This window comes from Saccharopolyspora spinosa NRRL 18395 (assembly GCF_000194155.1).
In the GTDB taxonomy this organism is placed as follows: Bacteria; Actinomycetota; Actinomycetes; order Mycobacteriales; family Pseudonocardiaceae; genus Saccharopolyspora; species Saccharopolyspora spinosa.
On the sequence record NZ_GL877881.1, the window covers coordinates 1 to 56,697 of the forward strand.

Sequence of the window (56,697 nt, forward strand, 5' to 3'; positions counted from 1 at the left end):
CGATCATCCCTGCGGTCGTCACGCTTGAAGCCACCACGGTCGTCACGGCCACGGTCGTCACGGCGGGAATCATCGCGACGCGGCCGGTCATAGCGCCGGAAGTCGTCGCGCCCGCGGTCGTCTCGACGGTCATCGCGACGGAAACCACCACGATCGTCACGGCGATTGTCGAAGCCTCGACGGCCGCCCTGGTCGTCGAACCGGCGGGGCCGGTCATCGCGGTTGCGGTCGTCCCGACGCCCCTCCCGCATGGTCGGGGGCATAAAAGAACACTAACCAAAACAGTCCGCTGTTGAGTTCTCAAAGAACACACCCACACCATCACCCCCAGCCAACGGCCAGGAAGCTCCGGGGAGCATTTCCTCTTGTGCTTTTGCTATCGACCAGAGTAGCAGGCCCTTTTTCGGGCTCACCGGGGGGTCACCCCACCGGATCACCGCCGAATTTCGGCTCGCTATTCCACTCGGCCACAGCCAAGCACTGTTGTATCAAAGATCTGGTTGGAAACCGCAACCTCGTCCTGCGGACGAAAAGCCCGCCAGAAATTTCGGTTTTCCATCGGGGCACCCACTCTACCACCAGAAGGCAGGAGCTTGGTTCGCGACCCGTGTCAGTGCCCGTTCCGTTTTCATCGGCCCGTTCCGCGCTGACCTGAAATAATTTACGCGTTGATCCGCACCAAGTCAAATCGGCTCAAGTCAACCCCGGAAGGAACCGAACATGCAGCTCAGCGCCCTTTCCGGTGCTGATTCCAGGCTAATGCACGACCCTGACGCCCGCAGTGTGACGCTTGCCACGGCGAATTACCAGCCAGCGGCCGTGCAGCAGGTCGTCCTTGTCCGGCGACCACTCCTCATCTGCGATTTTGTCGTTGTTGACGTACGCGCCGCCCTCCTTGATGGTGCGCCGCGCCGCGCCCTTCCCGGTCGCGAGGCCGGTTTCGACGAGCAGGTCCACGATCGTCAGAGCATCCGCAAGACGGACCTCCGCGGTCGGCACCGCGGCCATCGCGGCGTCCAGGGTCGCCTCGTCGAGATCGGCGATCTCGCCCTTGCCGAACAGCGCCTGGCTGGCCGCGACGACCTTGCGGGTCTGGTCCGCGCCGTGCACCAGCGTGGTCAGCTCCTCGGCGAGCCGACGCTGGCCGGCCCGCAACTGCGGCCGCTCCGCCGTGGTCCGATCAAGTTCGTCGATCTCCTCGCGGTCGAGGAAGGTGAACAGCCTCAGGTACTTCGCGACGTCGGCGTCGGCCGCGTTGACGAAGTACTGGTACCAGGCGTACGGCGTGGTCATCGTCGGGTCCAGCCAGACGTTGCCGCCGCCGGTGGACTTGCCGAACTTGCGGCCTTCCGAGTCGGTGACCAGCGGCAGGGTCAGCGCGTGCGCCGCGACCGACTCCTGCTTCCGGACCAGGTCGACCCCGGCGATGATGTTGCCCCACTGGTCGGAGCCGCCGAGCTGCAGCCGGGTGCCGTACTTCCGGTACAGCTGCACGTAGTCGTTGGCCTGCAGCAGCATGTAGCTGAACTCGGTGTAGGACATGCCGTCGGTTTCCAGCCGCCGCTTGACGGTTTCCCGCGCCAGCATCGTGTTCACCGAGAAGTGCTTGCCGATGTCCCGCAGGAACGCCGTGACCGGCAGGTCGGCGGTCCAGCGCGCGTTGTTCTCCACGATCGCCCCGGTCGGCGAATCGTCGAAGTCGACGAACGCGGACAGCTGGTCGCGGATCTTGTCCGTCCACTCCAGCACGGTGTTCTCGTCGTGCAGGTTGCGCTCGCCGACGTCGCGCGGGTCGCCGATCAGGCCGGTGGCGCCGCCGGCGAGGACCACCGGCCGGTGCCCGGCCTGCTGGAAGCGGCGCAGGGTCAGGATCGGGATCAGGTGCCCGGCGTGCAGGCTGGGGCCGGTCGGGTCGAAACCGGCATAGAGCGTGAGCGGCCCGTCGTCGAGTTCCCGCCGCAGCGAGTCGAGGTCGGTGGATTGCGCGATCAGGCCGCGCCAGGTCAGCTCGTCAAGGATGTGCTCGCTCACGACGTTCAGTTTCGCGCATCCCCGCAACCGGGTTTACGTCCGGGCCTGGATGCGGCGACGCCCGCCACGCCGGTACGAGCTGACCGCCGACGAGCCGTCGACCCAGGTCCGCCACGGCAGGTCCATCGCCGCGGCGACGCCGACCCGGGGCCCGCTGCGGATGTCGTCCTCGCCGACCGGAGTGCCATTGAAAAGCCGGATCGGCGACTCCGGACTGGTGAGGTCGACGCCGTTGTGCTCGCGGGTGATGCCGAGCACCCCGGCCAGTCGCGCGGGCCCGCTGGCGAGCTGGACGTCTTTGCGGACGGCTGGCCGCCGGGAGCGGGCGAGCTCGGTACCCGTGGTGACCTCCCCGGCGCGCAGCAGGACCGCGCCGGGGACACCGTCGGTGAGGCACACGACGTTGATGCAGAAATGCATCCCGTACACGAAGTACACGTACAGGTGGCCGGCCGGGCCGAACATCACCGCGTTGCGCTCGGTGCGCCCGCGGTAGCAGTGCGACGCGGGGTCGTCCATGCCGCGGTAGGCCTCGACCTCGACCAGGCGCACTCCGACCGCCCCCTGCGGGCTCGTCGAACGCAGTTCGCAGCCGAGCAAGCGGCGCGCCACCCACAGCGGGTCGAGGGCTAGTTCGTCGCGTGTCACCTGACTCACACGCTCGACCCTACCGGTCGTGCCCAAACCGTGATCACTTGGAGAGCCACTCGCGATGTTGCCGCACTCCGGCGACGACGCGTTCGCGCTGCTCGGCGACCCTGTTCGGGGCGGTGCCGCCATGCGCGTCGCGGGAGGCGATCGAGCCCTCGACGGTCAGCACCTCGCGCACCTGCGGGGTGAGCGCCGGGTTGGCCGCGGCGAGCTCCTCGTCGGTCAGTTCCTCAAGTCCGGCGCCGCGGGCCTCGGCGGTGCGCACGCACTCCCCCGACGCCTCGTGCGCGACGCGGAACGGGACTCCCTGGCGCACCAGCCATTCCGCGATGTCGGTGGCGAGGGTGAAGCCGGCGGGCGCGAGTTCGGCGAGCCGTTCGGTGTGGAAGGTCAGGGTGCCGAGCATGCCCGCCATCGCGGGCAGCAGCAGTTCCAGCTGCTCGACGGAGTCGAAGACCGGCTCCTTGTCCTCCTGCAGGTCCCGGTTGTAGGCCAGCGGTTGCGCCTTCAGCGTGGCCAGCAGCCCGCTGAGGTTGCCGATGAGCCGCCCAGACTTGCCGCGGGCCAGCTCGGCGACGTCGGGGTTCTTCTTCTGCGGCATGATCGAACTGCCGGTGGCCCAGGCGTCGTCGAGGGTCACATAGCCGAATTCGGCGGTGTTCCAGATGATCACCTCTTCGGCGATGCGCGAGAGGTTCACGCCGAGCATCGCGAGGCAGAACGCGGCCTCGGCGGCGAAGTCGCGCGAAGCGGTGCCGTCGATGGAGTTGTCGACGGCACCGGCGAAGCCGAGATCGGCGGCGACGGCCTGCGGGTCGAGCCCGAGCGAGGAGCCCGCCAGGGCGCCCGAGCCGTAGGGCGAGTAGGCGGTGCGGGCGTCCCAGTCGCGGAAGCGCTGGACGTCGCGCAGCAGCGCCTGGCAGTGCGCGAGGAGGTGGTGCGCCAGCAGCACCGGTTGCGCGTGCTGCAGGTGAGTGCGGCCGGGCAGCACCGCCTCGGGGTGTTCGGTGGCCTGGGCGACGAGGGCGTCGACGATGTCGAGGACCCCCGCGACCGGGGCGGTTGGCGTCGCGCAGCCACATCCGGAACAGGGTGGCGACCTGGTCGTTCCTGGAGCGGCCGGCGCGCAGCTTGCCGCCGAGTTCCGGGCCGACGCGTTCCAGCAGGCCGCGTTCGAGGGCGGTGTGCACGTCTTCGTCGTCGATCACCGGTTGGAAGGTGCCCGCCTCTACGTCGGCGGCCAGGGTGTCCAGGCCCGCGAGCATCCGCTCGAGTTCGTCGGCGGTGAGCAGCCCGGCGCGGTGCAGCACGCGGGCGTGGGCGCGGGAGCCGGCGATGTCGTAGGGCGCCAGTCGCCAGTCGAAGTGGGTCGACAGGCTCAGCGCGGCCATCGCTTCGGCCGGGCCGGAGGCGAACCGGCCGCCCCAGAGCTTGGTGGGCTCGCTGCCTTGCTGCGTCACGGTGTTCCCTCAGTCGTGTCAGGTTGTTGATGTCGGTGCGGTTCGTGCCGGGGGTGCCGAATTCGCGAGGAATCGACGTTCACCCGGGTCGCGGTCGAATTCTCGCGAAATGGCGCTCGCACCGGGTGATGGGGTGGTGCGCGCCCATCCTGCCGGTGTCAGACGCGCTGGGTGCGCCGGGCAGCGATCTTGCTGGGCAGGCCCAACAGCTGGCCGAAGCCCCCGGCCAGGCGCTGGTCGAAGGAGTCGTCCGCGCACGCCGGGGCCCGCTTGCGGACCGCCTCTAGGTCCTCTCCGCCCTGCCCGACGGCGACCGCCACGACCGCGGCGCCGGTCTCCCCGGCGGTCCAGCCGATGGCCACGGATGTGTCCAGGCCACCGGAGTAGGCCAGCACTACCCGCTCACTCATCGTCTTGCTCCCTAGAACCCTGTCCCCTGCCGTCCACGGTGGACCGCGCTTCGGCGTCCACTTCGGTCTGCGGTTCCCCCGCGGGAACCGCTCGGCCAGCTGGTGCCCGGTGAGGGGCTCGCGGGCGACGATCATCACGGTGTCGTCGCCCGCAATGGAACCGACCACCTCCGGCAGCACGGCCCGGTCAATGGCGCTGGCCAGGAACTGCGCCGCGCCCGGCGGGGTGCGCAGCACGGTCAGGTTGCCCGCCCCGTCGGCCCCGACGAGCAGTTCGCCGAGCAGCCGGCTCAGCCGCGAGGTGCCGCCCTGCACACCGCGGACCGGGCTGCCGTCCTCGGGGATGACGTAGACCGCCGCCCCGCCGTCGGCGCCCCGCAGCTTGACCGCGCCGAGCTCGTCGAGGTCCCGGGACAGCGTCGCCTGGGTGACCTCGATGCCGTCGCTGGCGAGCAGCTTGGCCAGCTCGGTCTGGCTGCGGATGCCCATCGACGCGACCAGTTCGATGATGCGGGCCTGCCGCGCGACGCGGGTCGTCATGGTCGTCGCACCAGCCACGCCAGCAGCGCCTTCTGCGCGTGCAGGCGGTTCTCTGCCTCGTCGAACACCGCGCTGGCCGGGCCGTCGATCACCTCGTCGGTGATTTCCATGCCACGGTGCGCGGGCAGGCAGTGCAGCACGCTGGTGTCGGCCTTGCCGGTGGCGGCCAACAGCTCGGAGTTGACCTGGAACGGCCGGAACGGGCTGACCCGGTCCTTGCCGTCGTTTTCCTGCCCCATCGACGTCCAGGAGTCGGTGACCAGCACGTCCGAGCCCTCGACCGCGCCGTTCGGGGTGTTGAACAGCTCGACCGAGCCGCCGGTCTCGGCGGCGCGCTTCTTGGCCATGTCCAGCACCCAGTCCAGCGGCCGGAAGCCCTCGGGCGCGCCGATGCGGACGTGCATGCCGGCGGTGGCACCGCCGACCATCAGGGAGTGCGCCATGTTGTTGGCGCCGTCGCCGAGGTAGGTCAGGGTCAGCCCGGCGAGCTCGCCGTGCCGTTCGCGGATGGTCTGCAGGTCGGCGAGCACCTGGCAGGGGTGGAACTCGTCGGTGAGCGCGTTGATCACCGGCACGCGGGACACCGAGGCCATAGCGTCGATGCGGGCCTGCGCGAAGGTCCGCCACACCACGGCGTCGACGTAGCGGGACAGTACCCGCGAGGTGTCCTCGATGGTCTCCTCGCGGCCGAGCTGCATCATCCGCCCGTCCACGACGACCGGCTGGCCGCCGAGCTGGGCAATGCCGACCTCGAAGGAGAGGCGGGTGCGGGTGGAGTTCTTCTCGAAGATCACCGCGATCGACTTGGGCCCGGCCAGCGCGTCGGAGCCGAGCGGGTCGGCCTTGAACTGGTCGGCGAGGTCGAGGACCTCGGCCTGTTCGTCGGGCGTGAGGTCGTCGTCGCGGAGGAAGTGCCGGGGCATCAGTGGTTCTCCTTGGCAGCGTCGAGCCAGGCGGGCAGGTCGGCGAGCAGCCGCTGCACCTGCTCGGGGCGCACGATCAGTGGTGGGGCCAGCCGGATCGCGTCGGGCTGGATGGGGTTGATCAGGTAGCCGGCGTCCTGCGCGGCGGCGGCGATCTTGGCCGACACCGGCTCGGTGAGGCCGATGCCGACGAGCAGGCCCGCGCCGCGCACCTCGCCGATCAGCGGGTGGTCGAGCTCCTGCAGGCCGGTGGCCAGGTCCTTGCCGACCTGCTCGACGTGTTCGAGCAGCCCGCCGGCGGCGATGGTGTCCAGCACCGCCAGCGCCGCGGCGCAGACCACCGGGTTGCCGCCGAAGGTGGTGCCGTGCTGGCCGGGGTGCAGCAGGTCGCCGGCGGCGCCGATGCCGATGCAGGCTCCGATCGGCAGGCCGCCGCCGAGGCCCTTGGCCAGGGTGATCACGTCGGGCACGACGCCCGCGCGCTGGAAGGCGAACCACGAGCCGGTGCGGCCGATGCCGGTCTGCACCTCGTCGAACACCAGCAGCGCGCCGTTGCGGGTGGAGATCTCCCGGGCTGCCTGCAGGTAGCCCTCGGGCGGCACGACCACGCCGTTCTCGCCCTGGATGGGCTCCAGGAAGACCGCCGCGGTGTTGTCGTCCACTTCGGACTCAAGCGCGGCCACGTCGCCGTAGGGCAAGTGCACGACGCCGGGCGGCATCGGCTCGAAGGGCTGCTGCTTGGCGGGCTGCCCGGTGAGCGCCAGGGCTCCCATCGTGCGGCCGTGGAAGCCGCCGTGGGCGGCGACGAGCTTGGCCCGGCCGGTCAACCGCGCGATCTTGAACGCGACCTCGTTGGCCTCGGCGCCGGAGTTGCAGAACAGCACCCGCCCCTGGCCGGTCGCGCCGGCGAGGTCCAGCAGCCGTTCGGCGAGCTTGAGGCCCAGTTCGTGCACGTAGAGGTTGGAGACGTGGCCGAGCTTGCCGATCTGCGTGGTGACGGCTTGCACCACGGCGGGGTGCGCGTGGCCGAGCGCGTTGACCGCGATGCCGCTGAGGAAATCCAGGTAGGTCTTGCCGTCTGCGTCGGTCACCTCGGCGCCCGAGCCGCTGACGAGGGTCAGCTTCGGGGTGCCGTAGTTGTCCATCATGGACGCTTGCCAGCGCTGCGCTCCCGCGGCGTTGGTGGTCATCAGTTCTCGCCCTTCTCTGCCTGCACCGGCAGCACCATCGTGCCGACTCCGGCGCTGGTGAATACCTCCAGCAGGACCGAGTGCGCGAGGCGGCCGTCGATGACGTGCGCCCGCGGCACTCCACCGCGCACCGCGCGCAGGCAGGCCTCCATCTTCGGGACCATGCCGCTGGACAGGCCGGGCAGCAGTTCCGCCAGCTGGTCGGCGTCCAGGCGCGACACCAGCGAGGAACGGTCCGGCCAGTTCGTGTAGAGGCCCTCGACGTCGGTGAGCACCACGAGCTTCTCGGCACCGAGCGCGACTGCCAGCGCCCCGGCGGCGGTGTCGGCGTTGACGTTGTGCACCACGCCGTCGGCGTCGGGGGCGACGGTGGAGACGACCGGGATGCGCCCGGCCTTGATCAGGTCGCACACGGCGTCGGCGTTGACCGACACCACGTCCCCGACGAGCCCGACGTCCACGGCTTCGCCGTCGACCGTCGCGGTGCGGCGCTCGGCGGTGAACAGCCGGGCGTCCTCGCCGGACATGCCGACCGCGAACGGCCCGTGCTGGTTGATCAGCCCGACGAGCTCCCGCCCGACCTGGCCGACCAGCACCATGCGCACGACGTCCATCGTCTCCGGGGAGGTCACCCGCAAGCCGCCGCGGAACTCGCCTTCCATGCCGAGCCGGTCGAGCATCGCGGTGATCTGCGGGCCGCCGCCGTGCACCACCACCGGGTGCAGCCCGGCGAGCCGCAGGAACACCATGTCGTGCGCGAAGGCGCGCTTGAGCTCGTCGTCGATCATCGCGTTGCCGCCGTACTTGACCACGACGGTCGCGCCGTGGAAGCGCTGTAACCACGGGAGGGCCTCGACGAGGACGCTGGCCTTCTCCGCCGCGGTGGCCAGCCGGTTGCTGGCTTCTTGCTGGGTCATGACGAGTACGCGCTGTTCTCTTCGACGTAATCGTGGGACAGGTCGGTGGTCAGGATGGTCGCCGCGTGCTCGCCGAGGTGCAGGTCCACGACGATCTCGATGGCGCGGCCGGAGAGGTCCGCCTCGCTGCGGTCGCGGGCTTTGGTGCCGTCGGCGTAGAGCGTGACGCCATTGGTGGCGATCTCCAGCTTGGCCACGTCGATCTCGGCGTCGACCCGGCCGAGCGCCATCGCGATCCGGCCCCAGTTCGGGTCGGAGCCGAACATCGCGGTCTTGACCAGGTTGTCCTCGGCGATGGTGCGGCCGATGGCGACCGCGTCGGACTCGCTGGCGGCGCCGCGCACGGTGATGTCGATCGTCTTGGTGGCGCCCTCGGCGTCATCCTGCAGCTGGCGGACCAGGTCCATGCAGACCGCGGTGAGCAGCTCGGTGAAGTCCTGTTTGGACGGTGCCACGCCGGAGGCACCGGAGGCCAGCACCAGCACTGTGTCGTTGGTGGAGGTGCCGCCGTCGACATCCAGCCGGTCGAAGGTGACCCGGCTGGCCGCGCGCAACGCCTCGTCGAGGTCGTCGCCGCCGATCATCGCGTCGGTGGTGATGACGCTGAGCATGGTCGCCAGGTTCGGCGCGAGCATCCCGGCGCCCTTGGCGAACCCGCCGATCGACCAGCCCGCGTCGTGCTTCCCGAGGGCCTGCTTGGGCTTGCTGTCGGTGGTGAGCACGGCGGTGGCCGCGTCGAGACCCGCTTGGTCGTCGTTGGCCAGCGCCTTGGCCGCGGTGTCCACACCGGACAGCAGTGCGTCCATCGGCAGCCGCTCACCGATCAGCCCGGTGGAGCAGACCGCGACCTCGATGGCACCGACGCCGAGCACATCGGCGACCTTCTCGGCGGTGGCGTGGGTGTCCTGGAAGCCCTCCGGGCCGGTGCAGGCGTTGGCGCAGCCGGAGTTGAGCACCACCGAGCGGAGCTTGCGCTCCTTGAGCACCTGCTGCGACCACAGCACTGGTGCGGCCTTGACCTTGTTGGTGGTGAACACCCCGGCCGCGGCCTGCTGCGGGCCGTCGTTGACGACCAGCGCGACATCCCGCGCGCCCGCGGCCTTGATCCCGGCGGCGACCCCGGCCGCCCGGAAACCGGCAGGTCCGGTCACGCTCATTGGCTCTCCTCTGCTTTGCGGGACACCCGCACCCGGGGCATCTTGCGGAACGGGCGGCTTACCACGCTCATGACGTCGCCTCGACGGCATGACCGGCGGCGGTGAGGACGTTGGCGGCCCGCTGCGCGCCGTCGGCCGGTACCAGGATCCAGTCGGTGTCGAAAGTGGACAGTGTGAAGACGCTGATCCCGGCTTCGGCCAGCGGCACCAGCAGTGCGGCCAGGATTCCGGTCAACGAGAACTCCAGCGGCCCGGCGACCTCCAGCGCCCGGAACGGGCCCTCGACCCGCACGTCGGGACCGGCCTCGGCGGCCAGCGAATGCGGGAAAACGATGGTGCGCCCCGCCTCGGTGGTCAGGCTGCCGTGGATCGGCGCGGTGCCGCCGGTCAGGGCAAGGTTGGCGTGCGCCGGAACCATGCCGACCGCCAGCTGCTCGGCGTGCAGCCGGAGCTTGAGCCCGGTCACGGCGCCACCCCGACGGTCGGCAACCCGGTGGTCTCCGGAAGGCCGACGGCGAGGTTCATGCACTGCACGGCACCACCGGCGGTGCCCTTGGTGAGGTTGTCCTCGGCACCGACGACGATCAGCCGCCCGGCGTCCGGGTCCACCGCCAGCTGCAGGTGGACGGTGTTCGCGCCCAGCGTGGCGGAGGTCTGCGGCCAGTGACCCTCGGGCAGCACATGCACGAACGGTTCGTCACCGTAGGCGTCGAGGTAGACCTTGCGCGCGGCGTCCGCGTCAGCTCCCTCGCGCAGCGGAGCGGAGCAGGTCGCGAGGATGCCGCGCGACATCGGAGCGAGGACCGGGGTGAACGACACCTTCACCGGCTCCCCCGCCGCGGCGCTGAGGTTCTGGATCAGCTCCGGCGTGTGCCGGTGCGCGCCACCCACGCCGTAGACACTGGCGGAGCCCATCACCTCGGCGGAGAGCAGGTGCGGCTTGAGCGCGCGGCCGGCACCGGAGGTGCCGGTGACCGCGACGACGACAGCGTCCGGCTCGACGAGCCCGGCGGCGAGCGCGGGGACGAGCGCCAGCGAGGACACCGTCGGGAAGCAGCCGGGGACGGCGACGCGGCGGGAGCCGCGGAGCCGGTCGCGGGCGCCGGGGAGCTCGGGGACGCCGTAGGGCCAGGTGCCGGGGTGTTCGCCGCCGTACCAGCGGGCCCAGTCGGTGGGATCGTTGAGCCGGTGGTCGGCGCCGCAGTCGATGACGGTCGTGTCCTGGCCGAGCTCGGCGGCGATGGCGGCGGAGTGGCCGTGCGGGAGCGCGAGGAAGACGACGTCGTGCCCGGCGAGCTCGGCGGTCGTGGTCTCGGTGAGCACGCGGTCCGCCAGCGGCATCAGGTTCGGATGGTGCTGCCCGAGCTTGCTCCCGGCGTTCCCGCCCGCGGTCAACGCGCCGATCTCCACCTGCGGATGCGACAGCAACAGGCGGAGCAGTTCCCCGCCCGCGTACCCACTTGCACCGGCAACAGCCACTCGAACCGTCATGCGGATGATTATGCACTCCGATGCAACATTAATCAAACGGCCGTTCGGGTGCGTGCGGCGAACGGACCATTCGACCAGCTAGACGACGCAAACGGGCCGTTCGCCTCAATCGTCCCACCGCATGGCCGCCCCACGGGGGCGAGTTCCAACACCAAAACACCCTGATGGGGTGAGCGAGGCCACTCGACTCCGGCCGACCGTTTCCGCAGGTACGGGGCCGTGAGGCTGTTGGGGCGCTATAACAGTCGCCATAGCTGCCCTAAGACTCAGGGCCCCGTGACCAGAGGCGAGGCGCGCTCCGTCAGAGCCAGACCAGACGTAGGTCGCGGATCAGCGAGAAGCACTCCAAGGCGCCTTCGGCCGAGTCGGAGTTACCCGTCCAGCCGTGTGGACTGACGAACACCGCCCCAGGGCCATCGCCGCCCGGAGCGCGGCTGAAGTCCAAGCCCCACAGGTAGATCCGCGCGTCGGCGACCTTGTCGCCGTCGCGGTCGACTTCGCACAGCGCGAACTTCTTCGGCTGGTAAGCCCCGGCCAAGTTCTCCAGCACCGCCGGAAGCTCGTCCTCACCCCAAGGCCCCAGCGAAAAACGCCGCTCCAACATCCCCACTCCCATCTGCCGATCAACGTGGAGCCGAAGTTAGTAGGAATCATTCCAGTAGTCATTTACCGAATCAGGTGATCCGCTGGGGACGCTCAACCTGCCAGGATGTACCGCATGCCGCCGTCACTTGATCCACGCATGCTGCGCATCCAGCTCGGCATCGAACTGCGCCGCCTCCGCGAAAAAGCCGACCGAAGCACGTTCGAAGCGGCGGACGTCCTCGGCTGCAAGCAACCGAAGATCAGCAAGATCGAGAACGGCCACCAGGGCATGAAACCGGACGAAGTTGCGCAGCTGCTCGACTTCTACGGCGCGAGCGCGCAGCAACGCAAGTACCTGCTCGGCCTCGCCGAACGCCTCCCCAAGCGAGCCAGGCCGAAGGTATACCACCGGGATTCCGTTCCGGACTGGGTGCAGCGATTCTTCGCTCTGGAATCCGAAGCAACGGAGATGAAGATCCACGAAGTGGAGATCATCACCGGTCTCTTCCAGACCGAGGACTACGCCCGCGCGACGTTGCGCGCATGGGAGCCGGCTGCTGACCCTCGCCTGGTGGAGAGTCACGTAAAAACCCGGATGGAGCGACAAACAGTGCTCACGCGGACCAATCGGCCGCTGGACCTCCAGGTCGTGTTGGCCGAGTCCGCTTTGCACCGCGTTCAGGGCAGCAACGACGTCATGCGTGAGCAGCTCGATCACCTGCTGGAACTCTCGGAACTTCCGAACGTTAGACTGCAGGTCTTGCCATTCGAATCGAGCCGGATTGCGGTTACTTCGTCAGTTGCGTTGATGCACCTCGCCGACCAGCAAGTTTCGACGGTGTATCTCGAAGACTTCTTTGGTGCCACTTACCTCTGGGAACCAGCGGAATACACTCGGTACAGCGTCATCTTCGAGCGACTGAGCACTGCCGCGCTGTCTGTTCCGGAGACGCGACAACTCATCGCTCGCATGATCAAGAAATACCGGTGACCGCTGGGAGGAAACGTGCCCGTCTTAGACCTTCACCGCGCCGTATGGCGCAAGAGCAGCCACAGCCAAGGCAACGGCGGCGTGTGCGTCGAAGTGGCTGTCCAGCCGACCGCTGTCGGCGTTCGGGACTCCAAGGATCCCGGTGGCCCGGTGCTGGTCTTCAGCTCCGGCGCCTTCGCGCGGTTCCTCGGCACCTTGAAGGGTTAGGCGCAACAAATCGCCTGGTCAGGGTGCGGCGTCAGCGGCCGGGTGGTGTCCACGCCGCTTGATCATGGTGCCGCGCCGCTGACGTCGGACCCGGTCTCAGTTGGTGCCGGGAATCCTGATCGCGGCCAGTACGGAGTTGATCGCCGCCAGATCGACGGCGGCCGGATCGAATGATTCGCCGAGTACATCCTCGTATTGGTCCCGGTGGGGATGCCGGGGATCGGTCGTCGCGTCGAGAAGATCCTGGTAGCCGTAGATGCCGCCACAGTCCTCGGGCGGCCCGGCGCGATCGGCGTCCAGGCACACCACGTGGGCTTCGCCTTCGGCCGGCTCGATGGCCTCCACCACAAGGTCATGGATCCAGTCGTCGCCGAAATCGTAGGTGTAGCGCACCCGGTCGCCCTTTCGCGGGGCGACGAGGCTGAGGGTCGCCCTGCGTTCGTCATGGACACCGCGCCTGGATCCACCGCTGACATCGGTGTAGCGCCTGCCCTTAGCCTCGAACTCATGCAGGTGCCAGCCCTCCCAGCCGAAGGAGACCTGGAGGATGTGGTGCAGCTCGTCGAGCGGCGTGTCGCCGGGCAGGGAAAGCCTCCGCCAGATCAACGGTTCGCTGCCGACGATACCGACCTTGACCTGGTAAGTGGTGTGGCTTCGCCGGACACGTGTGTTCGCGGGCTCGTGTCCCAGGTCGTTCAGTGCCCGCCGGTAGGCGTCGAGGTCGACCAGTCTTGAGGCGGTCAGGGCGTCGTGCAGATGTTCGACGCCCACGCTCATCAGTTCGTGCAACACGTCATGCCGGTCCATCCCGAGATCCAGCATCCGACGGGCGGCGTGCCACGCTTCGATCGGCTCACCGTCCCACAACTGGTTCGCGACCATCTCGTGCAGCGTCACGTGCAGCCGCGGGTTGACCCCGTCTATCTCCCCTTCCCACGCCGGATCCTCCAGCGCACGGCGGTATTCCGGGTGCTCTCCCTTGATCAGGATGCCGCGCTGGTCGGGGTCGGCGGGGTTGAGCCTGCCGAATTCCGCGCCCCGGAAGGTGGTGTCGCGCTCGGGCACGGCGAACAACCGCCGGTCCAGAATGTCCTTGACTTCCGTCTTGGACAACACCGGTGAAAGGTCACTCAGGTAAGCCGCCGCATCGAATTCGCTCCCGGGCGACGGCGCTCCAGACAGCGATCCGGACGACCGCTCTTCCGCCAGCCTTTCGCGGGTTTGCGCTTGCGTCGCTTACTCACCGGACTCACCTGGATAGCCTCCCACAACACCGTCGCAGCACCGCTGGGCAGGTCGACCGGTTGTCCCCGCTATCGGTCGTCCCCGCTATGGTGGGCCCGATGTTGGTGACGCAGCGCGATGATCCCGGGGACGCCGGGCCGCAGGCCTTGCCCGAGACCTTGCTCAACCTACTCGGCCAGTTGTCCCCGGCCGCGCCCGTCGACCCGGCCCGTTCGGCGCTGGTGGACCAGGCGGTCTCGGTCTTGCGGCGGCCCGGGTTCGACACGCTGTTGTCTTTGCCGCAGTTGGCATTCGAGCCGTTCGACTACCAGCGGGAGACCGCGTCCACCGTATTGCGGCGCATGAGAGGCCGGGCGATCCTCGCCGACGAGGTCGGGCTGGGCAAGACCATCGAAGCCGGACTGATCGCCTCCGAGCTACGGCTTCGGGGCTTGGCCGACCGGACATTGGTGATCACCCCAGCTGGCCTGGTCGAGCAGTGGCGGGACGAACTGGAACGCAAGTTCGGCCTGCCCACCGCGATCGTAACCGGCAAGGATCGGGCGATCGATGAACGCGGAAACCGGCCGGTGCTGCTGGCCTCGCTGGCCGCGGCCCGCCGGGACCCGCTGAAGGCCGAACTCACCGGCGCCGGATGGGACCTGGTGATCGCCGACGAGGCACACCGGCTGCGGTCCGCGCGCAGCGCATCGGGAAAACTGATCCGGGCGTTGAGTGCGCGGTTCCTCCTGCTGTTGACGGCCACCCCGGTGGAAAACCGTCTGCAGGATCTGTACGAGATGATTTCCCTTGTCGCACCCGGATTGCTCGGCACACCGGCGCAGTTCCGCGCCCGGCACGTCGCCGCCGGTGGCGACGTGAACAGCCCTCGCAATCTGGCGGAGCTGCGGAGCAGGACCCGCCAGGTGATGGTGCGCCACCGGCGCAGCGAAGTCGCGCTACGGCTACCGCAACGCCTGGCCGAGACCACGCTGGTCACCCCGGACACCGACGAGCAGGCTCTGTATGCGGAGCTGACCGAGCGAATCCGAGTCGAGGCAAAGGAAGCGCCCGCCGCACGGCGACTGGCGCTGCGCGCGGTCGCTAGGCTGGCCGGTTCCACACCGGCGGCGGCCGCGCCGACCATGACCAAACTCGGCTGGACCGATCTGGCGGCCACGGCGAAGTCGATCACCTATCCGGCCAAACTTCGCGTGCTGACGGCGAAGCTGGGCGAGTACGCGGCGCGCGGGGAGAAGGTGCTGGTGTTCACCGCTTTCCGGCAGACCCTGGACACGGTCGCCGAAGCGGCACGGGCGGCGGGGATCAGCGCCGTCGTCTACCACGGCGGCCTGCCCCGGGCAGAGAAGGAGCGGGTGATCGGAGCCTTCCGCGACACCGAACAGGTGTTGCTGTCCACGGAATCCGCCGGCGAAGGCCGCAACCTCCAGTTCTGTCACGTCATGATCAACCTCGACTTGCCGTGGAACCCCATGCAGATCGAACAGCGCCTCGGCCGTCTGCACCGGGTCGGCCAGACCCACGATGTGCTGCTGACCAACCTGGCCTGCCGGGGAACCATCGAGGAACGGGTCTTGCACGTTCTGGAGACCAAAATCAACATGTTCGAGCTCGTCGTCGGGGAACTCGACATGATCCTTGGCCGGATCGACGAGGATTTCGACTTCGAAAAGGCGGTGTTCGAGGCCTTCGCCTCGACCGAGAACGAATCCGCATTCGCCCGCCGCATGGACGAAATCGGCGAAGAACTCGCGGCGGCACGCACGTCCTACCTGGCGGATCGGCGCAATGTCGATGCCCTGGCCGGGGAGGACAACGAATGACCAGCCGCCGCAACCCCGCCTTCGCTTTCTGGCTGGACTACCTGGACTCCCGGGGCGGGCTGTGGGAACCCTCGGGCGAGGCGGTGCTGACGGTTCTGCCCGACCAGTTGGCCGCCGCGCACGACCTGCCGGAGTCCACGCTGATCACCGATGATCCGGACATCGCCCGGGAAGATGGCGTGCAGTTCCTCGGTGCCGGACATCCCGAGATCGACTCGGCCGCCGGAGCCGTCATCGACGCCGCCGACGTCGGGACACTCACCCTGCCCCACGGCTCGAAACCGATGTCCACCGAAGACCTGCTTGCGTTGATCCGCGACCGCATGCCCGTCGACCACGGCCGGATCGACGCGACCGGCGCACCGATCCGGACCCATCGTGCGACGCTGCGACTGGGTGCGCTGGTCAGCCACACCGTCTCGGCCGAGGAGCAGTTCACCGAAGTCTCCGAATGCATGCTCGACGTCGCGTCGCTGATCGCCTGGCCCGAGCACGCCGCGGCCCGGGTACGAGACGTCATGGCCGCCACCGACACCGGACCAGCGCGCCACATCCCGGGAAACGCCCTGATCCCAGCGCTAGCCGCCACGCATTCGGTACTCGACGAGGCGGCCGTGTCGCGAGGCCGAGTACTGGCCCAGACTGCGGATGCCGAGCGCGCCGCCGAGACCACCCGGGCCAACGAGTACTACGCCGCGGCGCTCGCCGCCATCGAAAAACGCCGCACCGATGCCGATCCAGACCGCGCGGCCCTGCTGGACGCCCGCGCCCAGGCCACGATCGCCGAGCGTGATCGACGGCTGGCCGAGATCGGCGAGAAATACCGCCACCAGCACAAGCTGCGGCCCTACCGGCTGCACATCATCGACCTGCCCGCCTGGCGTCTGGCCACCGATATCCGACGTGGCGACCGCCGCTGGCCCGTCGTCTTCGACTACCTGCCATTGCTAGGTGACCTCGCTCCCACTCGCTGCCCGAACTGCGACGTCCGCGCGCCGCTGGTGGCGACGAAGACCCACCTCGGTTGCAGTGCCTGTTCCCCTGTCAAAACGACGCCGCCCCCGGCTGCGCCTTCGCCACCATCCCGGAACCAAGCCGCCCAGCCGACGCGGGAAAATCCCGGCAAGACACCTAAAACGGTGCCTACGAAAGAGAAGGCGGCTGCACCCCCGCGAGCCGACCGGAAGCAGCCTGTCGCCCAGCCGGTTCTGCCGGGCAAGGCCGAGGAACTGGAAGCCGCGGCATTCTGGAACTACATCGGCGCGGGTGAAAACCGGAAACTCGCCCGGCTCATCGCTCCGGACTCTCCGCTGGCCGCTCTCACCCGCCTCTACGGCAGCGCCGGCGCCCTGCGCGGAATCGGCGTCCCCACCGGCCACACGCCGATGAAATTCACCTGCCAGAACTACGACCATCCGGTCTCCGGACAACGCGGCGGCACCGCGGGCACGCTTTACACCGACCATGGCACTTTCCCGTACCTGCTGCTGTGGTCACCCGATCGGCTGCTGGAAGAAATCTTCCCCTACGCGGCCCCCTGGCATCTCGGGATGGCCGCCCGGATGCGACTCAAGCCAATCACCCACGCTCCACCCGCACATCACAAGCTCGACACCGTGGCCGGGCTCCTCCTCGACCGCACGACCGCACGCCACGGCCTGACCTTCACCGCCCGCTGCCTGGCGGCCTGGTGGCGCCTCCCGAGCCCCGAAGACCTCCTCACCCGGTTCTCACCCCGGGTCATCGCGGCAACCGTCGACCGGGCGATCCGCTACTGGTCCGGCACCGGAAACGCCACCTACCCCGACGCAGCCGTTGCCTTCAACGCGGACGAGTCCGCCGTCCGCAAGGCCACCGCCGTGCTCCAGAAACAACTCCGACTCGACAGCACCCGGAACTGGTGAATCCGTAGCCCCTACCGAGGCGCACGCGGACTCTCGTGGTCGTCGCGGTTGTCCACTACGCATGCCCGCAGTCGCGGCATGTGCAGGACATGTTGGCCGCGGTTGTGTTGCGCCACCGCCCCGGCCTTAACGAGGCGGTCACGCGCCCGGCTTTTCGGCACCCCGCTTCGAGATCGATGGGGCCCGACCGGCATCATCGTTGCCGATGACGATGACCCCACCCCGCCCCGGCAAGGTGGCCCACCGCGATTCAACGTCGAGTCCGGTCGGTCGGCGGGTGCGGTTGCGGCAGGTCGAGCCTGCGGACCGGCGCACCCTGATGCGGTTCGACCGGGAGTCCTCGCGCGAACACTTCCCGAGATTCGACGGATTCCGGCATTGGGCGGCGCACCGGGCGAACCACCCGGAATCCGGCGACGACATCCAGCTCGCCATCGAGACCCTGCACGACCGAACCCTGGTCGGCTCGATGTTCACCAGCCAGGCCGAACCCGGGTCCGGCCGGTTCAGCTACGGCATCGGGATCGGCCCGCAGCACCGTCGGCGCGGCTACGCCGCCGACGCGATCCGCACCCTGCTCGCGCACATGTTCGGGCGGGGCCGCTACCGCAAATGCGAGGTCGGGATCTACGACGGCAACCTCGCTTCCCTTGCGCTGCACGGCAAACTCGGCTTCCGCGAGGAAGGCCGCCTGCGCGACCCGGAGTTCCTGTGCGGCGGGGCCCAGTACCTCGTGCTGATGGGTATCACCGCGACCGAGTTCGGGGCCCACAACTTCACTCGCCGATGACCGGCGGCGCCGACCCGTGCGTGCCGCCGCCGAAGAAGTCCTCCGTGCCCTGGTACAGGTGCAACGCCCCTCGGTGCTCCTGATCTTCGAAGGCGCGCGAACCACCACCGGAGAGGGCGATTCCGCCGTCCAGCGGCTGGCCGTAGCCGGACTGCTCCAACCGCCGCCGGAGATACCGCTGCAACCCGGTGAGCTCCAATGCACCGTTGTTCGCGACGAAGCGATGCAGATCCCGCACGCATGCGACGACGACTGCTGCGGCGGAATCCCTTGCGGCTTCGACGAACATGTCGAACCAGGACTGCGCGGTCGCGGCATCGACGTCACACGCCGCCGCGCAGTGCTCCAGGGCGGCCGGCAACCAGCGGTGCGCAGCCCAGCACAGCCGGTGGTAGAACTCCTCGACCAGCAGCGCCCGCCATTCCCAGTCGTACCAGGCGGATTCACCCGGCAACGCGAGTTCCTCGCGGCACCGCTGGAAGTGCTCGGCAAGCGTTTGGTGGCGCTGCCGGAAGCGCCGCGGCGCGCGGCCGCGTTCGTAGCGCACCATCGTCTCCCGGACCACCTGGTGGTACTGGAGACGGCCCTGGTGTTCGTGGACGAACGGCCGGTCGCGCAGCCACCGGAACAGATCGCCGGTGGCATTCTCGGAGCCCAACGCGGCCAGGACGTCTTCGTCCAGCGCCCGGGGAAGCGCCGCCAGCACGGCGTCGTCGCGGCGCTGCTGCTCGGGAACCCAGTTCAGGAATCGCGCGACCGCCATACCCGTCGGGTCGTGCGCATCGTGCCCTGACTCAGCCAGGGTCGCGACCAGCAGCGGAAGCCCACCTGACAGTTCGACCACGACGTCCACGAACTCCGGATCGCGGACGCCCCTGCGGTCCAGCAGGGTTCTGGCTTCCTCGGAAGTGAACGGGTCGAGCCGCCAGGTCACGCTGATCGACGAGTACTCGCCCCAGTTGTTGGGATCCAGCGGGTGCTGTCCGGCGATGCCGAGGAGCAGGGTGAGGGGAAGTTCGCCGTAGTGCCCTTGCAGCATGCGCAGCAGCCACGGCTCGATGACCTCGGAGGTGCGCTCGTAGTTGTCGAACAGCATCACCAACTGCCGGTGCTGGGCGATTTTCCGCAGGTCGTCGACCAGGAACGGGGTGAGCTCCTCGACGGGCGACAGCAGCAACCGGACATCGGCCTGGCTGCCGAACTTCCGCGCGAAGTAGGCCCGGCACTGCTCCATCCACGCCTGGAGCTTCTCCGGTGGGACGGCGTCGGCAACCGGTCCGAGCCCCGGCGCGGCCATACGCACCACACCGAGGCCGAACCGGATCGCCGTCGACATCACCAGTTCCCGGGCCTCCGACGGCGCCTGCGGATCGGACAGCACGTCGTCGTGCCTGCGTTCGTATTCGGCGAGGCGCTGGGAGAAGCCGCGGGTCTCGCCGCCCTGGCCGGCCAGTTGGCGGGAGATCGCGCCCATCGCCGCCACCAGGTTGGACTCGTTGTCGTCGGTGACGGCGACCAGCGCGCCGTGCTGCAGCGAGATCTCCCGGAGCTGGCGCAGCAGGAACGTCTTGCCAATACCCGCCTGCCCATGCAGGCCGAACACGAACTTGCGTTGCACCGGCGGCAATTGCAGGTTCGTGCGGAAGATGCCGCACTGCAGGCCGCGACCGACGAACTCGCCGCCCTGCCGCTGCCGCAGGATCTCCTGCAGGCTCCGTGCGCCCCCAGCTCCGACCACTCGAGCATCCTGCCAGGAAGTCGATCGAACGGGTGGCGGTTCGGGGAAAGATCCACTCCGGCCGCGCGCGTCAACGGGATTCGACCCGGCCCTGCCGCTCCAGGGCGTATTCCGTGGCGATTCGCAGCAGCATCTCCTTCTCCACTCGCAGGAGGTGGTTCTCCCTGCGGAGCCGGTCGAGTTCCGCTCGTTCCGCCGAGGTCAGGTCGGTGCTCATCGCAGCGGGTCGAACGGTCGCAGGAGCGCCGGGCGCTTGCCGGTGGCGATCTGCTCCGCCAGCAGACGGCCGGTGAGCGGCCCCAACGTCAGGCCCCACATGCCGTGGCCGCCAGCGACGTAGACGCCGGTCATCTTCGTCCGCCCGATCAGCGGTAGCCCGTCGGTCGTCACCGGTCGGCCGCCGACCCACTCGTCGTGGCGCACGTCCCAGCCGACGCCCTGCAGCAGCGGTCGCGCGGAGCGCACGATCGCCTCGATGCGGCCGCGGTCCAGCGGGTCGTCCGCCGGGCGGAACTCCATCGTTCCCGCGACCCGCAGCCCGCCCTGGTACGGCGTGCAGGCGACGCGCACCGCGGGCAGGTAGATCGGGCCGGGAACGGGCTGCTCGGTCGGGACCGTGAAGGAATAGCCGCGCCCGGCGCGCACCGGGGTGCGGACGCCCAGCGGTTTCGCCAGGCGGCTCAGCCAGGAACCGGTGGCCAGCACGACCGCCTCGGCCGACACCCGCTCCTCCTGCTCGGACTTGATGATCACCTGCTCGGCGCCGCGCAGCACGTCCCGCACCCGGAACCCGGTGCGCAGCTTGCCGCCGCGTTCGACCACCGCCTTCGCCAGGCTCCGGGTGAACTCACCCGGGTCGACGTAGCGCTGCCCTGCCACCCGGAGCACCGCCGCGATGCGCGGCGACAGCTGCGGCACGTCAACATCCGAAGTGGACAGTTCGTGGACTTCGATTTCCTGGCCGCAGCGGCGGATCTGCTCGAACTCGTGCCGCAGCTCGGCGACCTGCTCGGGCCTCTCGAACGCCGCCGTGATCGGCGCCAGCACTGTCGACGCGGACACCCCGCCCGCCGTGAGCGCGTCGAAGGCGTCCAGGCACTCCGCGTTCATCGGGACGAACGCGCGCATCGACCGCTGCCAGGCCCGGGGCGTGCACCGCCGGGCGAAACCGATGAGGAACGACCACAGCCCGGGATCCACCGAGGTCGGCACGTACAGCGGGGCATCGCGGTCGAACAGCGACCGCAGCCCGTAACGCAGCACGCCCGGCTCGGGCAGCGGGATCGAGAAACCCGGCGACAGGTAACCGGCGTTGCCCCAAGACGCACCGGCCGCCACGTCCTCGCGGTCCAGCACCGTGACCTCGACGCCGTGCTCCTGCAAGAACCAAGCGGTCGACAAGCCGACCACGCCGGCACCGACCACCACCGCCCGGCGCGGAACCCCGTCGATCCCGTCCTCACGCATGCTTCCTCCTCAAACGTCCTTGAGGTTGAGCTTGCCCGGCCCGCGCCGCCCGACCAGTGTCGGAATCACACAAATCCCGGCCGCCGGATTGGCCGGAACGGACTACACGGCGAGCGCGATGATCATCGCGAGCCTGGCGTCGGGATCGTCGAGGGCCAGCGGCGTCAGCTCGGCCATCTTCCGCATCCGGTACCGGACCGTGTTCGGGTGGACCGCCAGCCTCGCCGCCGCAGCACCCAAATCGCCCTGGCACTCCAGCCACGCGCGAAGCGTTTCGACGTAGCTGGTGCCGTGCTCGCGGTCGTGGCGGCGGAGCGCGACCACTGGGCCGCGATCCGGGGCGCGGCCGGTCGCTGCGGCGTGCCGCAGCCGCCGCAGCAGGATCTCGTGCCACGCGTCGTCGTAAACCACGGCCGGGACCCGGTCCACCCTCGTCGCATGGATCGCCAAGCTCTCGTCGGCTTCCCGCCTGCTGTCCACCAGCTCCATCGGCTCGGCCGGTCCACCCACGCCGACGAGGACAGTAGCGTCGCCGGCGAGCTCGCGGACCAGGGCTCGCGCCCAATTGCAGGCGGGCTCGGCGTCGTCGTGCGGCAGGATCGTGTAGACGGTGTTCGCGAACAGTGCGCTGCGACCGGGTCGTGACCAGCCGAAACCCGTTGTCGCACGTTCGAACGCGAGCAGCGGGACGGCCTCCGGCGCGCCGCCGACGTGCACCTGCACGGCCACCACTCGGTACCTCCGGCTGCGCAGGCCCAGGCGGCTCAGCACCGCGGCGGCGTCCGCATGCCCCTCCAGCAGGCCGATGACCAGGTCGGATTCGACCTGCCGCTCCAGGTCAGCGCTGGCCCGGGCGCGCAGTAGGTGCAGCGCGGCGGTACGAGCGCCGCTGACCAGCGCGGCCCGGTGCGCGCCGGTGAGCTCGTGCTCGGTCAGGACCCAGATCGAGCCCAGCAGTTCCTTGCCCGCCCGGACCGCCACCACGGCCCGGCCCTGCACGGACTCCGGTTCTAGCGGAGCCACGAAGATCGGCTCGTCGGAAGTCTCAAGGTGCCGGAAAGTCCCGCGCTCGACGAGCTTCCGGCGGATCTCCGCAGGCACCTGCCGCCCCAGGATCGTGGCCATCCGGGCGCGGTCGGCACTGTGCTGCCGGCTGGAATACGCGAGCACGCCGGAGCGGTGGTCCTCGATCGTCACCGGGCCGCCGACGGAGTCGGCGAGCGCGTCAGCCAGCGCGAACAGGTCGGTCGGGCCCCGCCCGGCCTCGGTTTCCCGGCCTTCCAGCACCAGCCCGTAGACGACGCCCGCGAGCTGCCCCCACGACACGGCCGGGTCGACGAGCACGACCGTCACGTCTCGTGCCCGGGCCGCCGCGAGCGCCTGCTCGTCGAGGTCAGCGCAGCGGAACACGACGACGCTGGCGTGGGCTGCCGAGAGCAGTTCCGCCGCCCCGCCCGGCTCGACGCCGACGGCGAGCAGCACGTCCTCACCGCCTGGGGCGGGATCGGCCGGGTCGTGCAGCGCCACCGAACGCAGCTCCGTCGACCTGCTCCGGGGCGGGCTGCCCAGCCGGGCCCCGAAGCCGCCGAGAACGTTGATCAACCGATCGAGCTTGACCACGGCGACTCCCTGATGGCCAAGGCCGCAATTTCCATTGAAATCGGATCTTCAATTTCAATGGAAATTGCGGCTGAACAATCACGCGCGAAGGCTGGCGCCGAGGCGTTCGGTGGCGGCGCGCACGGCCGCGTCCCGGGCCTCGGTGGCCTCCTCCTGCTTCAGGGTCCGGTCCGAAGCGCGGAACCGCAGGGCCAAGGCCAGCGACTTCTTGCCCTCGCCCACCTGCTCGCCCGCGTAGACGTCGAACAGCCGCACATCCTCCAACAGCTCGCCGCCGCCGGTGCGGACCGCGTCGACCACGTCGGCCGCGGCCACCCCGTCGTCCACCACCAAGGCGATGTCCATCAACACCGGCGGATATGCCGAGATCTGCGGTGCCGGGCGTCGGTCGGACAACGGCAGGGCGTCCAGGTCGAGCTCCATCGCGCAGGTCCGCTTCGGCAGGCCCAGCGCCTCGACGACCTTCGGGTGCAGCTCACCGGCGTGACCGACCACGGTTTCGCCGACCTTCAGCTGCGCGCACCGGCCCGGATGCCACGGCGCGAGCTCGCCCGCGGCCATGTTCAGCTCCGCCCCTGCCGCCGCGGCGACCACGCGCGCGGCCTGCACCGCGTCCGCCCAGCTCACCTCGCGGCCCTTGCCCCACCAACCGGCCTGCTCGCGCTGGCCGCCCAGCATCACGGCGACGTGCGTCGGCTGCGCCGGCAGCGATGCGTGCAGCGCGGCGATCTGCTCGTCGGTGGGACGTCCGTCGACGCCGACCTCCGGCACCGCGGGCTGGTTCTCCGCGGGCTGCACGATCTGTCCGATGTGGAACAGCGCGAGGTCGCGCTGGCCGCGAGAAATGTTGCGCTGCAAGGTTTCCGCCAGCCCCGTCAGCAGCGTCGTGGTCAGCAGCGCCCGGTCGCTCTCCAACGCGTTGAGCACCGACATGGTGCGCCGCCGCGGGTCGTCCTCGGCGAGACCGAAGGCGTCGAGCATCGCCGTGCCGACGAACGGGAACGGCAGCACCTCGACGTAGCCCTCAGCGGCGAGCGCGCGGGAGACCGCACGCTCGCGGCGCTGGAGGTCGGTGAGCCCGCGCCCGGACGGCGCGGCGGGCAGCACCGAGGGGATCGTGTGGTACCCCTCCAGGCGCAGCACTTCCTCGACCAGGTCGTACGGCTGCTTCAGGTCCGGCCGCCAGGTCGGCGGGGTCGCCGTCACCAGGCCGACGCCCGTGTCGGAGGTGCCGACCTCGATGCGGCAGCCGATCTGGCTCAGCCGCCGGGCGGTCACACCGCGCTCGTAAGACACCCCGGCGATCTTGTCCGGCAGCGCCAGCGGCATGGTCACCGGCTGGGGCTGCTTCGGCTCGCCGACGTCCGTACGACCCGGGGCGATGGTGCCGTCGCCGTAGCGGACCAGCAGCTGCGCGGCCAGTTCAGTGGCCACCGCGGCGATGGCCGGGTCCACCGACCGCTCGAACCGCTTGCCCGCCTCGCTGGGCAGCTTGTGCCGGCGGATGGCGCGGGCGATGCTGGCCGGATCCCAGTTCGCCGCCTCCAGCAGCACGTCGTGCGTGTTGTGGCTGATCTCGGTGGACTCGCCGCCCATCACCCCGGCCAGCGACACCGGGCCGGACTCGTCGGCGATCACGATGTCGTCCGGGTCCAGTTCGCGGCTCAGGCCGTCCAGGGTGGTCAGCTTCTCGCCCTGCTCGGCGCGGCGCACCACCAGGTCGCCGGTCAGCTTCGTGGTGTCGAACGCGTGCAGCGGCTGGCCGAGTTCGAGCATCACGTAGTTGGTGACGTCCACGGCCAGCGAGATGGAGCGGATGCCGGCCAGCGCCAGGCGGCGGCGCAGCCACCACGGGCTCGGCGCGGTCGGGTCGACGCCGGTGACCCGGCGCAGCACGAACCGCCGGCAGGCGCTCGGGTCGCGCAGCTCCACGCGGCGCGACGGCCGGTCGTCCGCCGGGACCGGGCGGGTGCCCGGGTCGCCGAACGGCACGTCCAGCGCGTTGGACAGCTCGCGGGCCAGTCCGCGCACCGAGAAGCAGTAGCCGCGGTCCGGGGTGATGGACAGCTCGATGATCGAGTCTTCCAGCCCCACCAGCTCGACCGCGTCATCGCCGGGGTCGGCAGAGCCGGACGGCAGCACCAAGATGCCGTCGTGGTCTTCGCCGATGCCCAGCTCCTTGGCCGAGCAGATCATGCCCTCGCTGACCTTGCCGTAGGTCTTGCGCGAGGTGATCTCGAAGTCGCCGGGCAGCACCGCACCGGGCAGCGCGACCACGACCAGGTCGCCCTCCTGGAAGTTGCGGGCGCCGCAGATGATGCCCTGCACGCGCTGCTCGCCGGTCTCGGTCTCGCCGACCTCGACCTGGCAGAACCGGATCGGCTTCTTGAACTCGGTGAGTTCCTCGATCTCGGCGACACGACCGGCCACGAGCGGCCCGCGCACCTGGGTCAGGTGGGCGACCTCCTCGACCTCCAACCCGATCCGGACGAACGCTTCGGCCAGCGTCTCCGCGGTCGTCTCCTCGGGCAGCTCAAGGTGCTCGGCCAACCAGGAAACCGGAATCCGCACTTGGTCAGGCCTCTCTCTCGTTCAGGTGGGTGGTGTCAGTGGGCATCAGATGCCGAACGGCTGGGTGAACCGGACGTCGCCCTCGACCATGTCGCGCATGTCGGGGATGCCGTTGCGGAACATCAGCGTGCGCTCCAGGCCCATGCCGAAGGCGAAGCCCGTGTAGACCTCGGGGTCGACGCCGCAGGCGCGCAGCACGTTCGGGTTGACCATGCCGCAGCCGCCCCACTCGACCCAGCCGGCGCCGCCCTTCTTCTCCGGGAACCACACGTCCATCTCGGCCGACGGCTCGGTGAACGGGAAGTACGACGGCCGCAGCCGGGTCTTGGATTCCGGGCCGAACATCGACCGGGCGAACGCGTCCAGTGTGCCCTTCAGGTGCGCCATGCTCAGGCCCTTGTCCACCGCCAGGCCCTCGACCTGCGAGAACACCGGGGTGTGGGTGGCGTCCAGCTCGTCGGTGCGGAAGGTGCGGCCCGGGCAGACCACGTACACCGGCAGCTCGCGGTCCAGCAGTGCGCGGACCTGCGACGGTGAGGTGTGAGTGCGCAGCACCAGCCCGGAGTTCTCCGGGGCCACATAGAAGGTGTCCTGCATGGTGCGCGCCGGGTGGTCCTTGCCGAAGTTCAGCGCGTCGAAGTTGAACCACTCGGCTTCTAGCTCGGGGCCCTCGGCGACCTCCCAGCCCATCGCCACGAAGGTGTCCTCGATGTCCTCGGCAAGCTGGGTGATCGGGTGGCGCGCACCAGCCGAAACCCGGTCCCAGGGCAGCGTGACGTCGACCGTCTCTTCGCGCAGCACCCGCTCGTCGCGCTCGGCCTGCAGGGCGGCGCGGCGCTCGTCGAAGGCGCTCTGGATGGCCTCGCGGGCCTCGTTGACGCGCTTGCCCGCCTCCGAGCGCGCCTTCGGCGGCAGCGCGCCGATCTCCCGGCGCGCGGTCAGCAGCGGCGAGCGGTCACCGAGGTGCGCGGGCTTGACGACGGCCAGCGCGTCGAGGTCGGTGGCCGTGGCGAAGGCTTTGCTGGCCTCGACCACCGCGCGGTCCAGCGTCTCCGGCGACAGCGCGGCGACCTCTTTCGGGTCGTACGGGTCGTTGGCTCCAGACATCGTTAGTGCGTGACTCCCGTTGATCCGACAGGCATCGGTGCCCGATCCGTGAGCGGCAGTTGCTCAGGTCGGCGAACCTGCTCGTTGGCATACGACTCAAGCCGCAAGCTAGCCCCCAGAGTCTATGCGACGAGCCCAACCGCTTTTCGCCGAGATCCGGTGATGGGCCACTCCCCCGAGCTGCGCCGGTCGCCGATTTCACGCGAAATCGCCATCACTGGCGGTGCTGGGCGCGGGCTGAGGCGTAGAGGCAAACCGCTGCGGCGGTGGCGAGGTTGAGGCTTTCGGCGCGCCCGTAGAGCGGGACTCGGAGCGTGGTGTCCAGTTCCGATTTCACCTCATCCGGTAGCCCGTGGGCTTCACCGCCGAACACCCACGCCGTGGGCTCGGCGAGCTCGCCGCCGCGGTCGGCCGTGTCGAGGTCGCCGGTGGCGTAGCCGTCGGCGCCGACCAGGCGGAGCCCGGCCGCGCGGCAGGCGGAAAGCACGGCGGCGACGTCGCGGTCACGCGCGACGGGCAGGTGGAAGAGGCTTCCGGTGGACGCCCGCACCGCCTTGCCGTTGTAGGCGTCGACGGTGTCGCCGGCGAACAGCACCGCACCGGCACCGGCCGCGTCGGCGACCCGGACCACGGTTCCCGCGTTGCCCGGATCGGCCACGCCGACCAGCACCGCGACCAGCTTCGGGCGCGCGGTGAGCGCGGCGGACAGCGTTGTGTCCGGCAGGTCGCAGACCGCGACCAGGCCTTGCGGGGTCACCGTCTCCGACAGCGACGCCGCGGCCCGCTCGGTGACCAGGTGGACCGGCACCGACTCGGCACGGGCCCGGTCCAGGAACTCGGCGTGCCGGGATTGCTCGGTGGCGAAGACGTCGCGCACCCGTAGCACCCCGTCGGCGTGCGCGGTGAGCGCCTCGCCCACCGCCTGGGCGCCTTCGGCGAGGAACGCCCCGGCCTTCTCCCGGCCGGCGCGGCGGGTGAGCTTGCGAGCGACCGCGACCCGGGACGATCGCTCCGTGAGCGGAGTCGTCGTCCCGGGTCGCGGCGCAGCGGAGGGGCCTTCGGTGGTCAGGCCGCACTCTCCGGCAGGTTCTTGCGAGCCACCTCGACCAGCGCGGCGAAGGCCTGCGGGTCGTTGACCGCGAGCTCGGCCAGGATCTTCCGGTCGACCTCGACCTCGGCGGCCTTCAGGCCCTGCACGAACCGGTTGTAGCTCAGGCCGTGCTGCCGGGTCGCGGCGTTGATGCGGGTGATCCACAGCTTCCGGAAGTCACCCTTGCGGGCCCGCCGGTCGCGGTAGGCGTAGGTCATCGAGTGGAGCATCTGCTCCTTGGCCTTGCGGTACAGCCGGGAGCGCTGACCGCGGTAGCCGCGGGCCGACTCGAGAATGGTGCGGCGCTTCTTATGGGCGTTGACTGCCCGCTTGACGCGTGCCACGGGGTCCGTCCTGTTATCTCATCGGGGGCGGGGAACCGCCCGTGCGGGTTGCTGGAACTGCGTTGCTGACCTGCTGCTTCGGGCGCAGCGGGTCGGGGTTCAGCGACCCAGCAGTCGGTTGATGCGCTTGACGTCGGCCTTGGCCACCGCTTCGGTGCCCTCTAGCCGGCGGGTGACACGGCTGGACTTCTTCTCCAGGATGTGCCGACGACCGGCCTGCTCGCGCCGCAGCTTGCCCGTGCCGGTCACCTTGAAGCGCTTCGAGGTGCCCTTGTGGGTCTTGTTCTTCGGCATCTTCTCGTCCTCGTTTCGTACTGATGCCGGGCGGGGCGCGGACTGCGTCCCGGCCCGGCGTCACATCACGAGCCCTGCGGCCTTAAGCGTTCGCCTTGGGCTTGGTCTTGTTCGTCTTGTGCGGCGCAAGAACCATGATCATGTTGCGACCGTCCTGCTTCGGGTTCGCCTCGATGAACCCGAGCTCGGACACGTCGTCGGCCAGTCGCTGCAGCAGGCGGAAGCCCAACTCGGGACGCGACTGCTCACGACCGCGGAACATGATCGTCACCTTGACCTTGTGACCCTGGTTGAGGAAGCGGGACACGTGGCCCTTCTTCGTCTCGTAGTCGTGCGGGTCGATCTTCGGCCGGAGCTTCTGCTCCTTGATGACGGTCTGCTGCTGGTTGCGACGCGATTCGCGAGCCTTCTGCGCGCTCTCGTACTTGAACTTGCCGTAGTCCATGAGCTTGCAGACCGGCGGGCGCGCCTGCGGGGCGACCTCGACAAGGTCCAGATCCGCTTCCTGGGCAAGCCGGAGCGCGTCCTCGATGCGGACGATCCCGACCTGTTCACCGTTCGGTCCGACCAACCGGACCTCCGGAACCCGGATGCGGTCGTTGATGCGCGTCTCGGAGCTGATGGGCCCTCCTCGGTTCGATGGCTGTAGTTGACTGCACCGCGGCGCGTAGAGCTCACCCCGGAATGCAGAGGTCCCGTCGTTCCGCCTGCGCGGACCGCGGGACCCTGACTCCATACCGATCGAACCGGTACCGCAATACCGTTCGTGCCACCGACGGCTCGCACCGTCGGCAGGACCGGGACCCGGAAGCCTGTGGCGGCTACTCGGGTGGGAGCGGGACTCCACTTTGCCGCCCCCGCTAGAGCAGGGGCTGGTCGTGCGTGTCAGGGTAGCAGGCGTGACCGAACCGCAGCCAACCGCGCCCCCGACCACGTCCGACCTGCCGGGTGAGCAGGCGCACGACGCAGACATGGAACTCAACGTCCGCGAGCTCGCCGATGTTCCCAGCGTCGAGGTGATCAGCCGCGCGGCGGTCATGTTGATGTCCGCGGCGGCGGAGAAGCTGGGGCTGGCCGCCGACGACCCGGACACCGCGACGGAGCGCGACCTGGACGAGGCGCGCCGGTTGATCACCGCGCTGGCCGGGCTGGTCACCGCCTCCGTCGAGTACCTCGGGCCGCACGCTGGTCCGGTCCGCGACGGTCTGCAGACGCTGCAGCGCGCGTTCCGCGAGGCCTCCACCCACCCGGACGCACCGGGGCAGGGCCCGGGCGAGAAGTACACCGGCCCCGTCTACTGATCCCCGAGCGGGTCATGCCGCACCCGGTCCCGTCCAGTCGAACGGGATGTGCGCGCTGGAGTTGCCCACCCGCTCCCAGCTGAAGCCGAACGCGTCGGCCCGGTCGAGAGTCGTCCGCCCCCAGGTCGCGGGCGGCTGACCGGGGCCGACCTCCGCGCCCGGCAGGTTGTGCACCTGGACCCGGACGCCCTCGGCGGAAGTTGGACCGGTGAGCGCTTCGACGGTCGCCTCCGCGTATCCGGGGAGCCGGACGCTCCAGCCGGCCAGGTCGTCGGCGATGCGGACCTCGATCGGGCTCGACTCCACGGCCGCGATCTCCGGCCGGAGCATCTCGACGAACCGCTGCGGCCAACCTCCGGCCCGCCCGGTGAAGATCACCCGAAGTGCCGCGAGTTGTGCCTCGCCGCCGCGCTCGTCGAAGAAGAACGCGGCGCGCGCATCGTGGTGCTCCCCCGTCCAGACGTTCCCGGCGTAGGAAACCAGCATCGCGACGTTGAGGCCGCTGAGCCCCAGGTCGCCGTAGTCCCCGGTTCGGATGTGCCACAGCCGGATGCCGTCGCAGTCGCCGTAGGTCGGCGGCTGCGCGAAAGAGCACGGGCACGGGATCTCGCACTTGCACGTGTCGAACCAGTAGCCCGCCACATGCCATTTCGCAACGCCCGGCACACCCACATCAGCCCTCCGGAAGCGGATCGGCTCGTGCTAGGCGCCAGGATCCCCGTTCCGCGGAAAAACCGGCACGGCCGAAAGACCCGCGCAACCAAAGACATTGCACCCACGCAATGCACAGTGGACAGTCAGTACCCGAAACCGTTGCCCCGCTGAAAGATCTTGACCACGAGTCAGGACCCTTAGCTACGGCGATCTTCATGCAGGCGAATTGCGCACGAACGTACCGCATGCACCCGGACGACATTCAGCAAGAAGAAACGCCACCGGCAGTTCATTCCGTTCACCGGCCAGAAACTTCGCGCGAAGAAGATTTCACGCCGGAAGGCCCCGGTCCGACTACCATCTTCATTTTCGTCTACTGTGGACACAAAGAACACACCGACGAGAACGCGGCTCTGATCATCCGTGATCGGGGATTGAGCACCGCAGGTCGGTACCAGCGTTGGCGCGGGACTGGGTCGGGGTGTTCGCGGTGCCGGGCGCGATCACGATCATCGGCCCGATCCTCCCCCTCTTCGCAAGCCGCCGATCCTGATCCGATGAGGGGCGTAGGGCACCTACCACCGATTTGGCCGCAAACGATTTGGCCTGTTTGTCGTGGGCCGGCGCATGGCAGGCGCACCGCGCTGACCAGCGTCGTCGGCAATGCCATCGGGTGCTGCCTGGTGGCCGTCGCGGTAGCGCTGGGCGTCGGCGCGGTGGTGGTGGCGTCCCGGTGCAGATGCTGCTGCTCGGGCTCATCCCGATCGCCAGCGCGCCGGTCCCGGACAGCATGTGCGGCCTGTCCGCGGCCGAAATCGCCCTTGAGTGACGTTCCGCCGCCTGCTCCACACGTCACGTGCATTTGTCACCGGTGGCATCGGGCAAGCGGAACATTCGAATCAGTCGAGGACCGCGAGGGCGTCGATCTCGACGAGGAGGCCGGCGGGGAGGCCTACGTAGACCGTGGTGCGGGCCGGGAAGGGTGCACCGACGACGCGGGCGTAGGTCTCGTTCATCTCCGCGAACTGCGAGGTGTCCGTCAGGTACACCCGCAGCATCAGCACGTCCTCGAGCGAACCGCCCTCGGCCGCCAGGATCGCGATGACGTTGCGCAGGCACTGCTCGGTCTGCTCGGCGACGCCGCCCTCGACGACCTTGCCGGTCTCCGGGCTCACGGCGGTCTGTCCCGAGACCTGTAGGATGTTGCCCTTGCGAACGCCCTGCGACAGCGGGATGTTCGCGGCCGGCTTCGGGGCCTTGTCGGTGCTGACCACGGTCCTGGCCATCAGACTTCCTTTCCTCTAGGGTTTTCCGGCTGCCACCCCAGCTCGGCGGAAACCCCGCCGGCGGCGCGCAGCACGTCGTCGGCGAGGCCGAGCAGCCCGTCGAAGTCCAGCAGTACCTTCGGCACCGAAAGCGACAGGGCCGCGACGACCTCGCCCCGGTGGTTGCGGATCGGCGCGCCGACGCAGTGGATGAAGTCCTCGTGCTCGCTGCGGTCCACCGCGTAGCCCTGGGTGCGCACCCGATCCAGTTCGGCCAGGAACCGCTCGGCCGAATCGATGGTGTTGGTGGTCAGCTTCGGATAGTTGAGCTGTTCGGCGAACCGGCGGCGCTGCTGCGTCGGCCAGCCGGCCACCAGCACCTTGCCCACCGCCGTGCAGTGCACCGGCACGCGGCGGCCGATGCGGGAGTACATCCGCACCGGGTGCTGGCTGTCCACTTTGTCGATGTAGACGACCTGATCGTCTTCGAGGGTCGCCAGGTGCACGGTGTGCCCGCTGATCTCCCCCAGCGCCACCAGGTGTTGCCGGGCCACGCCGCGCACATCGAGGTCTTCCAGCGCTTGGTGGGCGAGGTCGAACAAGGTGCTGCCGAGGCGGTAGTGGTGCACGTCCTCGCGGCGCACGAAGCGGCCCGCCTCAAGGGTGCGCAGCAGGCGCATCGCGGTTGATTTGTGCACGCCCAGGCGTTGCGCGAGCTGGTCGAGCGTCTGCGGCCCGGCGGCCAGCGCGGTCAGCACCGTCAGACCGCGTTCCAAGCTCTGGCTCACCGGCCACTCCATCCGTTGACGCGTCGCGCGGGCTGATGGTACACACCAATCCGGCATTCTACGCAACCGATGTTGCATTTTACGCAATACCGGCTACCGGTTCGTGGGGCATCACCGCGGCGAACGTCAGCCAGCTGCGGGTTTACCGCGCCTTCGGCGTCGAGCGGATCATGCTCGCCAACCAACTGCTGGACCCCAGCGGGCTGGCCTGGCTGGCCGACGAACTGGACGCCAACCCCGAATTCGAGTTCAGCTGCTTCGTGGACTCGGTGCGCGGAGCGCAGCTGATGGCCGAGGCACTGGCCCACCACGGCGCGTCCCGGCAGGTCGACGTGCTGGTCGAGCTCGGCAGCGACGGCGCCCGGCCCGGTGCGCGCACGATCGCCGAGGCGCGCGAGATCGCCGACCTGGTGCTGGAAAGCCCGATGCTGCGACTGGTCGGGTCGGCGGCTACGAGGGCGCGCTGGGGCACGACGTCAGCGAGCAGTCGCTGTCCGCTGTGGACAGATACCTGGGGCGGTTGCGCGACCTCGTGGCGGAACTGGCCCAGGCGGGCCACTTCTCGGGCCTGGACGAGGTGATCGTCACCTGCGGCGGCAGCGCGTACTTCGACCAGGTCGCCGAGGCGTTCACCGAGCCGTGGCCGGCCGGGCTGCCGGTCGTGCCGGTGCTGCGCAGCGGCGGATACCTGCTGCACGACGACGGTTTCTACCGGGTCCGCTCGCCGTTCGGCCGCGAGCACCGGCTGGCGGGCGCGGAATCGCCGTTCCGCCCCGCGATGCGGGTGTGGGCGCAGGTCACCTCCCGGCCTGAGCGGGGCCTGGCGCTGCTGACCGTGGGCCGCCGGGACGTGTCGTTCGACCAAGACCTGCCGGAACCGCAGGTGATCCGCGGCGCGGAGGGCGAGATCCGGGAGCTGGCCGCCGGTTCGTGCGAGGTGACGTCGCTGGCCGACCAGCACACGCTCCTGACCATGCGGTACACCGATCCGCAGATCGGCGACTGGATCGGCTTTGGCCTCTCCCATCCCTGCACGGTTTTCGACAAGTGACCCCTGATCCCGGTCATCGACGACGACACCGTGATCGACCTGGAGCGCACGTTCTTCTAATTGGGACGACCGCTGCGCAAGAACTCCTAGCACGGGGAGGTTCCGGCATGGAGATCGTGGTCCACGGGGCGAGCGTCGTCGACGGAGACGGCGGGCCTGGCTACCGCGCCGACGTCGGGATCGAGCGCGGGCGGATCGCCGAGATCGCCGAACCCGCACAGTTGAGCGGAAAACGCGCGATCGACGCCGACGGCCTAGTGCTCGCGCCCGGTTTCATCGACATGCACGCACACTCCGACCTGCAGATCCTTGCCGCACCCGACCACACGGCGAAGGTGTCGCAGGGCGTGACGCTGGAGGTCATCGGACAGGACGGGTTGTCGTACGCCCGGTAACCGACGCCACGCTGGTCACCGTGCGCACCCAGATCGCGGGCTGGAACGATGATCCGCCGGGGTTCGACTGGAACTGGCGCAGCGGTCGCGGAATACCTCGACCGGCTCGACACCGGCATCGCCGCCAACGCCGCCTACGTCGTGCCCCAGGGCACCCTGCGGTTGTTGTGCGTCGGCTACGACGACCGGGCGGCGACCGGAGCCGAGCACGACCGGATGCGGGATCTTGGCCCTGGAGCAGCCGCGACCGCGGCTTCGCGGACGTCCGGCGCCGCCTGGTCGACCACCACCTGCCCCGGCTGGATGCCTTCGGCGTCGAGTACCGCCCGCTCGGGGCCCGCACCCGTGGCAAACCCGCCCCGGCGTACCCGGCCGACCGAGGTAGCCGGGGCCGCGGGGAAAACCCTTGAAACAGGTGTGAATCCGCCATCCCGCCCGGTAACGTCGCATTGAATGATCGATCAGTCACCGGGGGTGAAGATGACGGAAGCATCGGTGGGCCAGGGAGTTCCGGTCTCCCAGCTTCCATCGGGCCTCGGCCGGCGGTGGATCAGGCGACGTCGCGTGGAGAAGATCCCGGATCAGCCGATCGTCCACCTGCTGCGCGACAGCGACTCCGGTGCCCTCGTCGATCAGCTCTCCGACCACCTCGGAACCGTCGTGCCGCACGTGAGGCTGGACGTCGGCGGGACGCCCGCCGAAACCCCACGGCAGAAGTCGGTGCAGATCCGGGAGCTGCTGGACAAAGCGGCCCAAGGGCTGCGCGACGCCGATTCGTGGCCGCGGATCGGCCGGCTGCGTTTCCGCCGCTACGCGCTGCTGAGCTGGCTGCTGAAGAAGAACTTGCCACCGACGAACCTGGCCCAGGCCCCGCATTCGCACACCCGGCAGCTGCTGCGCGAATACCTCCGAAGCCGCCGACCCCGGCGAGACAGGCAACAGCCCCAGCAGGAAGCCGCGCTCTGGGAGTCGGCCGCCCAGAGCCTGCCCTGGTATCTCTTCGCGCTTTCGCTGACGTTCTTCCCGCTCTACTACGCGTGGTGGGTGCGCCAGGGCCGCGTCGCCCGCTGGTTCATGCGGCAGCGCTACCTGTCCCCGCGCGAATCGGCGGACTTCCCCAGCTTCGCCCAGCGCCTGATCACCACGCCATCGCGCTGGGAGAACGCCGAACAGGTGCGGAAACTCCTGGTGCACGCGTTCCTGACCGACCTGGCCGAGTCGTACACCAGGAGGCTGTGGCGGTGGCAGTGGGTGCCCAAGGACTGCTACCCGGTGCTGCTGCTGCGCAACCTCGGGGATGAGACCGCCGGCAAGGTCCTGGTGCGGCTCATCAACGACGTCCGCAACGAGACCGGCGTCCCCGACCCGCTGCTGGTGATCGGCAGCGGCGCGCAGCCGCTACAGGACAGCGAGACGCCCAGCGCACCGGTCACCCTCGAAACCTGGCCGGAGACCCTGCAGGAAGCGCGGCGCAAGCGCTCGAACACCGCCTGGTACGTGACGCTGCGGGTGGCCGACGAGCCGCATTCGGCGGACGACGAACCCGGTGTCTCGCTGGGCCAGACGAGCCTGCCGCTGAAGCGCTCGAAGCTGCTGCGGCGCATCCCGATCCTGCTGGTGGTCCTGCTGGTCCTCGGCGGCGGCGCCGTCTACCTCCAGCAGTACCAGCAGCACTGCGGCCGGAGTTGGTGGCCGTGGACGAACACCGATCTGTGGTCGGCTGGCGACGAATGCGTCGGTATCGCCGACCCCGGTTACCACTTCTCCAGTGACATCAAGGATGAGAACCTGCGCAATCGGCTCATCAACGCGCAGCAGGCGATCGAGGGCGAAAACGACCTGGCGGAGGGCAAGAACCGGGTGGACCAGGACCAGCCGCTGCCCTACATCTCGATCGTCTACTTCAGCACGCTCACCGGCAAGGACCCCGATTCGTCGACTCTGGACGGAGTCGCCGCCGAGTTGGAGGGCTTGGCGAAAGCGCAGGAGAAGGCGCGGATGGACGGCGGCGTGGCGATCCGGGTCGTGCTCGCCAACGGCGGCGCCTCGATGAGCCACGCTCCCGACGTCGCCGAGCGCATCGTCGAATACGCCAAGGGCACGTCGCCGGGGGAACCGCCCGTGGTGGCGGTCGTCGGGTTGGGCGGCAGCTGGGACGGGACCGCGAAGGCGATCAGCACGCTGGGGCACAGCGGGCTGGCCATGATCGGCACGGTGACCTCGGCCGACGTCTTCCCCAAGCTGAGCAGGCTCTACCACCAGGTGGGTCCGACCAACCTCTGGGAGTCCCAGGTCGTCGCGCAACACGTGCGCAACATCGGCGTCCACGACGTCACCGTGTACTACGAGGAAGGCGACCTCTACAGCAAGAACCTGGCCGAGGACATCGGGGCGCAGCTGGGTGATTCGGCGCGGTTGGTGGACCCGCAGCGCTCCAACCCCTCCGACGCCGTGCGGTGCAGTCCCGATTCGCTGGTCTTCTTCTCCGGAAGGGCGGACCAGTTCGGGAAGTACCTGAACACGGTGCAGGACAAGTGCGTCGACCCCGAGATGCGGCCGCGCCTGATGGCCGGGGACGACACGACGAAGTTCCTCCTCGACCGTCAGCTGCCGCCCGGCGTCCAGCTGGACTACATCGACTTCACCGGCCTGCGCGTGCAAGAAGGCACCGACGGCCTGGTGGGGCGGGGACTGCTCGCGTTCGACGCGGTCGACCTCGTCCGGCAGGCGGTGCGGAAGGTGACCGACGGGCAGGTGGAGGTCGACACGACGCCGCTGAACGGCCAAGCCGTCTGGTATGGGATCGCCCGGCTCGGCGAGAACCAGGGCGGTATCCGCGCGAACAGCGGCCCCATCGACTTCGGCGCCCCGGCCGGACAGGTCCCGGTCCGCAAGGCGATCTCGGTGATGCGAGTCGTGGAGGCGGGCTCGGACGGCGCTCAGCCCAACGACCGGAAGCCCGTGCTCGTAATGCACTGCGGGAACACCCCACGCCAAACCGGCCAATGCCCCCCGTGATCGCCCAGAAGCGGCGAAAGGCACCTTTGAACAACGAGGTTGCTCAAAGGTGCCTTTCAGGCCGCAGCCCTATGGGGCGAGGCAGCCGGTCAAGTCGGCCGGGGCGACCGCTGTCACGGCCTCCGACGCACATGTGACGAGGGCCACGGGGTCTACCACCGCACTTGCAGGTGCTGCCGCAGCAGCCATCACCAGGCCACTCATCAGGAACGCGGCCGCAGCGCGACGCAACATGAAGCCTCCTCTGGGGGAGAACTCGAATCCCGACCGATCCGAATAAGCCAGGGAATCCGGGCATTCGCCGCACGAGTAACCGGAATGAGCGTCACCCACCACGACTTGAGCGGGCGACCAACCGACCGAAGGCTGCGAACAGGCCCCGAGCGCCAGCAGCCCCCGGCGACGCCCTGCAAGCCGAACGTGACGAGGTCGACCACGAAGTGGGCGGCCACCGGGACCGGCAGGAACAGCGCGGATCTGCGGTAGGCAAGCACGATGAGCGCGGCGAAGCCGACGGGGCAGGCGACGGCGATGGGCCGCTCGACCCGGGGGAGCAGGGACGTCCACCACGGACTGCCCGACAACCGCTCGGCCGCCCCGGACGGCAACTCCTGCGGCAGCAGCCACACGACCACCATCCCCAAGGCTTATTGCAGTCCGAACAGGACGGACGCCGCGCCGCCGTGCCCGACCCCGGCGGCGAGCGCGCCGGCTGCCGTCGGGCAGGTCAGCCGTGCTCGCCCTCCAGGTATGCCTTGAGGCGCTGCAGGGTGGCGTCGATCGACCGCTGGTTCTGCTTGGGCAAGCCGGTGCGGGCCAACAGCTTCGGCATCATCGCGGTGTAGTCGTAGGTCTCGGTGACCCTGGTCGCCGAGTCGCCCTCCGGCGCCAGCTCGTACCGCCACCGGCCGGGCAGCATGTGCCGCCACGCGATCAGCCGGTTCTCCTCGTACTCCACGACGGTGTTGGTGATCCGGTAGCCGACGCCCCTGCGCATCCGCATCCCGAACTTGGATCCGAGCACCAGCCGCTGCGGGCCGCTCATCTCCCCCTGCACCGTGCCGGAACCGTCGATGACCGAATGCTTGCGCGGATCCGCCAGCACCGCGAACACCGCCTCCGGCGGAGCCTGCACGACCACGCTGCCCGAAACCGAGAACTCGTTCTGCACCATGCCGCCGAACGTAATCGCCCCGGATAACGAACCCGAAACAGCAAACGGGGGCAACCTCGGCCAGCACGCCGAAACGGCCTTACCACTCGTCCCCGTCGACGCCGTCCGACCACGTCCGGACAGAAGCTGCCCCGCGAAATGACCCACGAGATCAACATCCGTGCTCGACGCGGCTATCCAACGCGGGCTAGCGTGCCCTTCCCCGGGCTCGCCGACGGCGACCGGCTCGCGCATACCGACCTTCACGGGGAACAGTTCCTTGTGGACGGCGACGATGTGCGCGTGATCGATTGGGGATATCCCGGATGTGGTGCGCCTTGGGTCGACTCGGCGTTCATCGTGCTTCGGCTCGTCGAGTCCGGGCACGCGATCACCGACGCCGAAGCATGGGCGAGTACCCACCTTGACCACATGCCCGACGACGAGTCCCTGACGGCGTTCGCCGCTCCGGTGCCTGACTGGCTGGCCGTTGACGCCCGGACTCAGTGGGGCATGGACGTGACCAGCGACCGTCTCACGACAATGTGCGCGTGCAGCTCGTCCAGTGACGTTCCATATCAGTGATCGATCGCTGCGGGCGACTTGGTGATTATGCCGGGCCGCCCGCTCCCTCACATAAGGGCTACCGTTGGCGAAACGTATTCAGTGGGCCGAATTGCCCGCCACTCTGATCGAGTCGATCAGTGCCCGGACAGGGCCTATCCTCGCGGGCCACGCCGTGACCGCCGGACAGAACTCACCGTTGGCCGCCGTTCTAGCGACCCGCAACGGCAAGGTCTTCGTCAAAGGACTGCCGTCGGATCACAGGATGGTGATCACCCAGGCCCGTGAGGCCGCTGCGGCGCCGCTGGTCAAAGGGCTCTCCCCGGAACTGCTGTGGCAGTTTGACGAGGCTGGCTGGACCGTCCTGGCTTTCGAGTACATCGACGGCCGGGCAGCGTGCTACCAGCCCGGCTCACCGGACATTGATCTGGTCGTCGAACTCATGGCCGCACTGAGTGTCATCGAGGTCCCGGCTGGACCGTGGAAGCCGATCGAGAGGCGGCTACGTACCTACGTTGAGGATCCCGTCGACGCGGCGCACTTCGCCGGATCGTCGTTGACGCACACGGACTGGATGCCGGACAACGTCTTGGTCTCGCACGGTCAGGCGTGGCTGATCGACTGGGCCTGGGCGACCCCGGCACAGTCCTGGACCGACCCGGCGTTCTGGTTGCTAAGACTCGTGGCCCACGGCCACACCATCAAGCAAGCCGAGACAATCGCCGCACGGCTTCCCGCCTATGCCGCTGCTGATCCTGATCATGTCGCCGTGTTCGCCCGCGCAAACACGAACATGTGGACCGAGATTGAGCGGGATCACCCGATTCCCTGGGCAAAGACGATGGCGGCGACCGCCCGCGCATGGTCAGAGAGCCGACACGACCGTTAGCGAGCCCCGATCGTCTCTCTACCAACCGCAGGTCGCACCGGGTGCGACCTGCATTTTCCAGGTCAGCGCCAAGCCACGTAGAAAAGGGCACCTCTTGCCGAGCACGTCGGCTGCACAGCCGAGCACGTCGGCAAGAGGTGCCCTCCACCTCGACGGGTCAGTCCCTGGACAGCACCGGGGCGAGGAAGCGGCCCGTGTGGCTCTCGTCGACCTCGGCGAGCTCCTCCGGGGTGCCCTCGGCGACCAGGGTGCCGCCGCCCGAGCCGCCCTCCGGGCCCATGTCCAGCACCCAGTCCGACGTCTTGATGACGTCCAGGTTGTGCTCGATCACGATCACCGTGTTGCCCTTGTCCACCAAGCCGTTGATCACGCCGAGCAGTTTGCGGATGTCCTCGAAGTGCAACCCGGTGGTCGGCTCGTCAAGGATGTAGACCGTCTTGCCGGTGGACCGCTTCTGCAGCTCGCTCGCCAGCTTCACGCGCTGCGCCTCACCGCCGGAGAGCGTCGGCGCGGGCTGCCCGAGCCGCACGTAGCCCAGACCGACGTCCACAAGTGTCTTCAGGTGCCGGTGGATCGCGTTGATCGGCTCGAAGAAGTGCGCGGCCTCCTCGATCGGCATGTCGAGGACCTCGGCGATCGTCTTGCCCTTGTAGTGCACCTCCAGGGTCTCCCGGTTGTACCGGGCGCCCTTGCAAACCTCGCACGGCACGTACACGTCCGGCAGGAAGTTCATCTCGATCTTCAGCGTGCCGTCGCCCGCGCACGACTCGCACCGGCCGCCCTTGACGTTGAACGAGAACCGGCCCGGCTGGTAGCCGCGCACCTTCGCCTCGGTGGTCGCCGCGAACAGCTTGCGGATGTGGTCGAACACGCCGGTGTAGGTGGCCGGGTTCGACCGCGGGGTGCGGCCGATCGGCGACTGGTCGACCTGCACCAGCTTGTCGACGTGCTCCAGGCCCTTGATCCGGGTGTGCCGGCCGGGCACCTGCCGGGCACCGTTGAGCTTGTTCGCCAGCACCGACGCGAGGATGTCGTTGACCAGCGTTGACTTGCCCGATCCGGACACGCCGGTGACCGCCACCAGGCAACCCAGCGGGAACGACACGTCGATCTTGCGGAGGTTGTGCTCGCGCGCCCCGACCACCGTCAGCTGCCGCTTGCGGTCGCGCGACCGCCGCACCGCGGGCAGCGGGATCTGCTTGCGCCCGGCCAGGTAGTCACCGGTCAGCGACTTCTTGTTGTCCAGCAGCGCCTTGTAGGGTCCGCTGTGGACGACCTGGCCGCCGTGCTCGCCCGCACCGGGGCCGATGTCGACCACCCAGTCCGCGCTGCGCACGGTGTCCTCGTCGTGCTCGACGACGATCAGCGTGTTGCCCAGGTCCCGCAGCCGGCTGAGCGTCTCCAGCAGCCGGTGGTTGTCCCGCTGGTGCAACCCGATCGACGGCTCGTCCAGCACGTACAGCACGCCGACCAGGCCCGAACCGATCTGGGTGGCCAGCCGGATGCGCTGCGCCTCACCGCCGGAGAGCGTCCCGGCCGCGCGGTCCAGCGACAGGTAGTCCAGGCCGACGTCGAGCAGGAAACCCAGCCGCGCCTGCACCTCCTTGAGCACCCGCCCGGCGATCATCTGCTCGCGCGGGCCGAGCACCAGCCCGTTCAGGAACGCGGCGCACTCGCTCACGCTCAGCGCGCTGACCTCGGCGATGGACAGCTCACCGAACTCGTCGTTCTCCATCGTCACGGCCAGGATCTCCGGCTTGAGCCGGGTGCCGTCGCACGCGGGGCACGGCACGTCCCGCATGTAGCCCTCGTACTTCTCGCGGGCGTAGTCGGACTCGGTCTGCTCCAGCCGCCGCTCCAGGAACGGGATGACGCCCTCGTAGTTGGCGTAGTAGGAGCGGGTCCGCCCGTAGCGGTTCTTGTATCGGACGTGCACCTGGTCGTTGGTGCCGTGCAGCACCGCCTTCTTGACCTTGGTGGACAGCTGCCGCCACGGCGTGTCCATCCGGAAGCCGATGGCCTCCGACAACGAGGTCAGCAGGCGGGTGAAGTACTCCGCGGTGTGCCCGCCCGCCCACGGCGCGATCGCGCCGTCGGCCAGCGACAAGTACTCGTCCGGCACGACCAGTTCGGGGTCGACCTCCTTGCGGATGCCCAGCCCCACGCACTCCGGGCAGGCGCCGTAGGGCGAGTTGAACGAGAACGACCTCGGTTCCAGCTCGTCCACGCCCAGCGGGTGGCTGTTGGGGCAGGCCAGGTTCTCGGAGAACTTCCGCTCCCGGTTCGGGTCGTCCTCGTCGAGGTCGATGAACTCGATCAGCACCAGGCCATCGGCCAGCCGCAGCGCGGTCTCCACCGAGTCGGTCAGCCGCTGCTTCGCACTGGCCTTCACCGTGAGGCGGTCGATGACCACCGCGATGTCGTGCTTCTCCTGCTTCTTCAGCTTCGGCGGCGCGTCCAGCGAGTGCACCACGCCGTCGATGCGGGCACGCGCGTAGCCCTGCGACTGCAGCTGCGCGAACAGGTCGGCGTACTCGCCCTTGCGCCCGCGTACGACCGGGGCCAGCACCTGGAACTTGACCCGGTCGGGCATCTCCAGCACCTGGTCGACGATCTGCTGCGGGGTCTGCTTGCTGATCGGTTCGCCGCATGTCGGGCAGTGCGCCTTACCCGCCCGCGCGTACAGCAGCCGCAGGTAGTCGTACACCTCGGTGATGGTGCCCACCGTCGACCGCGGGTTGCGGTTGGTGGACTTCTGGTCGATCGACACCGCCGGGGACAGGCCCTCGATGAAGTCCACATCGGGCTTGTCCATCTGACCAAGGAACTGCCGGGCGTAGGCGGACAGCGACTCGACGTAGCGGCGCTGCCCCTCCGCGAAGATGGTGTCGAAGGCCAGGCTTGACTTCCCGGAGCCCGACAGCCCGGTGAACACGATCAGGCTGTCACGGGGCAGGTCGAGGTCGATCCCGCGCAGGTTGTGCTCACGGGCGCCGCGAACGACAAGGCGGTCAGCCACTGTGATCCCTTCGAAAAGTTCTGGTGTTGACGTGGACGCGCGCCGACTGCAAGCAGTGCATCGGCAGGTACGCGACGCCGCCCGCCCATCGTATTCGGGGCCCCTGACAGACCCGGATCGCGTGCCGCGCGCAGTCCGCGCAACATCCACCCACCCACTCGGACGAGTGACATGCGGGTAGGTCGACCACGGCTCTCCCGACGATACGCAAATTCCCCCGGAATGGGCACTGTCGCCGCTGTGGCCTGCGCAATTAAGCTCGACACTTCACCGGTCGCGAAACACCCCCTGCATGCAGAGGTTCACTCATGGCTGACATCGCCCTCGGGACCGGTGGCCGCAGCAGTACCCAACCGGCGGCCGCCGCGCATCTCGCCCACCAGATCACCACCCAGCTGGCAGCCGTCGAGCGGGCCAGCAGTCGGCTGCTGGACACCGTCGCTGAGCTGGACGAGCTGTCCGTGCGCCAGCCCAGTCTGCTGCCCGGCTGGAGCAGGGCGCACGTCATCACGCACCTGGCGCGCAACGCCGACGGCTTCCACAACCTGCTGATCTGGGCGCGGACCGGGATCGAGCACCCGATGTACGCCAGCGGCGACGACCGGGACGAGGCCATCTCCGAAGGTGCGCTGCGCAGCCAACGACTGCTGTTGGAGGACCTGGCGGCGTCCTGCGAGCGCTTCGGCCACGCCGCCGACTCGCTGCCAGCCGCCGCGTGGACGGCGGAGATCGCCGACGCGGTCGGTGCCCCGATGCCCGCGCACCACATGCTGCGCCTGCGCCTGCTGGAGGTCTGGGCGCACCTGGTCGACCTCGATCACGACGTGGATTTCGCCGACATCCCACAGCCGGACGCCGAGCAACTGCTGGAGGACGTGGTGCAGCAGTTCGGCGGTCGGCCTGACGTGCCAGCGCTGTCGGTGGAGGTCGACTTCGGCGACCACCAGCGGAGCTGGGACCTGCGCGGGACCACCTCGCCGCCGAGCCTGGTGCGCGGTGAGCCGGGTCCGATGCTCGGCTGGCTGCTGGGCCGCACCGGCCCGGACCGGCTGGACGGCGACTTCCCGAACCTCCCGCGCTGGCTCTGAGGACAGCCGTTTCCGCAGTTCACCGAACGCGAGCGCTCCTTGGCGCACACGCACGGCACCTGACCAGGCGAAACGCCGATCCGCAGCCGTGCTGGTCACGTTCGGGGAAGGGCGTGATCACGCGGAGCCCCCGCACGCCGCGACCTGCCGTCGCGTCCACGGTGGACGCTCGCGCTGCTCGGTTCCGCAGAGCTGCCGATCTGAGCACCCGGTCGAGCTGCGCGAATGCCCCGAAAGCGCGACTCTGGCGGTGGACACGTCATCGAGCAACTTGAGGGGGGCGGCACGATGTCCAGTCCGCAGACCGGGCCCGAGTCCCAGGCGAAGGCCGAGGGGACGACAACGCCCGAACAGACGACAGCACCCGAACAGCAGAAGCAGTGGGCGATGGCGCCTGCACAGCCAGCTGCCGCGATGTCCGGGTGGATGGCGTTCGCCGGCTCGCTGATCGCGATGGTCGGCGTCTTCAACATCATCGGGGGGATCACCGCGCTGTTCCGTCCCACCTACTACCTCGTCGGAACGGCTCAGCTGCTGGTCTTCGACTTCAACGCGTGGGGCTGGTTCTGGCTGGGGCTGGGCATCTTGCAGGTGGCGGCCGGCGTCGGCTGCCTGTACGGGCAGATGTGGGCGCGGATGACCGGCATCGGTCTGGCCGCGCTGAGCGCGATCGCGCACCTGGCGTTCCTCGCCGCGTTCCCGCTCTGGTCGCTGCTGGTGATCGCGCTGTCGGTGCTGGTGATCTACGGCCTGATGGTGCCGCCCAGGGGGGCGACCGCCTGACCGGCGATCATCCGTCGGGGCCGCGAGCCGGGGCGTTAGGCTCGGCCCGTGGAGCCTCAAGGAGAGTACACCGGACACGTCGAACCGGGCGGCGCCCCGGCGCGGCGCGAGCTCGACGCGCTGACCATCACCAAGGTCTCGGTCGGCCCGATGGACAACAACGCGTACCTGCTGGTGTGCCGACGCACCGGCGACGCGCTGCTGATAGACGCCGCCAACGACTCGGAGCGGCTGGCCGACCTGCTCGGCCATGACGCGCAGCGCCCGCGCCTGCGCACCATCGTGACCACCCACCAGCACGCCGACCACTGGCAGGCCCTCGGCGCGGTCGCCGGCCAGACGGGGTGCTTCACGCTGGCGCACCCGGCCGACGCCGAGGCGCTGCCGGTGCCGCCGGACCGCCTGATCGAGCACGGCGACACCATCGACGTCGGCGAATCCCAGCTGTCGGTGATCCACCTGCGCGGCCACACGCCGGGTTCGATCGCCCTGCTGTACCGCGACCCGAACGGGCACCCGCACCTGTTCACCGGCGACTCGCTGTTCCCCGGCGGCGTGGGCAAGACGGGCTCCCCGGAGAACTTCCGGTCGCTGATCGACGACGTGGAGAACCGGATCTTCGCCGAGCTGCCGGACGACACCTGGTTCTACCCCGGACACGGCGACGACTCGACGCTGGGCGCGGAACGCCTAAAGCTCGCCGAGTGGCGGGAGCGCGGCTGGTGAAAACTGACGTCACGACCGAAGTCGAGCGGGTACACCGGCTGCTCGCGAAGTGGATGGGCTCGGACGGCGAACCCGCGGTGCTCGAAACGCTGCGGGCCGCGCACGCCGACGACTTCACCATGATCACCACCGACGGTCGGCAGATGACCGTCGACGACCTCTTCGGTGCTCTCTCCGGCGCGCGGAACGCGGCACCGGGCCTGGGCATCGAGGTCGACGAGGTCACCGTAGCCGAGGACGCGGCCGATCTCGTGGTGGTGCACTTCCGCGAAACCCACCAGCACGAGGGCAGGACCACCCAGCGCAGGACCACGGCGGTCCTGCACCGCACACCGCAGGGCATCCGCTGGCGCCACCTCCACGAGACGGCGGTAGCGGGCTGAAGCCGCCTCCCGTGAGCCTTTCGGGGTTGCCGTGGCAGCCCCGAAAGGCTCACGTGGATCTTGCCGGGTGTTCGGCCCGGTACTGGCGGATGAGGACCTTCAGGGCAGCCGCGATGGGCAGCGCCGTCAGCGCGCCGAGAACCCCGGCCAGCGCGGCACCGAGCAGGATCGCGAGGAACGCGCCGAGGGGGCTGAGCTCCACCGTCTTGGCGAAGATGCGCGGCGCGATCAGGTAGTTCTCCACCATCTGGTACAGGCAGAAGAAGATCAGCGTCGCCACCGCCAGCCAGAGGCTTTGGCTCAGGGCGACGAAAATCCCCACCAGCGACGCCAGCGTCGCCCCGACCTGCGGTACCGCGTCGAGCACCGCGACGACCAGCGCCAGCAGCACCGGGTAGGGCACGCCGGCGATGAGGAAGAACAGGTACGAGGCGATCCCGGCGCACAGGCAAACCCCGGCTTGCCCGGTGACGTAGCCGCCGACGCGGCCCATCGCGGCGCGCAGCGCCTCGGCCCGGCCCGGGTGGCCGACCGCGCCGCGCTGCATGGCGCCGGCGATCCGGGGCATCGCCAGCGAGAAGTAGACCATCAGCGCCCCCGCGGTGCAGGCGGCGAAGATTCCGCCCAGGAAGACTCCGATCGCGGCGAATCCTGCCGCCAGGCTGCTCGTCACCACGTTCGAGATGGCGCTGACGGTGTTCTTCACCTGCTCCTGAACGCTCGGGTCGTCGAGGTGCTTTCGCAGCTCGGCGCCGCCGCCGAACTTCGCGCCGATGCTGGAGAGGTATTCCGGGATGTGCGCGGCGAGCTGCCCGAGCTGTCCCACGGCGGGCACCACCGCGAGCAGCACCAGCGCGCCGACCACCAGCGCGATCCCCACGACCAGCACCAGCAGCGCCAACCCGCGCCGCCAACCGTGCCGGTGCAGCCACGCGACGACCGGTTCCACACCGAGCGCCAGGAAGAAACCCAGGAAGATCAGGACCAGCATCTCGCGGACGTTGAAGGCCAGCACCGCGAAGACCCCGACCAGCAGGTACACGCAGGCGATCTTCGCGTGGTCGAGGAGCGTGAGCCCCGGTCGACCGCTCGCGGAGCTAGCCGGGACCTCGCCGTCGTCGGCACCGTTCATGCCAGCCACCTCCCCGGCCGAGGTTCGGCGGACGCGTCGAACGCCTTTCGCAGTACAGCCGCTACCCGGCTGCCACGCACGGTGCGGAAACACGAACGAGTGAAGGCTGCTGACGTTCGTGGTCTTAGCCGCCTGCGGTCCGCCTGCACCGAACGCTGAGGCCGCCGGGCATGGGCATTCGGCTTGCCGTCGAACAGACCGGAAGGCCCGCGACCCCTCACTCTTTCGGGTTTGGTTTGGGGTGCGTGGGGGGCGAGTGGGCGGTTCTACTGGGCGAGCTGGGTACGCCCAGCTTCGCGTGGAATCGCTGAGGTCCGAGGAGAACCGATGGCCACTTTGACCGCCTGGAAGTTCGACAGTCCGGAAGGCGCCGAGGCAGCGGTGCAGAAGCTGCAGGCCCTGCAGAAGGAGCAGTTGATCACCATCCACGACGCGGCCACCGTGACGTGGCCGGAGTCGGCGAAGAAGCCGAAGACGCGGCAGCTGCACGACCTGACCGGGGCCGGCGCACTCGGCGGCATGTTCTGGGGCCTGCTGTTCGGGCTGATCTTCTTCGTGCCGATCCTCGGCGCCGCCATCGGGGCCGCGACCGGGGCGCTGGCCGGCTCGTTGACGGATGCGGGCATCGATGACGACTTCATCGACGAAACGCGGAGCAAGGTGGTGCCCGGCACCTCGGCGCTGTTCCTGCTCAGCGACAACGCGGTGCTGGACAGGATCAAGGAGCGCTTCCCGGGCGACCACGCCGAACTCATCCACACGAACCTGTCGAACGAGCAGGAAGCGGCGCTGCGCCACGCGTTCGAGGACACCGAGGCCAAACCGGCCGGCTGAGGCGCGCGACCGACAGCCACCCCGGAGCCCGCTGCCGATCGGGCTCCGGGGATTTTCACCTCGATGTCCGTCCACATGAGACTTCCGCGACCTCCGGAGGGTCTGGAATGACCGGCCAGCGCGTCCGCTCCAAGCACCGAAACCGCCCTTGGTTGCGCATCTTCGGCATCGGTTTGCTGCTGTGGGTGCTGACCGTCGTCGTGACCGGCCTGACCGGGAACACGAACCTGGTGCCGACCGTCGTGCTCCTGGGCAGCTTCCTGGTGCCCGTCACCTTCGTTGTCTGGCTAACCCAACGCCCGTCACCCGACTTCTCGGCGGGCCGCGTCGTCGAGGCGTTCATCGTCGGCGGCGTGCTCGGCGTGCTGGCCGCGTCGCTGCTGGAGACCTACCTGCTGTCGCCGTCGGTGTGGATGTACCTCGGCGTCGGGCTCATCGAGGAACTCGTCAAGGCACTGGCGCTGCTGTACGTCGCGCGCGGCATGGCCCGGCGGACCCTCCGGGACGGGCTGGTGCTCGGCGCCACCGTCGGATTCGGCTTCGCCGCCTTCGAAAGCGCCGGCTACGCCTTCAACGCGCTGATCACCATCCACGGTCTTTCCCTGTGGCAGGTGGTGGAGACCGAGATCCTGCGGGGCGTCCTCGCCCCGGTCGGGCACGGGCTCTGGACGGCCATCCTCGGCGGGGCCCTGTTCGCGGCCACCCGCAACGGCCGATGGCGCATCACCGGCGGCGTGGTGCTGGCCTACCTCGGTGTCGTCGTCCTGCACTCGCTGTGGGATTCCATGCACGGCATCGCCCTGCTGCTCGTGATGGCGCTGACCGAAACGCCCGGCCAGCACCTGCTGCTCCAGCTCGGCTACGTGCCCAAGCCGACCGTTCTGCAGACGCACCTGTTCACCCTTATCAACTGGGTCGGGCTGATCGTCGTGTCCGCGCTCGGGCTGGCTTGGCTGGGCTCACTGCGCCACCGGGCCGAGGGCGTTACGCCGTACCCGCCTGCGACGACCCAGCCCCATCCCGGGCAGTAGTAGTCCTCGACCGAGTAGTCCTCGACCGGTCAGGGCGTCACGATCGGGAAGTTCGGGTCGGGCTCGTCCACGAGGCCGAGCAGGCGGCCGAGGGTGGCGCGGTCGCCCCGGTAGTCGATGCCGTCCGGCTGCTGACCGGCGATCAGCCCGAGCAGCTGGGCCTTCGTCAGGGTGAGGGCGAGGTCGGCCGGTTCGTCGTCCCGGACGGGCTCCTGGCTCAGCGCGCCGTTGGACAGCGTGGTGCGCACGTGCTCGTCGACGTCCGTGACGTGCCAGTCGATGACCAGCCTGGTGTCCGCGGCGCGCGGCCCGTCGACGCGGATCGCCACCGAATCCAGGATCTGCTCGACCGTCAACGCCGCGGCCATCCCGCCGGAGATGCTGACCTGCGTCGGGACGATTCCACTCCGGAGCTCGTGCGCCCCGGTGAGGTAGTAGTTGCGCCACGTCGCGTTCTCCGAGCCGAACCCGAGGCGCTGGTAGGTGTCCGCGAGCAGCTCCTTGGCGGCGGCGTGGCCTGGCTCGGCGAACACGGCGTGCTTGAGAAGCTGCGCGGCGAACCGCAGGTCCCCCGCCGACGCGTACTCGCGGGCCTTCTCCACGACGCGGTCCACGCCGCCGATGCACTCGACGTAGCGCTTCGCCGACTCCGTCGGCGGGTGCTCCCAGAGCGAGGCCGGATTGCCGTCGAACCAGCCCATGTAGCGCTGGTACACCGCCTTGACGTTGTGGCTGACCGAGCCGTAGTAGCCGCGCGCGTGCCAGGCGTTGTCCAACGCCGGGGGCAGTTCGATCCGCTCGGCGATCTCCAAGCCCGTGTAGCCCAGGTTGGTCAGGCGCAGCGTCTGGTCGTGCAGGTAGGCGTAGAGGTCGCGCTGCTCAGTCAGGAACTTCCGGACCCGATCTCCGCCCCAGGTGGGCCAGTGGTGAGACGCGAATGCCACGTCGGTGTGCTCGCCGTACCGCGCGATGGTCTCCGTGAGGTAGCGCGACCACATCCGGGCGTCGCGGACTTCGGCACCGCGCAACGTGAGGACGTTGTGCATGTTGTGAGTCGCGTTCTCCGCCAGGCACAGCGCGCGGTGTTCCGGGAAGTAGAAGTTCATCTCCGCCGGCGCCTCGGTGCCCGGCGTGAGCTGGAACTGGATGCGCACCCCGTCGAGCGTCTCCTCCTGCCCGGTGCGGGTGATGTCCGTTGTGGGCGGGATCAGCGAGACTCGGCCCGTCGACACGTTCTGCCCCAGCCCCGTGCCGACCTGCCCGTCCGGCCCGTTCGGCAGCAACATCCCGTACTGGTAGGTGCCTCGTCGCGCCATCGCGATGCCGGCGTAGACGTTCTCCGACACGGCGTGCGCCATGAATCCCGCCGGGGCCAGGACCGGCACCTCGCCGGACACCACGCCTTCGACACCGCCGAAGTGGTCGACGTGGGAGTGCGTGTAGATCACCGCGGTGACCGGGCGTTCGCCGCGGTGCTGCCGGTACAGGGCCAGCGCCGCCGCGGCCGTCTCGACCGACACCAGCGGGTCGATCACGATCACCCCGCGCTCGCCTTCGACCAGGGTCATGTTCGACAGGTCGAGCCCGCGGACCTGGTAGATCCCCGGAACGACCTCGTAGAGCCCCTGCTTGGCGCACAGCTGGGACTGCCGCCAAAGGCTGGGATCGACCGTGGCCGGGCAGTCACCGGCCAGGAAGTCGTACGCGTCGTTGTTCCACACGACGCGCCCACGGTCGTCCTGCACCGCGCCGGGTTTCAGCGCGGCGATGAATCCGCGGTCGGCGTCGTCGAAATCGGCGCGATCGGAGAAGAGCAGTTCACTCACGGGACACTCCTGGAACACCTCGCGCGGGCCCCGAATGCCTTCGCCGACTCGCGCCCCGGACCATCGGGTTCCAGTACAACCGCTGCACGGTATGACCGCATCGCGAACAGCGCGAGCAGCTGTGGGCCGGGGAAGAGCGTCCGAACATGCCTGCGACGGGGTCGTCGGCGACCTACGCTTGCGGCGTGACCGAACGGGCGGAGGGTCGGCGATGAGCGAAGGCGTCACGTTGGACGTCGGGGGCACCGAGGTTTCGGTGTCGCACCCCGACAAGGTCTTCTTCAGCCAGCGCGGCGAGACGAAGCTCGACCTAGTCCGCTACTACCAAGCCGTCGCCGGTCCGCTGCTGGGCACCTTGCAGGGGCGGCCGCTGCTGCTGGAGCGGTATCCGGACGGTGCCGGCGGCAAATCGTTCTTCCAGAAGCGGGTGCCGAAGTCCGCCCCGCCGTGGTTGCAGACCACCGTCGTCGCCACCCCGAACGGCACCGCCAGCGACGCGCTCGTCGCCGCCGACCTGGCGCACATCATCTGGGCCGTGAACCTCGGGTGCCTGGGGTTCCACGTCTGGCCGTACCACGCCGACACTCCGGAGATCGCCGACGAGCTGCGCATCGACCTCGACCCCTCCCCCGGCGTCCGGTACCCGCAGGTGGTGGAGGCCGCCGCGGCCACTCGGGAACTGCTCGCCGAGCAGGGCATCGAGGCGCACGTGAAGACGTCCGGATCCCGGGGCCTGCACATCTACGTTTCGCTGCAACCGCGTTGGAACAGCTACGAGGTGCGGGCCGCGGCGGTGGCGCTGGCCCGCGAGCTGGAGCGCCGCCACCCCGACCTCATCACCGCGCAGTGGTGGAAGGAGGAGCGGGGCTCCCGGGTGTTCGTCGACTTCAACCAGAACGCCCCGCACAAGACGGTTTTCGGCGCGTGGTGCGTCCGGCCCCGGGTGGGGGCGCAGGTGTCGACCCCGATCGGCTGGGACGAACTCGCCTCGACCGAGCCCAACGAGCTCACCATCGCGACGGTGCCGGGCCGGGTCGCGGAGCGCGGCGACCCGTGGGCCGACCGGCAGCCGCAGTCGATCGAGCCGCTGCTGGAGCAGTCGCAGCGGGACATGGCCAGCGGACTGCAGGACGCGCCGTGGCCGCCGGTGTACCCGAAGCAGCCCAACGAGCCGCCCCGCGTCGCCCCGAGCCGCGCCAAGAAGTCCTGACCGGCGTCACGTCACCAGCTTCGCGAGCTCGACCCGGGAGCGGACGCCCAGCTTGGCGAAGACGTTGCGCAGGTGGTATTCGACCGTGCGGTGGCTGCTGTAGAACTGTTCGGCGATCTCCCGGTTCCCACCTACGGGTTCAGCGCCGCCGGTCCGATGTGCGCGACGAACATGCCCAGGAGGGCACGGGCCAGATCGACACCGTGCAAGCGTTTCTGCCGGGTGGGGCACGGCTGCGTCGCGTGCGCCGGACATCTCGAAAGCACCGGGCGGGCGCTGCTGTTGGATTTTCGTGCGCGTGGACCATGCGACAAAGCTATGGCGCGCTCCACTGCGCGGGCGTCGCCCGCGAGTTCGATCCTGTGATCAGTCCCGGATCGCAAGAACTCCGCAGTCGGCGGGGCGGTGTCATACCCAGGTAGTACGACCGCAGGCTAATTCGGTCCGCGCGCGTTTCCCATAGTCTTCCAGGTGTGGCAATGCGAAACCTGATCGCGAACCTGCCGGGCAGGTTCGACCCGGAGGAGCCGCAGTACTTCCTCGGCACCCGACCGGCCCGGCTGGCGCGCGTGCCGAGGTGGATGATCCTGGCCGCCATCAGCGGAATCGTCTTCCTGATCTCGGCGTATGACATCCTGCAGAACCAGCCCGGCTGGAACGTCGACGTGATCCTGCCGATGGCGGTGGCGCTCGCGGGTTCGCTTGCCCTGCTGGCGATGCGGCGGTTCCCGGCCACCGTCACCGTGGTCACGGTGGCCGCGCACCTCGCGAATACGTATTTCTGGGGCACCCCGTTCGCTCTGTACGCACTAGGGCCTGTTTCAGAAGTTGATCTGGAGTCGTGTTGAGTCCCGGCCTGCTGCTCAACGGCTTCGCGTTCGTAACCCGCGGTTCCTTATTCTCCCTCGCTATCTACGTGCTCTTCACCCTGTTCCCCGTGGTCGTAGGGCTTTACATGGCCGGTCGCCGGGCGCGACTGGCCCACTGGGTCGAGCGCGCCGAACGAGCCGAGCGGGAGCAGGCCCTAATCGCCGACCGGACCCGCGCCGAGGAGCGCGCCCGCATCGCGCGCGAGATGCACGACTCCATTGCGCACCAAGTGAGTCTGGTCGTGGTGCACGCTGGCGCGCTGGAGCTGCTCGCGAACAAGGATCCCGAGAAGGCGGCCCAAGCCGCCGCGACCATCCAGGACGTCGGTCGCGGGGCGCTGAACGAACTGCGGCAGATGATCGGCGTGCTCCGCTCAGACCCCACCGACCAGGCACCGGAGCCGCCCCAGCCGACCTTGCAGGACGTCGAGGCGCTGGTTTCCGCCTCCCGCGATGCGGGGCTGGCCGCCGAACTGCGGATCGAGGGAAAACGCCGGCAGCTGCCCGACCACATCGAACGCGCCGCGTACCGGGTCATCCAGGAGGCGCTGACCAACGTGCACAAGCACGCGGGCGGCTCCCGGGCCGCGGTCGCGCTCACCTACCAACCCGAACGCCTGGCCGTCTCGGTCCACAACAGCCGTCCCGCCGCGGACTTCCGGCGCGCCCTGCCCAGCGGCGGGCAGGGCTTGATCGGTCTCGGCGAACGCGTGCAGCTGGCCGGCGGGGACCTCGATTCGGGACCGCTGCCCGACGGCGGTTTCCGCGTGACCGCAACGCTTCCCGCCGTCTGAGGCCGGAAGAATCCACAGTGGCCGCGGCCGGGTAGCAGCGATGCTTCGCGGTCAGCCCAGCGCTTCGGCGACGATACGTGCGGTTTCGGCGTGCAAACCGTTGTTCACCTCGTCGTCCTTCCTCGGCCGGGTGGTCAGGACCGCGATGACGATCGGGTGGCCCTTGTCCGTCCAGGTCACCGCTACATCGTTGGCCGAGGCGTAGTCGCCGGTGCCGGTCTTGTCGCCGGTGCGCCAGGTTGGTGGCAAACCCGCGCGGATCCGCTTGCCGCCGGTGGTGTTGGTGAAGAGCCACCCAGTCAGCCGGTCGCGCTCGGGCCCGCCGAGGGCATCGCCCACCACCAGCGCGCGGTGGCCTGCGGCGATTCCGCCCGGGGTGGTGGTGTCGCGCTCATCGCCGGGGATCGCCGTGTTGAGGTCTGGTTCCCAGCGGTCCAGGCGGGTGCTGCCGTCGCCGATCGAGCGCGCGAACGGGGCGATCGCCGCCGGGCCGCCGAGCTCCGCGAGCAGTAGGTTGGCCGCCGTGTTGTCGCTGCGGTTGATCGCCGCGGCGCACAGCTCGTGAACCAGCATGCCGGTGCCCGCACTGGGCTTGGTGATCGGCGAGCCAGCCACCAGATCTGCCTCGGTGTAGTGGATCAACTTGTCGAAGTAGCCGCTGTCCAGCCCGTGCTCGCGCAGCAGGGCGGCGGCCGCGTAGGTCTTGAACGTCGAGCACATCGCGAACCGCTCGTCGGCGCGGTGGTCCAGGACGTGTCCGGTGTGGACGTTGACCGCGAACAGCCCCAGCCGGGCGTCGTAGCGGCGCTCCAGGTCGGCGAACACCGGGGCGTACTTGCCGTTCGGGGCGGGCCCCGCGCCGCTGGGTGCTGCCGCCACACCGCTCGAACCGCACGCGACCACCACCGGGGCGGCCAGGAACGCGCCCAGGGTCGCTCGACGACCGACGCGGTTTTCGTTGTGCCGCAAGGAAGTCTTCCTTTCGGGTTGGCCTGCCGGACGAGCTGGCCTGCCGCCCAAAGAAGCAGCCCCGGGACGATAGCGCCAATCCGCGCCAGCCTCTCGCACGATAGCGGATCGATATGGATCCAGGTTCCGCGCGCCGCACCACGCGCCGAATCCGCGAAAAAACTCGATCACAACCGGCCGGAACGCAGGTCCGAGTGCCGAGTCAGCTCGGGCCGCGAGCGTGCACACCGCCACGGCGACCGGCGTTTCGCTGTCGAACTCCACCACGGTCGTTGCGCACGTCCCAGGTCCGCGAGGGTCGCGGCGAGGGCTTCGAGCCCCACCTCGCCGAGGGATCAGGTCCGCGGCGGCGCTGTCGGAGACGCTGATCATCGAAGCCGCCGGCCCGCGCCAGGACACCGTGACGGGGTCCTACAAGACGGTGCGAGCACCAGCCTCCGTTGGGCGGGCCGAACGGTCCGTTCGCTTCACAGCTCCTTCCGAGGCCGCCTCTACCGCACCCGAGAAGCTATCGCCTCGATCATCCACTGTAGATGGACAGGTCAGTCCTTCTTCTTCTCGTCCTCGTCGATGATCTCGGCGTCAACCACGTCCTCGTCCGCCTGCTTCGCCTGGCCGTCGCCGCTGGTGTCGGCCGTGGCCTGCTGCTGATGGCCGTAGATGGCCTGGCCGATGGCCTGTGAGCTCGCGGCGAGGTGGTCGACGGCCGAGCGGATCTTGTCGACGTCGTCGCCTTTGAGGGCCTCGTTGACGTCCTTGATCGCGTCCTGCACCTGCGTCCGGGTGTCGGCCGGGATCTTGTCGGCGTTGTCGGTGAGCACCTTCTCCGTCTGGTAGACCAAGGTCTCGGCCTGGTTGCGGGTCTCGGCCTCCTCGCGGCGCTTGCGGTCCTCGTCGGCGTGCGCCTCGGCGTCCTTGACCATCCGGTCGATGTCGTCCTTCGGCAGCGCCGAACCGCCGCTGATCTTGATGGACTGCTGCCGGCCAGTACCGAGGTCCTTGGCGTTGACGTGCACGATGCCGTTGGCGTCGATGTCGAAGGTGACCTCGATCTGCGGCAAGCCGCGCGGCGCCGGCGGGAGACCGGTGAGCACCTCACCGCGCAGCACACCGGCCTGCAGCGCGGCACCCACGGCGACGACCTCGTCGGGATTGACGCCCTTGTTCGGCTCCTTGCCGTCGGTGAGCTCGCGGACCAGGTCCGTCACGGCCGGCATCCGCGTCGCACCGCCGACCAGCACCACGTGGTTGATGTCGCCGACCTTGACCCCGGCGTCCCGGATCGCGTTGTTGAACGGCTTGCGGCAGCGCTCCAACAGGTCGGAGGTGATCCGTTCGAACTCGGCTCGGGACAGCGTCTCGTCCAGGAACAGCGGGTTCTTGTCCGCGTCGACGGTGATGTACGGGAGGTTGATGCTGGTCTGCGAGGAGCTGGACAGCTCTATCTTGGCCTTCTCGGCGGCTTCCTTGATCCGCTGCATGGCCATCCGGTCCTTGGTCAGGTCGATGCCAGCCGAGGCCCGGAACTTGTCCACCAACCACTCGACGACCCGCTCGTCCCAGTCGTCACCACCGAGGTGGGTGTCCCCCGAGGTGGCCTTGACCTCGACCAGCCCTTCGCCAACCTCCAGCAGCGAGACGTCGAAGGTGCCGCCACCGAGGTCGAACACCAGGATGGTCTGCTCCTTCTCGCCCTTCTCCAGGCCGTAGGCCAGCGCCGCAGCGGTGGGTTCGTTGATGATCCGCAGCACGTTGAGGCCGGCGATCTGCCCGGCCTCCTTGGTCGTCTGCCGCTGCGAGTCGTCGAAGTACGCGGGCACCGTCACCACCGCGTCGGTCACGTCCTCCCCCAGGTAGGACTCGGCGTCCCGCTTGAGCTTCATCAGCACGCGGGCGCTGATCTCCTGCGGTGTGTAGGTCTTGTCGTCGATCTGGACCTTCCAGCCGGTGCCCATGTGCCGCTTGACCGACCGGATGGTGCGGTCCACGTTGGTGACCGCTTGGTTCTTGGCCGGCTGCCCCACCAGCAGCTCACCGTTCTTCGCGAAGGCCACCACCGACGGCGTGGTCCGGGAACCCTCGGAATTGGCGATCACCGTGGGCTCGCCGCCTTCCAGCACGGCCACCACCGAGTTCGTCGTCCCAAGGTCGATTCCAACCGCGCGCCCCATCACGCACTCCTCTCCGACCCGCCGCCGGGCGAGTCCTGTGAGGCCGACACCTTCAGTATGGGAAGCCCCCACGAACGCGTCCACCTGGGCAAAGTGCGCCCGGTACGTGAGGGATATACCCGCGTTGCGCGGTGCGGCGAGGCCGCCGTCCCCACCGGGTCAGCGGGGGCGGCAGGCCGTGGCCCGGAGCGCCGCCCGGCGAGCAGTGGAAGCAGGTCGACGCGCGCCTGGTGGGGCG

Annotated in this window: 51 protein-coding genes and 4 pseudogenes; 21 read left to right on the forward strand and 34 right to left on the reverse strand. The window is 69.2% G+C overall.

Annotated features, from left to right (window positions below; genetic code table 11):
- Window positions 1-756 precede the first annotated feature (756 nt).
- The 12 genes and pseudogenes from tyrS to SSPN_RS0133340 form a co-directional block, all read right to left on the reverse strand.
- Window positions 757-2,031 carry a tyrosine--tRNA ligase gene (gene tyrS, locus SSPN_RS0133290; protein WP_010313559.1) on the reverse strand — a complete coding sequence of 425 codons (1,275 nt, stop codon included), beginning with the start codon at window positions 2,029-2,031 and terminating at the stop codon, window positions 757-759.
- A 33-nt stretch (window positions 2,032-2,064) separates the two neighbouring features.
- A complete protein-coding gene (locus SSPN_RS0133295) occupies window positions 2,065-2,688 on the reverse strand; it encodes a DNA-3-methyladenine glycosylase (protein WP_029535980.1) in 624 nt (207 codons plus the stop codon).
- Between the two features lie 34 nt (window positions 2,689-2,722).
- Window positions 2,723-4,073 (reverse strand): annotated as a pseudogene (gene argH / locus SSPN_RS46985) (argininosuccinate lyase).
- 323 nt (window positions 4,074-4,396) lie between these two features.
- Window positions 4,397-4,552 (reverse strand): annotated as a pseudogene (locus tag SSPN_RS58805) (argininosuccinate synthase domain-containing protein); the annotation flags it as partial.
- 66 nt (window positions 4,553-4,618) lie between these two features.
- Window positions 4,619-5,092: pseudogene (locus tag SSPN_RS58810) on the reverse strand (arginine repressor); the annotation flags it as partial.
- Window positions 5,089-6,015: an ornithine carbamoyltransferase gene (argF, locus tag SSPN_RS0133310; RefSeq protein WP_010313565.1), complete on the reverse strand. Its 927-nt coding sequence runs from the start codon at window positions 6,013-6,015 to the stop codon at window positions 5,089-5,091. The gene argF and the pseudogene SSPN_RS58810, both read right to left, overlap by 4 nt.
- The gene (locus SSPN_RS0133315) at window positions 6,015-7,205 is read right to left on the reverse strand and encodes an acetylornithine transaminase (protein ID WP_010313567.1); all 1,191 of its coding nucleotides are present in this window, start codon (window positions 7,203-7,205) and stop codon (window positions 6,015-6,017) included. The genes argF and SSPN_RS0133315 overlap by 1 nt, the downstream gene beginning before the upstream one ends.
- Complete coding sequence (argB, locus tag SSPN_RS0133320; RefSeq protein ID WP_010313569.1) at window positions 7,205-8,122, reverse strand: acetylglutamate kinase; 918 nt, start codon at window positions 8,120-8,122, stop codon at window positions 7,205-7,207. The genes SSPN_RS0133315 and argB overlap by 1 nt, the downstream gene beginning before the upstream one ends.
- Window positions 8,119-9,279 (reverse strand): bifunctional glutamate N-acetyltransferase/amino-acid acetyltransferase ArgJ, encoded by a 1,161-nt coding sequence (gene argJ / locus SSPN_RS0133325; RefSeq protein WP_010313572.1) that lies wholly within the window; start codon window positions 9,277-9,279, stop codon window positions 8,119-8,121. The genes argB and argJ overlap by 4 nt, the downstream gene beginning before the upstream one ends.
- A gap of 67 nt (window positions 9,280-9,346) precedes the next feature.
- Window positions 9,347-9,745: an ACT domain-containing protein gene (locus tag SSPN_RS0133330; RefSeq protein ID WP_010313574.1), complete on the reverse strand. Its 399-nt coding sequence runs from the start codon at window positions 9,743-9,745 to the stop codon at window positions 9,347-9,349.
- Window positions 9,742-10,770, reverse strand: coding sequence for an N-acetyl-gamma-glutamyl-phosphate reductase (gene argC / locus SSPN_RS0133335; RefSeq protein WP_029535981.1), 1,029 nt, complete (start codon window positions 10,768-10,770; stop codon window positions 9,742-9,744). Before argC ends, SSPN_RS0133330 begins: the two co-directional genes overlap by 4 nt.
- Window positions 10,771-11,071: 301 nt before the next feature.
- Window positions 11,072-11,374 carry a hypothetical protein gene (locus tag SSPN_RS0133340; RefSeq protein ID WP_029535982.1) on the reverse strand — a complete coding sequence of 101 codons (303 nt, stop codon included), beginning with the start codon at window positions 11,372-11,374 and terminating at the stop codon, window positions 11,072-11,074.
- A gap of 114 nt (window positions 11,375-11,488) precedes the next feature.
- Here SSPN_RS0133340 and SSPN_RS0133345 point away from each other — a divergent pair, with 114 nt between their 5' ends.
- A complete protein-coding gene (locus tag SSPN_RS0133345; protein ID WP_010313580.1) occupies window positions 11,489-12,346 on the forward strand; it encodes a helix-turn-helix domain-containing protein in 858 nt (285 codons plus the stop codon).
- 15 nt (window positions 12,347-12,361) lie between these two features.
- Window positions 12,362-12,553: a DUF397 domain-containing protein gene (locus SSPN_RS0133350; RefSeq protein WP_010313582.1), complete on the forward strand. Its 192-nt coding sequence runs from the start codon at window positions 12,362-12,364 to the stop codon at window positions 12,551-12,553.
- 96 nt (window positions 12,554-12,649) lie between these two features.
- Here SSPN_RS0133350 and SSPN_RS52540 read toward each other — a convergent pair whose 3' ends face one another.
- The gene (locus tag SSPN_RS52540) at window positions 12,650-13,666 is read right to left on the reverse strand and encodes a plasmid pRiA4b ORF-3 family protein (protein ID WP_143539536.1); all 1,017 of its coding nucleotides are present in this window, start codon (window positions 13,664-13,666) and stop codon (window positions 12,650-12,652) included.
- A 230-nt stretch (window positions 13,667-13,896) separates the two neighbouring features.
- On the opposite strand from SSPN_RS52540, the gene SSPN_RS0133360 reads away from it, so the two are divergent.
- From SSPN_RS0133360 to SSPN_RS47000, 3 genes are all read left to right on the forward strand, one after another.
- Entirely contained in the window at window positions 13,897-15,621 is a 1,725-nt protein-coding gene (locus SSPN_RS0133360; protein ID WP_158309682.1) for a DEAD/DEAH box helicase, read from the forward strand.
- A complete protein-coding gene (locus tag SSPN_RS0133365; protein WP_010313589.1) occupies window positions 15,618-17,525 on the forward strand; it encodes a hypothetical protein in 1,908 nt (635 codons plus the stop codon). The genes SSPN_RS0133360 and SSPN_RS0133365 overlap by 4 nt, the downstream gene beginning before the upstream one ends.
- Window positions 17,526-17,730: 205 nt before the next feature.
- A complete protein-coding gene (locus SSPN_RS47000) occupies window positions 17,731-18,315 on the forward strand; it encodes a GNAT family N-acetyltransferase (RefSeq protein ID WP_394378655.1) in 585 nt (194 codons plus the stop codon).
- Here SSPN_RS47000 and SSPN_RS47005 read toward each other — a convergent pair.
- The 10 genes from SSPN_RS47005 to infC form a co-directional block, all read right to left on the reverse strand.
- Window positions 18,302-20,053 (reverse strand): ATP-binding protein, encoded by a 1,752-nt coding sequence (locus tag SSPN_RS47005; RefSeq protein ID WP_010313596.1) that lies wholly within the window; start codon window positions 20,051-20,053, stop codon window positions 18,302-18,304. The two genes, SSPN_RS47000 and SSPN_RS47005, sit on opposite strands and share 14 nt — an antisense overlap.
- 70 nt (window positions 20,054-20,123) lie before the next feature.
- Window positions 20,124-20,270 carry a hypothetical protein gene (locus SSPN_RS57965; RefSeq protein WP_010313597.1) on the reverse strand — a complete coding sequence of 49 codons (147 nt, stop codon included), beginning with the start codon at window positions 20,268-20,270 and terminating at the stop codon, window positions 20,124-20,126.
- Window positions 20,267-21,520, reverse strand: a complete 1,254-nt coding sequence (locus tag SSPN_RS0133385; RefSeq protein WP_010313599.1) for an NAD(P)/FAD-dependent oxidoreductase — start codon at window positions 21,518-21,520, stop codon at window positions 20,267-20,269. Before SSPN_RS0133385 ends, SSPN_RS57965 begins: the two co-directional genes overlap by 4 nt.
- 102 nt (window positions 21,521-21,622) lie before the next feature.
- Window positions 21,623-23,140, reverse strand: a complete 1,518-nt coding sequence (locus SSPN_RS0133390; RefSeq protein WP_010313602.1) for a PucR family transcriptional regulator — start codon at window positions 23,138-23,140, stop codon at window positions 21,623-21,625.
- Between the two features lie 78 nt (window positions 23,141-23,218).
- Window positions 23,219-25,711, reverse strand: a complete 2,493-nt coding sequence (gene pheT / locus SSPN_RS0133395) for a phenylalanine--tRNA ligase subunit beta (RefSeq protein ID WP_010313604.1) — start codon at window positions 25,709-25,711, stop codon at window positions 23,219-23,221.
- A 45-nt stretch (window positions 25,712-25,756) separates the two neighbouring features.
- Window positions 25,757-26,818 (reverse strand): phenylalanine--tRNA ligase subunit alpha, encoded by a 1,062-nt coding sequence (pheS, locus tag SSPN_RS0133400; RefSeq protein ID WP_010313607.1) that lies wholly within the window; start codon window positions 26,816-26,818, stop codon window positions 25,757-25,759.
- Between the two features lie 214 nt (window positions 26,819-27,032).
- A complete protein-coding gene (locus tag SSPN_RS0133405; protein WP_083822288.1) occupies window positions 27,033-27,887 on the reverse strand; it encodes a TrmH family RNA methyltransferase in 855 nt (284 codons plus the stop codon).
- Window positions 27,884-28,252 carry a 50S ribosomal protein L20 gene (rplT, locus tag SSPN_RS0133410; protein ID WP_010313611.1) on the reverse strand — a complete coding sequence of 123 codons (369 nt, stop codon included), beginning with the start codon at window positions 28,250-28,252 and terminating at the stop codon, window positions 27,884-27,886. The genes SSPN_RS0133405 and rplT overlap by 4 nt, the downstream gene beginning before the upstream one ends.
- 99 nt (window positions 28,253-28,351) lie before the next feature.
- A complete protein-coding gene (gene rpmI / locus SSPN_RS0133415) occupies window positions 28,352-28,546 on the reverse strand; it encodes a 50S ribosomal protein L35 (RefSeq protein WP_010313612.1) in 195 nt (64 codons plus the stop codon).
- An 82-nt stretch (window positions 28,547-28,628) separates the two neighbouring features.
- Window positions 28,629-29,168, reverse strand: a complete 540-nt coding sequence (infC, locus tag SSPN_RS0133420; RefSeq protein WP_029535984.1) for a translation initiation factor IF-3 — start codon at window positions 29,166-29,168, stop codon at window positions 28,629-28,631.
- A 349-nt stretch (window positions 29,169-29,517) separates the two neighbouring features.
- Between infC and SSPN_RS0133425 the strand changes: the two genes are divergently transcribed.
- On the forward strand, window positions 29,518-29,847 hold the full coding sequence (locus SSPN_RS0133425) for a DUF1844 domain-containing protein (protein ID WP_044576482.1): 330 nt from the start codon (window positions 29,518-29,520) through the stop codon (window positions 29,845-29,847).
- 12 nt (window positions 29,848-29,859) lie between these two features.
- Here SSPN_RS0133425 and SSPN_RS0133430 read toward each other — a convergent pair whose 3' ends face one another.
- From SSPN_RS0133430 to SSPN_RS0133450, 3 genes are all read right to left on the reverse strand, one after another.
- Window positions 29,860-30,489, reverse strand: a complete 630-nt coding sequence (locus tag SSPN_RS0133430) for a DUF1326 domain-containing protein (RefSeq protein ID WP_237710882.1) — start codon at window positions 30,487-30,489, stop codon at window positions 29,860-29,862.
- A gap of 911 nt (window positions 30,490-31,400) precedes the next feature.
- Complete coding sequence (locus SSPN_RS0133445) at window positions 31,401-31,787, reverse strand: RidA family protein (RefSeq protein ID WP_010313622.1); 387 nt, start codon at window positions 31,785-31,787, stop codon at window positions 31,401-31,403.
- Window positions 31,787-32,554 carry an IclR family transcriptional regulator gene (locus SSPN_RS0133450; RefSeq protein ID WP_029535985.1) on the reverse strand — a complete coding sequence of 256 codons (768 nt, stop codon included), beginning with the start codon at window positions 32,552-32,554 and terminating at the stop codon, window positions 31,787-31,789. Before SSPN_RS0133450 ends, SSPN_RS0133445 begins: the two co-directional genes overlap by 1 nt.
- A gap of 35 nt (window positions 32,555-32,589) precedes the next feature.
- Between SSPN_RS0133450 and SSPN_RS60770 the strand changes: the two genes are divergently transcribed.
- The 4 genes and pseudogenes from SSPN_RS60770 (at window position 32,590) to SSPN_RS47020 (ending at window position 37,018) form a co-directional block, all read left to right on the forward strand.
- Window positions 32,590-33,135, forward strand: a complete 546-nt coding sequence (locus SSPN_RS60770) for a type III PLP-dependent enzyme domain-containing protein (protein ID WP_049887707.1) — start codon at window positions 32,590-32,592, stop codon at window positions 33,133-33,135.
- A complete protein-coding gene (locus tag SSPN_RS60775; RefSeq protein WP_237710883.1) occupies window positions 33,054-33,605 on the forward strand; it encodes a type III PLP-dependent enzyme domain-containing protein in 552 nt (183 codons plus the stop codon). Before SSPN_RS60770 ends, SSPN_RS60775 begins: the two co-directional genes overlap by 82 nt.
- 107 nt (window positions 33,606-33,712) lie before the next feature.
- Window positions 33,713-34,282 (forward strand): annotated as a pseudogene (locus tag SSPN_RS47015) (amidohydrolase family protein); the annotation flags it as partial.
- Window positions 34,283-34,564: 282 nt separating this feature from the next.
- Complete coding sequence (locus tag SSPN_RS47020) at window positions 34,565-37,018, forward strand: type 1 periplasmic-binding domain-containing protein (protein WP_010313624.1); 2,454 nt, start codon at window positions 34,565-34,567, stop codon at window positions 37,016-37,018.
- A 203-nt stretch (window positions 37,019-37,221) separates the two neighbouring features.
- Here SSPN_RS47020 and SSPN_RS0133475 read toward each other — a convergent pair whose 3' ends face one another.
- Window positions 37,222-37,647, reverse strand: coding sequence for a YhfC family intramembrane metalloprotease (locus SSPN_RS0133475; RefSeq protein WP_143539535.1), 426 nt, complete (start codon window positions 37,645-37,647; stop codon window positions 37,222-37,224).
- A gap of 98 nt (window positions 37,648-37,745) precedes the next feature.
- Window positions 37,746-38,192, reverse strand: a complete 447-nt coding sequence (locus SSPN_RS0133480; RefSeq protein WP_010313626.1) for an SRPBCC family protein — start codon at window positions 38,190-38,192, stop codon at window positions 37,746-37,748.
- A 138-nt stretch (window positions 38,193-38,330) separates the two neighbouring features.
- On the opposite strand from SSPN_RS0133480, the gene SSPN_RS49545 reads away from it, so the two are divergent.
- Both SSPN_RS49545 and SSPN_RS0133490 read left to right on the forward strand, forming a co-directional pair.
- Window positions 38,331-38,756, forward strand: coding sequence for a hypothetical protein (locus tag SSPN_RS49545; protein WP_010313627.1), 426 nt, complete (start codon window positions 38,331-38,333; stop codon window positions 38,754-38,756).
- A 178-nt stretch (window positions 38,757-38,934) separates the two neighbouring features.
- Window positions 38,935-39,624: a protein kinase family protein gene (locus SSPN_RS0133490; protein WP_143539534.1), complete on the forward strand. Its 690-nt coding sequence runs from the start codon at window positions 38,935-38,937 to the stop codon at window positions 39,622-39,624.
- A gap of 157 nt (window positions 39,625-39,781) precedes the next feature.
- Here SSPN_RS0133490 and uvrA read toward each other — a convergent pair whose 3' ends face one another.
- A complete protein-coding gene (gene uvrA / locus SSPN_RS0133495) occupies window positions 39,782-42,643 on the reverse strand; it encodes an excinuclease ABC subunit UvrA (protein ID WP_010313632.1) in 2,862 nt (953 codons plus the stop codon).
- A gap of 308 nt (window positions 42,644-42,951) precedes the next feature.
- On the opposite strand from uvrA, the gene SSPN_RS0133500 reads away from it, so the two are divergent.
- From SSPN_RS0133500 to SSPN_RS0133515, 4 genes are all read left to right on the forward strand, one after another.
- Window positions 42,952-43,731: a maleylpyruvate isomerase family mycothiol-dependent enzyme gene (locus SSPN_RS0133500; protein ID WP_010313634.1), complete on the forward strand. Its 780-nt coding sequence runs from the start codon at window positions 42,952-42,954 to the stop codon at window positions 43,729-43,731.
- Between the two features lie 288 nt (window positions 43,732-44,019).
- The gene (locus tag SSPN_RS47030) at window positions 44,020-44,514 is read left to right on the forward strand and encodes a DUF7144 family membrane protein (RefSeq protein ID WP_049887710.1); all 495 of its coding nucleotides are present in this window, start codon (window positions 44,020-44,022) and stop codon (window positions 44,512-44,514) included.
- Window positions 44,515-44,562: 48 nt separating this feature from the next.
- Window positions 44,563-45,240, forward strand: coding sequence for an MBL fold metallo-hydrolase (locus SSPN_RS0133510; RefSeq protein WP_010313637.1), 678 nt, complete (start codon window positions 44,563-44,565; stop codon window positions 45,238-45,240).
- The gene (locus tag SSPN_RS0133515) at window positions 45,237-45,623 is read left to right on the forward strand and encodes a DUF4440 domain-containing protein (protein WP_237710884.1); all 387 of its coding nucleotides are present in this window, start codon (window positions 45,237-45,239) and stop codon (window positions 45,621-45,623) included. The genes SSPN_RS0133510 and SSPN_RS0133515 overlap by 4 nt, the downstream gene beginning before the upstream one ends.
- A 49-nt stretch (window positions 45,624-45,672) precedes the next feature.
- On the opposite strand, the gene SSPN_RS0133520 is transcribed toward SSPN_RS0133515, so the two are convergent.
- A complete protein-coding gene (locus tag SSPN_RS0133520; protein ID WP_010313642.1) occupies window positions 45,673-46,755 on the reverse strand; it encodes an AI-2E family transporter in 1,083 nt (360 codons plus the stop codon).
- 327 nt (window positions 46,756-47,082) lie between these two features.
- On the opposite strand from SSPN_RS0133520, the gene SSPN_RS0133525 reads away from it, so the two are divergent.
- On the forward strand, window positions 47,083-47,589 hold the full coding sequence (locus SSPN_RS0133525; protein ID WP_010313644.1) for a DUF1269 domain-containing protein: 507 nt from the start codon (window positions 47,083-47,085) through the stop codon (window positions 47,587-47,589).
- Between the two features lie 107 nt (window positions 47,590-47,696).
- On the forward strand, window positions 47,697-48,620 hold the full coding sequence (locus tag SSPN_RS0133530) for a PrsW family intramembrane metalloprotease (RefSeq protein WP_010313646.1): 924 nt from the start codon (window positions 47,697-47,699) through the stop codon (window positions 48,618-48,620).
- Between the two features lie 29 nt (window positions 48,621-48,649).
- On the opposite strand, the gene SSPN_RS0133535 is transcribed toward SSPN_RS0133530, so the two are convergent.
- On the reverse strand, window positions 48,650-50,446 hold the full coding sequence (locus SSPN_RS0133535) for an alkyl/aryl-sulfatase (RefSeq protein WP_010313647.1): 1,797 nt from the start codon (window positions 50,444-50,446) through the stop codon (window positions 48,650-48,652).
- 211 nt (window positions 50,447-50,657) lie between these two features.
- On the opposite strand from SSPN_RS0133535, the gene ligD reads away from it, so the two are divergent.
- Window positions 50,658-51,656, forward strand: a complete 999-nt coding sequence (gene ligD / locus SSPN_RS0133540; RefSeq protein WP_010313649.1) for a non-homologous end-joining DNA ligase — start codon at window positions 50,658-50,660, stop codon at window positions 51,654-51,656.
- A 6-nt stretch (window positions 51,657-51,662) separates the two neighbouring features.
- Here ligD and SSPN_RS61875 read toward each other — a convergent pair whose 3' ends face one another.
- The gene (locus SSPN_RS61875) at window positions 51,663-51,911 is read right to left on the reverse strand and encodes a helix-turn-helix domain-containing protein (protein ID WP_029535988.1); all 249 of its coding nucleotides are present in this window, start codon (window positions 51,909-51,911) and stop codon (window positions 51,663-51,665) included.
- A 224-nt stretch (window positions 51,912-52,135) separates the two neighbouring features.
- Here SSPN_RS61875 and SSPN_RS0133550 point away from each other — a divergent pair, with 224 nt between their 5' ends.
- Both SSPN_RS0133550 and SSPN_RS47035 read left to right on the forward strand, forming a co-directional pair.
- Entirely contained in the window at window positions 52,136-52,504 is a 369-nt protein-coding gene (locus SSPN_RS0133550; protein WP_010313651.1) for a hypothetical protein, read from the forward strand.
- Entirely contained in the window at window positions 52,501-53,319 is an 819-nt protein-coding gene (locus tag SSPN_RS47035) for a sensor histidine kinase (protein WP_148272078.1), read from the forward strand. The genes SSPN_RS0133550 and SSPN_RS47035 overlap by 4 nt, the downstream gene beginning before the upstream one ends.
- 51 nt (window positions 53,320-53,370) lie before the next feature.
- Here the strand turns inward: SSPN_RS47035 and bla are convergent, their stop codons facing one another.
- Complete coding sequence (gene bla / locus SSPN_RS0133560) at window positions 53,371-54,288, reverse strand: class A beta-lactamase (protein WP_010313655.1); 918 nt, start codon at window positions 54,286-54,288, stop codon at window positions 53,371-53,373.
- 542 nt (window positions 54,289-54,830) lie between these two features.
- On the reverse strand, window positions 54,831-56,459 hold the full coding sequence (locus SSPN_RS0133565) for an Hsp70 family protein (protein ID WP_010313657.1): 1,629 nt from the start codon (window positions 56,457-56,459) through the stop codon (window positions 54,831-54,833).
- Between the last annotated feature and the right edge of the window lie 238 nt (window positions 56,460-56,697).

What these genes read in the sequence shown, in the direction of transcription:
- argF (WP_010313565.1), bottom strand. Translation starts at nt 6,015, where the DNA reads ATGCCCCGGCACTTCCTCCGCGACGACGACCTCACGCCCGACGAACAG.
- argB (WP_010313569.1), bottom strand. Translation starts at nt 8,122, where the DNA reads ATGACCCAGCAAGAAGCCAGCAACCGGCTGGCCACCGCGGCGGAGAAG.
- SSPN_RS0133550 (WP_010313651.1), top strand. Translation starts at nt 52,136, where the DNA reads ATGCGAAACCTGATCGCGAACCTGCCGGGCAGGTTCGACCCGGAGGAG.
- SSPN_RS0133360 (WP_158309682.1), top strand. Translation starts at nt 13,897, where the DNA reads ATGTTGGTGACGCAGCGCGATGATCCCGGGGACGCCGGGCCGCAGGCC.
- SSPN_RS49545 (WP_010313627.1), top strand. Translation starts at nt 38,331, where the DNA reads ATGACCCACGAGATCAACATCCGTGCTCGACGCGGCTATCCAACGCGG.
- SSPN_RS0133340 (WP_029535982.1), bottom strand. Translation starts at nt 11,374, where the DNA reads ATGTTGGAGCGGCGTTTTTCGCTGGGGCCTTGGGGTGAGGACGAGCTT.
- SSPN_RS0133385 (WP_010313599.1), bottom strand. Translation starts at nt 21,520, where the DNA reads ATGCGTGAGGACGGGATCGACGGGGTTCCGCGCCGGGCGGTGGTGGTC.
- ligD (WP_010313649.1), top strand. Translation starts at nt 50,658, where the DNA reads ATGAGCGAAGGCGTCACGTTGGACGTCGGGGGCACCGAGGTTTCGGTG.
- SSPN_RS0133530 (WP_010313646.1), top strand. Translation starts at nt 47,697, where the DNA reads ATGACCGGCCAGCGCGTCCGCTCCAAGCACCGAAACCGCCCTTGGTTG.
- SSPN_RS0133445 (WP_010313622.1), bottom strand. Translation starts at nt 31,787, where the DNA reads ATGGCCAGGACCGTGGTCAGCACCGACAAGGCCCCGAAGCCGGCCGCG.
- SSPN_RS0133365 (WP_010313589.1), top strand. Translation starts at nt 15,618, where the DNA reads ATGACCAGCCGCCGCAACCCCGCCTTCGCTTTCTGGCTGGACTACCTG.
- rpmI (WP_010313612.1), bottom strand. Translation starts at nt 28,546, where the DNA reads ATGCCGAAGAACAAGACCCACAAGGGCACCTCGAAGCGCTTCAAGGTG.
- argJ (WP_010313572.1), bottom strand. Translation starts at nt 9,279, where the DNA reads ATGAGCGTGACCGGACCTGCCGGTTTCCGGGCGGCCGGGGTCGCCGCC.
- SSPN_RS0133480 (WP_010313626.1), bottom strand. Translation starts at nt 38,192, where the DNA reads ATGGTGCAGAACGAGTTCTCGGTTTCGGGCAGCGTGGTCGTGCAGGCT.
- SSPN_RS0133520 (WP_010313642.1), bottom strand. Translation starts at nt 46,755, where the DNA reads ATGAACGGTGCCGACGACGGCGAGGTCCCGGCTAGCTCCGCGAGCGGT.
- argC (WP_029535981.1), bottom strand. Translation starts at nt 10,770, where the DNA reads ATGACGGTTCGAGTGGCTGTTGCCGGTGCAAGTGGGTACGCGGGCGGG.
- SSPN_RS0133525 (WP_010313644.1), top strand. Translation starts at nt 47,083, where the DNA reads ATGGCCACTTTGACCGCCTGGAAGTTCGACAGTCCGGAAGGCGCCGAG.
- SSPN_RS0133315 (WP_010313567.1), bottom strand. Translation starts at nt 7,205, where the DNA reads ATGACCACCAACGCCGCGGGAGCGCAGCGCTGGCAAGCGTCCATGATG.
- SSPN_RS0133345 (WP_010313580.1), top strand. Translation starts at nt 11,489, where the DNA reads ATGCCGCCGTCACTTGATCCACGCATGCTGCGCATCCAGCTCGGCATC.
- pheS (WP_010313607.1), bottom strand. Translation starts at nt 26,818, where the DNA reads ATGTCTGGAGCCAACGACCCGTACGACCCGAAAGAGGTCGCCGCGCTG.
- SSPN_RS61875 (WP_029535988.1), bottom strand. Translation starts at nt 51,911, where the DNA reads ATGTCCGGCGCACGCGACGCAGCCGTGCCCCACCCGGCAGAAACGCTT.
- SSPN_RS0133425 (WP_044576482.1), top strand. Translation starts at nt 29,518, where the DNA reads ATGGAACTCAACGTCCGCGAGCTCGCCGATGTTCCCAGCGTCGAGGTG.
- SSPN_RS0133500 (WP_010313634.1), top strand. Translation starts at nt 42,952, where the DNA reads ATGGCTGACATCGCCCTCGGGACCGGTGGCCGCAGCAGTACCCAACCG.
- SSPN_RS47000 (WP_394378655.1), top strand. Translation starts at nt 17,731, where the DNA reads ATGACGATGACCCCACCCCGCCCCGGCAAGGTGGCCCACCGCGATTCA.
- SSPN_RS57965 (WP_010313597.1), bottom strand. Translation starts at nt 20,270, where the DNA reads ATGAGCACCGACCTGACCTCGGCGGAACGAGCGGAACTCGACCGGCTC.
- SSPN_RS0133565 (WP_010313657.1), bottom strand. Translation starts at nt 56,459, where the DNA reads ATGGGGCGCGCGGTTGGAATCGACCTTGGGACGACGAACTCGGTGGTG.
- SSPN_RS60770 (WP_049887707.1), top strand. Translation starts at nt 32,590, where the DNA reads ATGGTACACACCAATCCGGCATTCTACGCAACCGATGTTGCATTTTAC.
- SSPN_RS47030 (WP_049887710.1), top strand. Translation starts at nt 44,020, where the DNA reads ATGTCCAGTCCGCAGACCGGGCCCGAGTCCCAGGCGAAGGCCGAGGGG.